The sequence below is a fragment of the Providencia sp. PROV236 genome (assembly GCF_033676985.1).
GTDB classification, from domain to species: Bacteria; Pseudomonadota; Gammaproteobacteria; order Enterobacterales; family Enterobacteriaceae; genus Providencia; species Providencia manganoxydans.
This window is the reverse complement of the sequence record NZ_CP096297.1, coordinates 2,363,321-2,420,991: the sequence shown is the minus strand read 5'-3', so window position 1 is coordinate 2,420,991 and position 57,671 is coordinate 2,363,321. Positions and strand designations below refer to the sequence as shown.

Below are 57,671 nucleotides of genomic sequence, written 5' to 3'. Positions count from 1 at the left end.
GCGACCTAAACGAGCAGCGATTTCACGCACGTTATTAGCGCGGAGGATGTGGTCTTCTGGAGTTCCGTGAGAGAAGTTAAGGCGTACAACGTTAGCGCCGGCGTTAATAATTTTTTCAAGATTATTATCACGATCGGTAGCTGGACCTAGGGTAGTAACAATTTTAGTTCTTCTAAGCCGTCTAGTCATGTATTACTCCGTTGACCTGTAATGGTGTTATTTTATTGGGTTAAATCTTTTCATACTTCAAGTGGCATGCTTTTGAAGGTTACTTGACCATGTTACTGGTGTTAATTAGGGCCTTGCTATCATGCAACTTGAACTATACTCGTCATACTTCAAGGTAGCGCTTTACGTTGAAGTATGGTGACTACGTTCGTTCTCACCAATGGCAGAGTATTCTATGCTTTTGGTGAATCATTCACTTTTTGTCTAGTCGCACCATGAAATATTTAAAGTACTTTTTGCGTAATTTCGCGACTTTTTCTCAATAAGTTATGATGCTGACACGTGCACAGCTATTATATACTGCTAATTAGTTAATGCTATCGGGTCTGCAAAACTATTATACCCAGCATACTTCAAGTTGCAGTGTTGTTGACGATATACATTGGTGCTGGCCACCCACTTAGGTAGGCTTCCAGCCACTTAATCGTTTGTCGTCTAGCTGCACCATGAATGATTGAGCGTATTTAAAAGAAGCTCTTTTTGCTACATACTATCAAACCGCGAATCACGTAATGCTTCTTTGACCCGTTTCAAGTTATCTCTAAATTTTTCGCCTCTTCTTAATGTAAAGCCTGTTGTTAGTACATCAATGACAGTTAATTGCGCTAACCTAGACACCATTGGCATATATATATCGGTATCTTCAGGGACATCAATGATGATTGACAAGGTGGCTTCTTGAGATAATGGAGAATTTTCGGAGGTAATTGCAATAACAGTGGCATCGTTATCACGAGCTAGGCGAGCCATTTCAACTAATGCTTTGGTTCTTCCTGTATGTGAGATCAACACAATGACATCTCCTTCACTGCTGTTAATGCAGCTCATACGTTGCATAACAATATCATCAAAGTAAATGACAGGAATATTAAAGCGAAAAAATTTATTCATTGCATCATGTGCTACCGCAGCAGAAGCGCCAAAGCCAAAAAAGCTAATTTTTCGCGCTTGTGTGAGTAAATCAACGGCACGGTTAACTGCGGTGATATCTAAACTGTGTTTAACATTGTCTAGACCTGCCATCGCAGACTCGAAAATTTTGTGGGTATAGGTATTAACTGTATCGTTTTCTTCTACGTTACGGTTTACATAGGGTGTGCCGTTAGCGAGATTTTGCGCTAAACGTAACTTAAAATCGGGAAACCCTTTGGTATCCATTTTGCGACAAAAACGATTTACTGTTGGCTCACTGACATCAGCTAATTGAGCAAGGGTTGCTATGCTGAGGTGGATAGCTTGTTGTGGCATTCCAAGGATCACTTCGGCAACTTTCTTTTCGGATTTACTCAAAAAATCGAGGCTGTTTTTCATTTGTTCTAAAATATTCATGTCACGAAAGCGCCTATTTGATCAAAAGGAGAAATTTTTCCGCCATAAAGATATTGTGTGTTTATTGATATCGTGGTTACAGCAGTAGTAAAAAAGGCAATATACTATGAGTTATGGCTAACCTATCTGAATGATAGGTGTTTGTGATGTAGTTTTTTGCGAAACTATGAGCTGTATCTAATTTTCATACCCGTAATTTCTGTTGCTGTTTTGTTATTTTATTACAAGTGCTGTCACCATTCAGTCATGATAAGGTTATTGACTTTTGGTGCTTTTTTCACCATAAAAACTGTGATCGGTATCATCAATATTTACTGAATACCTTCAAAAGGGTACATTAGCGGAACATCTGGCTAATTTTGTAACAAAATTACAATAAATTCCGCAAATTGAGGAGAACCAATATGGCGGTACATAACGCTGCTCAAGCCTGTGATTTGATTATTTTTGGCACCAAAGGGGATCTTGCACGTCGTAAATTGCTTCCATCTCTGTATCAATTAGAGAAAGCAGGCTATATCCATCCAGAAACACGCATCATTGGAGTGGGGCGTGCGCAGTGGAGCCAGAGCGATTATGTTGAGTTTGTTGAAAAAGCATTCCACGAATTTTTAAAAGAAGATCTTGACCCTGAACTTTGGGAGAGACTAAGTTCACGTTTAGATTTTTGCAATCTCGATGTCAATCAAACTGAGAATTTTGACAGCTTAGCCCAAATGCTTAAGCAAGACTGTCATCCCGCTATTCACTATTTCGCTATGCCACCAAGTACATTTGGTGCTGTCTGTCATGGTCTTGGCCATGCAGGGTTGAACAAACAACCAAACCGTGTGGTTATGGAAAAACCATTAGGGACAGATTTAGCCTCTTCGCAAGAAATTAACAATGAAGTGGCGAAATATTTCGATGAAAGCCAAGTCTATCGAATTGACCACTACCTTGGTAAAGAAACGGTTCTGAACTTATTAGCACTGCGTTTTGCTAACTCGCTATTCATCAATAACTGGGATAATCGAACTATCGATCATGTTCAAATTACCGTTGCTGAGGAAGTCGGTATTGAAGGGCGCTGGGGCTATTTTGATCAGGCAGGTCAAATGCGCGATATGGTCCAAAACCACCTATTACAAATTTTAACCATGATCGCGATGTCGCCACCGGCAGATTTAACCACTGACCGTATTCGTGATGAGAAAGTAAAAGTTTTACGTTCACTGCGTCGTATTGACCATACTAATGTCAGAGAAAAAGCGGTGCGTGGTCAGTATACCGCAGGCTTTGTACAAGGTAATAAAGTGCCTGGCTACCTAGAAGAAGAAGGTGCCAATAAGAAAAGTATGACGGAAACTTTTGTGGCACTGCGCGTTGATATCGACGATTGGCGCTGGGCAGGGGTTCCTTTCTATTTACGTACCGGTAAGCGTTTACCTGCAAAATGCTCAGAAGTCGTGGTTTATTTCAAAAAACCCGCGTTGAATATTTTTTCTGAAAGTTATCAAGAGCTGCCTCAGAACAAACTCACTATTCGCTTACAGCCGGATGAAGGTATCGATATCGAGATCATGAATAAAGCGCCAGGTCTTGATCATAAACACCGTTTGCAAACGACTAAACTGGACTTAAGTTTCTCTGAAACGTTCAACCAAACTCATTTAGCAGATGCTTATGAGCGTTTATTACTTGAAGCAATGCGAGGTATTCAAGCGCTGTTTGTACGTCGTGATGAGGTTGAAGAGGCTTGGAAATTTGTAGATTCCATTATGGATGCATGGGCAATGGATAACGAGGCGCCAAAACCGTATCAAGCAGGTACTTGGGGCCCAATAGCCTCTGTGGCGATGATCACCCGTGATGGTCGTTCGTGGAATGAGTTTGAATAAACCCACCAGTATATAAGCTAAAAAACCAGCCGTCGGGCTGGTTTTTTATTGTAAAATCAATAGAGTTAGTGAACATAATTATAATAGATAATGATTATGTTCTAAATGGCTATTGTAAGACTACAGCACCAATTCACTGCGTCCTGTTGCAGCCATATGGATGATTGCTTGTTCAATACGTAGACAAGCCATTTTTGCTGCATCAGGTACAGATAACCCAGCTAGCAGTTGTGCAGTTAATTCCGCACCAAATAAATCCCCTGTACCTTTAGGTGTGACAGGGTAACGTTTATGGCGAATAACGGCAATATCATGCTGAGTAACACAAACCACATCAATACTATCATCATCAGGCTGAAATGCGCTGGTGATGATCACCCACTGAGTATGGCCTTTTAATAAACTGCGGGCTGCTTTCGTCGCATCCTCTAAAGTTTGTATCTCTTGACCACTAAGCATTGATAACTCAAATTTATTTGGAATGATCCCCGTTGCGAGTGGAATGACTTCATCTCGATAGACTTCGGCAATTTCAGGAGGGATGTAGAAGCCACTATCTTCATCACCCATAACAGGGTCGACGATCACCGGGAGAGATGGATGACTTTGACGTATAGTGGTGAGCCACTGTGCTAGATCATGCGCTTTATTTTTAGAACCTAAATAACCCGTTAAAATTGCGCGTACACTATCCATGCAACCACGTTCGACTAAGCCATTTAAATAGCCGCGAAACCACTCTGAAGGTAATTCACCACCATGACAAGTTGTGTAATGGGGCGTATTGCTTAAGATGACAGTAGGTACAGCAGCAACGCGTAAACCCTGTTTCATTAAAGCAGGGACGGCAATACTATTGCCTACACTACCGTAGATAACTTGTGATTGTATTGATATCACGTCGTAAGGAAGTGGAGTTGCATTTACATCATTTTGAAAACTGTTTGAAGTGAGGTTAAAGGTATCCATTGCTCTCTCTTTGGGAATGCTTATTTATCTGCCTACACTCTATAAGATGCTTGTTCGTATTTTAAGTCAATAAGAAACCTTGTTAGGAAGTCTGTAATAAAATAAAACAAGGAATAGTTTGATATTTTCAATAAAAAATAGGGTTAATAAGTGGTGATTTTACGATTGATTATTCGTGTAGTCCTTGGCGATAGAGCGGTTTTCTGGGGATTAAATGAATAATTATGCAAAAATTATTCATTTAAAAAAGCTTTTTGTATTCATTGACTTAATACTTTTACCATGATAAAAATAGGCCGTGAACAATTTTATATGAGGGTTCGGAGTAACTTGGATGGATGTCCATCTGATGAAATGAATGAGATATCATGCTTAGCGTGAATAGCATTAAAATCAGTAAGTCCCAAAGAAGATCAACTCACCGGCTTTTCCTTTCAGCTATCCTTTCCAGTGAACATCACTGGTGCGGTGCATTATAGCGTCTCTCTCTAATATTCATTCAACTGAATAAAATCAGTATCGCTTTGTTGTTTATTAATTTTTTTTAATTGCATTAAAGAAATTATCGCCAAAAAGTTTGTTTTTTCTGTATAAAAAACAATCAGGCATGCAATTATCCATAGAGAGACATTATAATGATATATTGGATATTTTTAGCATTAGCTATCGTCACCGAAGTGATCGGTACTTTATCAATGAAACACGCCAGTGTGAGTGGTGATTTTACGGGTATGGCAGTGATGTACGTGATGATTGCATCATCTTATATCTTACTGGCAATCGCGGTAAAAAAAGTGGCTTTGGGCGTTGCTTACGCATTATGGGAAGGCATCGGCATACTATTTATTACGACTTTTAGTGTGCTGTGGTTTGGAGAGTCATTATCCCCAATGAAAATAGGTGGATTGGTTCTATTAATTGCGGGTATTGGTTTGATTAAGTCTGGAACTAAAAAAGCAACAGTTAGCCAATCGGCACAAAAAGTAAAACAAGCGGCAGATCGTGCAGTATCCGCAGTAAAATCAGGAACTTTGGCGCATAATCACGCTAAAACGGAGGCCTGATCATGGACATTCAGTTTGAATGGTGGCATGGGGCATTTTTAGTATTAGCGGTGGTCCTTGAGATCTTAGCGAATATTTTATTAAAAATGTCGAACGGCTTTAAGCGTTATTGGCTAGGTATTTTATCTTTAGTCGCGGTATTAGGGGCTTTTAGTTCCCTTGCTCAAGCGGTTAAAGGCATTGAGCTGTCAATTGCATATGCACTGTGGGGAGCATTTGGGATTATCGCTACAGTGGCTGCGGGTTGGATATTGTTCAACCAGAGGCTCAATTATAAAGGGTGGGGAGGTATTGCCCTGCTATTATTAGGCATGGTTCTTATTAAAATGTCATAAATTAAAAAAGCGCCGATGTGATATTGGCGCTTTTTTTCATGGTCAACAAATTAATCAATCGCCGCAACGATTTTAATTTCAACTTTATATTCAGGTTTCATCAGCGCGGCTTGAACTGTACAACGCACTGGTGCGCTACCTTCAACCACCCAAGCATCCCATGCTTGATTCATACCTGCAAAATCCGCTTTATCAGCTAAAAAAATGGTGGCATCTAAGATTTTACTTTTATCTGAGCCGACTCTTTGCAATAGGATATCAATAGCAGAAAGCGTGTTTGCTGTTTGCGCAATAATATCTGCATCTAAGTTTTCAGGGACACTAGTGTAATAGACAACATTATTGTGGATCACCGCTTCGGACCAACGTTTGTCTGGATCAATTCTTTCAATTGTCATCTGAGTTCCTTATTTCATGTTTTTTCTAGGATAACAGCTAGTTTGCTTGATGAAAATCCTTTCTGTTCTGATGATTTTATTTAACTCAGCAGCGACGTTAGAGACATGTTAGAATCAATGCTTCCAAGTTGAATACGATATGGGTTTGCGGTGCACGACGATTTTTCTTCAGATGGGTTTCTAGCGAGAACAATTCCAGGCTTTCAACCACGGGCAGCGCAGGTCACCATGTCTAATGCTGTCACCGATGCGATTGAAAAACAGCAGGTGCTGGTGGCTGAAGCAGGAACAGGAACGGGTAAAACTTATGCTTATTTAGTTCCTGCACTGCGCTCAGGGAAAAAAGTGATTGTTTCGACAGGTTCGAAAGCATTGCAGGATCAGCTGTATCATCGTGACTTGCCGACGATTATTGATGCGATGCAATACCGTGGGCGAACCGCTTTATTGAAGGGGCGCTCGAATTACCTTTGTTTAGAGCGTTTAGATCAGCAATCACTTGGTGGTGGTAGCCTTGAACCTGAAATACTCTCAGCGGTTGTACGATTGCGTAGTTGGTCGATTGAATCTGAATCAGGTGATGTTAGTACCTGCCATGATATCGCCGAAGATCATGTTGTGTGGCCATTGGTAACCAGTACCAATGATAATTGTTTGGGCAGCGATTGCCCACGCTATCAAGAGTGCTTCGTGTTAAAGGCGCGCCGTAAAGCATTGGATGCTGATATCATTGTGGTTAATCATCACTTATTTATGGCGGATCGGGTGGTTAAAGACACAGGTTTTGGTGAATTGATGCCTCAAGCTGATGTGATGATTTTTGATGAAGCCCATCAAATACCTGATATTGCTAGCCAGTACTTTGGACAACAATTGAGTAGCCGTCAACTCCTCGATCTCGCACGTGACATGGTGATGGTTTACCGAACGGAACTTAAAGATCAGGCTCAATTACAAAAAAGTGCGGATAGATTAACGCAAAGTACTTTGGACTTTCGCTTAAACCTTGGGGAAAACAGTTTCCGTGGTAACTTACGTGATTTATTAAAAATGCCAGTGGTACAGCGTGCTCTGACATTATTGGATGATTCACTTGAGCTGTGCTATGAGGTGGTTAAAAGCGCGTTAGGGCGTTCACAAACGTTAGATTCGGTGTTTGAGCGTGTTACATTATATCGTAATCGGTTGAATCGATTAAAAGATGTCACTATTCCTGGTTATAGTTATTGGTTTGAAAGCTATGGTAGGCATTTCCTATTAGCATTAACGCCATTAACCGTCGCTGAAAAGTTTAGTGAGATGATAGCTGGTACACCCGCAAGTTGGATATTCACCTCTGCCACATTGTCAGTTAATGAGCAACTGAATTACTTTACTGATCGGCTGGGGTTAGCCTCGGCCGAAACATTATTATTAGCCAGCCCATTTGACTATCAAAGTCAAACTTTACTTTGTGTCCCACGTTTCCTTCCAGAAACCAATCAAAGAGGTATCGCACAAAAATTGGCAGCAATGCTTAGGCCCCTGATTATTAAAAACCAAGGGCGCTGCTTTTTCTTATGCACTTCGCATTTGATGATGCGTGAACTGGCTGAAGAGTTTAAAACAACATTAACCCTACCTGTGCTGATGCAAGGAGAAAGTAGCAAAAATAAGTTACTTGCACAGTTTATTGCTGAAGGTAATGCAGTACTCGTGGCAACCAGCAGTTTTTGGGAGGGCGTTGATGTGCGGGGGGATGAATTAACCTGTGTTATTATCGATAAATTGCCATTTACGGCGCCGGATGACCCCTTATTACGTGCACGTATTGAAGATTGTCAATTACGCGGTGGCGATCCCTTTGCTGATGTGCAAATTCCCGATGCTGTTATCACGCTAAAACAGGGAGTTGGTCGGCTGATCCGTGATACCCGTGATTATGGGGTGATAGTTATTTGTGATAATCGTTTAGTCACTCGTCCTTATGGAGAGATTTTTTTAAACAGTCTTCCGCCTTCGCCAAGAACTCGGAGTTTAACAAAAGCGATTGAGTTTCTTGAGAAAAAAAGAACTGAGATAAATAATAGTAATTAAACCAAAGCGATATGAATATTTTTCTGCTGCCTTGTTTTGAGTTTATGCTAATATAGCTACCATTTTTCAGGCCATGGCGATATGACCATGGCATCGAATCTAATCTATTTGCCGAGGTTATGGCATGTCGAGCCGTATTCTTGCTGTTGATACAGCAACAGAAGCATGTTCAGTCGCATTGTTATGCGGCACAGAGGTTATTTCTCGTTTTGCGATTTCGCCGCGTGAGCATACACAGAAAGTGTTGCCTATGGTTGAAGAAGTCTTGTCACAAGCGGGGATCACGTTAAATCAATTAGATGCACTTGCCTTTGGGCGTGGGCCAGGTAGTTTTACTGGGGTGCGCATTGGGGTCGGTATTGCTCAAGGCTTGGCCTTAGGTGCTGATTTACCAATGATAGGTGTTTCATCGTTGATGACGTTAGCTGAAGGGGTTTACCGAATTACGGGGCACACTCAGGTGCTTGCTGCTATTGATGCACGCATGACAGAAGTTTATTGCGCTCAGTATCAACGCAGTGTTGGTGGTGAATGGCTCAGAGAGCAAACTGAGGCTGTGATGGATCCCAATCTATTTAAGGAAAAAATTAGCCAACTGACAGGGCAATGGAGTTATGCAGGAACTGGCTGGAAAGCTTATCCACAGTTGCATGAAAGTGCTATCTCATTAATCGATAGCACTATTGAACTTCCAACTGCACAAGATATGTTGCCTATCGCTGAGCGTTTATGGCTAGCAGGAGATGTTCAAGCAGTCGAAAATGTTGAGCCAACCTATTTACGTAATGAAGTGACTTGGAAAAAATTACCCGGTCGGTAATGGTGTTATTTTGAAACTGGCTATACTCGTCATACTTCAAGTTGCAGCGTTGTTGACTACGCTCAGCTAGCCGAGTCACATAGTTTATCTATGCTCCCCGACTATCTTCGCTTGTCGCCTAGCTGCAACTCGAATTATTTAGAGTGTATACAAAGTATTTAGCCAGTTTTGTGTTTTTTGAAAAGTTGAATTTCATTAATCATAAATAGAACTATTATTAAATAGATGATTAAAATTCGCATCAATATGACATTAATTGCTGTTTTGTTTATCTATAATTGATATAAAGATTAAATTGATACTTAACATATGACAAGATACTGAACATATCGTGTTATGTTAATAAATATGTATGTTAATCCATACTGTCTGAATTTATAATTAAAGCTAAAACGGAGGTGGTATATGGGAATTAAAATTAACTGCCGTGTGACTTTTAAAGCAGCTTTATTTATCGGCGTATTAGCATTAACAGGTTGTGTTTCGATCCCAGCATCAATTCAAGGCTCGTCACCTGATCCTGCGGTTAACTTATCATCAGTACAAAATGCCCCTGAAATGTATATTGGGCAAGAAGGGCGTTTTGGTGGAAAGGTGATTTCAGTTTTCAATCAACCAAATAAAACCCGTCTTGAGATTGCCGTTATTCCATTGAGTAAGTATGACGCGGCACCAGAGCTAAACACTGCATCCATCGGTCGCATTTACGCTTTTGTAAATGGCTTCCTTGATCCTGCTGACTATAATGGTCGTTATATTACTGTTGTAGGTAAAATTACAGGGGAACAGGCAGGGAAAATAGGGGATATCCCATATAAATATGTCACTTTGGATGTGACGGGCTATCAGCGCTGGAACCTAGCACAAAGTGTGGTATTACCACCCGCTGGGCCATGGGGCTATGGTTATTATGGTAATCCTTATTATTATGACCATCCTTGGGGTTATGGGTATGGCTACTACGGCTACCCAGGTGGCGTGGCTCCGGTTCAAACTTACCTTACCGAGTAGTTTTATATTATTGAGGGGGGCGATGATTATCGTCTCCCTATACTTGTCATATTTTAATGCATATCGCTTTTGGGTGAGATACAGTAGCTATATTCATTCGCCCACATATCAGTCACAGAATGTCGATGCTTTTAGCGGCTGATTAGCCTGCTATTTAGCCGTCGAGTGCATTATTTAGAGTGTATTTAGCCAATATCGAGAGATAATGTGTTAATTTCTCCAAAAATGATTCAGAAAAGTGTATTATGGCGGCACTATTATCAGATAGATACTTAACATAGGTTACAAGGTGAACAGCTCAAATAAATGAGTCAGTTAGATAGTGACATCGTTCACTAATAACGGGTTATTTATGCGGTTGTTATGTCAAATGTAACAAGTATCGCTCTGGAAAAATAAACTTAAGTGAGAATAGGCGGATTGTCCGCCTATTTTTATTTCGAAGGAATGAAATTTATTTAGTGATAGAGCTCTCAACCTTAGCACAGGGTATTTCTCAAACTGGTACGCTGAGTTAATAATTTGTTAAAAGAATGTGCGGGCAATATTACTATACTAAAATTCAGGAGTCATACTTTGGAAAAAATCTGGCTAAAAAATTACCCAAGCGATGTGCCGGCAGAGATCGATCCTGATCGCTTTGCTTCTTTGGCCGAGTTACTTGAAAATTCGGTGTCACAGTATGCAGACCAACCTGCGTTCATTAACATGGGCGCAGTCATGACATATCGCAAATTAGAGGAAAGAAGCCGAGCTTTTGCTGCTTACTTACAAAATGGTTTAGGGCTGAAAAAAGGCGATCGTGTTGCACTGATGATGCCGAATCTACTGCAATATCCGATAGCACTGTTTGGTATTTTGCGAGCAGGTATGGTTGTCGTTAATGTTAACCCGCTTTATACCCCTAGAGAACTGGAACACCAGTTAAATGACAGCGGTACGACTGCGATTGTTATTGTCTCCAATTTTGCGCATACCCTTGAAAAAATTGTTTTTAACACCAAAGTTAAACACGTTATTTTAACTCGTATGGGTGATCAGCTTTCTAGGCCTAAAGCCACACTGGTTGATTTTGTGGTTAAATATGTCAAACGGTTAGTGCCAAAATACAATTTACCTGATGCAATTTCATTTCGCCGAGCGATGCATTATGGGTATCGAATGCAGTACATTAAGCCAAATATTGCTGGTGATGACCTTGCATTCCTTCAATATACGGGTGGGACAACAGGTGTGGCCAAAGGTGCTATGTTAACCCATCGCAATATGTTAGCTAACTTGGAGCAAGCTCGAGCCGCTTATGGGCCTGTTTTAAAATTTGGTGCTGAGTTTGTGGTTACTGCGTTACCGTTGTATCACGTTTTTGCACTAATGGTTAACTGCTTACTCTTTATTAACGTTGGTGGGGTTAATTTATTGATCACCAACCCACGAGATGTACCGGGCACCATTAAAGAGCTTGCAAAATATCCAGTGACGTCGATCACTGGGGTTAATACCTTATTTAATGCATGGCTACATAATGCAGAATTCCAAAAATTGGATTTCTCTAAATTAAGGTTAACCGTTGGTGGTGGTATGGCGGTACAAAAAGCGGTAGCTGAAAAATGGCAAAAACTTACTGGTAAGCATTTGCTGGAAGGTTATGGTTTAACAGAATGTTCACCGCTTGTGACCGGAAATCCGTATAATCTGACGGCTTATAGTGGTAGTATCGGATTACCTGTCCCATCAACTGATGTAAAATTAGTGGGTGATGATGGCGATGAAGTCGCATTAGGAGAACCGGGTGAAATGTGGGTGAAAGGCCCTCAAGTCATGAAAGGTTATTGGAATCGTCCTGATTCAACTGCGAAAATTTTACGCGATGGTTGGTTAGCAACAGGTGACATTGCAGAAATAGATAGCGAAGGTTATATCCGTATCGTTGATCGCAAAAAAGATATGATTATCGTCTCTGGCTTTAATGTTTATCCAAATGAAGTTGAAGATGTTATCTCATCTCATCCTGATGTGGTTGAATGTGCAGCTGTCGGTGTTCCAAGCGAAAGTACAGGTGAAGCAGTGAAGGTATTTGTGGTTAGTAGTAATCCAAACCTAACAACAAATGAGTTAAAAACCTTCTGTCGCCGTTCACTAACGGCATACAAAGTACCAAAGTTGTTTGAATTTCGTACCGAGTTACCTAAATCTAACGTCGGTAAAATATTGCGTAGGGAGCTACGTGATGAAGAAAAAAAGCGAATGGATGAGTCAACGGCATGATAGAGACTGTTCAATTTGCATCCCTATGAGCAACGCCGGTTTTTACCGGCGTTGCCGTGATGAGAATATAAAAAAGAGAAATTTGTTTTGAATTACTGTTTAGTTACAACTGATAGCGAACTTACACAAGTGTGCCAACAGGCGAGTGAAGCCGATTGGCTGGCACTGGATACAGAATTTGTCCGAACTCGAACTTATTATCCACAATTAGGTTTGCTACAACTTTATGATGGAAAACAAGTTTCACTGATAGACCCTTTATCTATTAACGATTTTTCACCTTTTAAGGCATTATTAACTAATAAAAATCTGATTAAATTTTTACATGCAGGTAGTGAAGATCTAGAGGTATTTTTACATGATTTTTCCTGCGTTCCTGAACCGATGGTGGATACACAGGTTGTTGCCGCTTTTTTAGGTTATCCAATTTCTTGTGGTTTTGCCTCATTAGTGTCAGAGCACTTAGGTATAGAACTTGATAAAAGTGAATCTCGAACTGATTGGTTAGCGAGACCACTAAGTGAAAAACAATGCCACTATGCGGCGGCAGATGTCTTCTATTTACTGCCATTAGCGAAAATCTTGATGCAGAAAGTTGAAGAGGCTGGTTATCTTACGGATGCAATGGAAGAGTGCCAAAGAACGGTTACTAGAAGACAACAATCCATCGATCCGACACTCGCATACCGGAACATTACTAATGTGTGCCAGCTAAGAGGTGAACAGTTAGCCTGCTTACAAATGTTAGCAGAATGGCGTTTAAATCAAGCGAAAGCGCGCGATATGGCAATCAACTTTGTGGTTAAAGAAGAGCATTTGTGGAAAGTTGCTCGTTACTTACCTAGCTCGCTTGGCGAATTAGATGCATTAGGCTTAACAGGGCAAGAGATCCGTTGTCATGGGCGACGTCTGTTAAGCATTGTTGAAAAAGCTAAGCAAATGGATGAACAAGAATATCCGCAAATTGTGGCAAATCTTAACGAGCAACCTCAATATAAAACGCTGTTTAAAGAAATTAAAACGGTAGTCAAAGAAATTGCTGAGCATGAGAAATTCAATGCAGAGTTACTTGCTTCGAGGCGCCAGATAAACCAACTACTTTCGGTTCATTGGGGGATCAAATCAATAGATCAACAACCTGAACTTCTTGATGGTTGGAGAGGAAGGCTGCTTGCTGAACCAATTACTAAATTACTTTCTCAATCTCAGTAGTATTAATCACTAGACTCCTATTTCATCAAAGTAGGAGTCTTAAATATCAATCTATTGCCATATCTCCCTATTATTTAGTACATCTAATAGAATACGTTTTTTATCGTTATATATGATATTTTTTGAATATAGAATAATTATATATTCTTATGCTATATATCAGGTCATCGCAGTGCTGCTAATTTCGGGGTGAGAAAAGTCGAGCCATAAATAAAGCGTTATTCGCTCGCTTTATAAATAACTAATTTCAATTGCCTGAATAAATAATAAAGCAAGCCGCTATTTACAAACTAAAACAGCGGCTACTTTGCTATCATTACTTTTCTGGAACCTTGATTTCATCACCTTCTGGTAATGTTACGTTAAGTTCGAGTACTGAGATATCGTCGCCTTTTTGTTCAAATTGTACAGAAAGCATCTCAGGATCAACCTGAACGTATTTGCAGATAACTTGTAAGATATCTCTTTTCATATCTGCAAGGTAAGGAGGTTCGCTATCACCGCGGCGGCGCTCCGCTACAATGATCTGTAATCGCTCTTTTGCGATATTTGCTGTCGGTTTTTTTCTCGACAGAAAGAAATCCAATAAAGCCATTATTTACCCCCCAAATAGGCGTTTCAAGAAACCTTTTTTCTCTTCTTCAATGAATCGGATAGGGCGTTCTTCACCTAAAATACGGTCAACACAGTCGCTGTATGCCTGACCTGCATCAGATTCAGCATCTAAAATAACAGGTTCACCTTGGTTTGATGAACGCAATACAGACTGGTCTTCAGGGATCACGCCGATCAGTGGAATACACAATATCTCCAGAACATCTTCCATACTTAGCATATCACCACGAGTGACACGACCCGGGTTATAACGCGTTAATAGTAAGTGTTCTTTAATCGGATCTTGGCCTTTTTCCGCGCGGCGAGATTTAGACGCAAGGATACCTAAAATACGGTCTGAGTCACGAACAGAAGAAACTTCAGGGTTGGTAGTAATAATGGCTTCATCAGCAAAATAGAGCGCCATTAGCGCACCACTTTCGATACCCGCAGGGGAATCGCAGACGACAAAATCAAACGCTAATTCGTTACTTAATTCATCGAGTATTTTTTCAACACCTTCGCGAGTCAGAGCATCTTTGTCACGAGTTTGCGACGCAGGAAGGATATAAAGATTCTCTGTTCGTTTATCTTTAATCAGTGCCTGATTAAGAGATGCATCACCTTGAATGACGTTAACGAAGTCATACACTACGCGGCGTTCACATCCCATGATAAGGTCGAGGTTACGTAGACCGATATCAAAATCGATCACAACCGTTTTTTTCCCTCTTTGCGCTAGGCCTGTAGCTATGGCCGCGCTTGAAGTGGTTTTACCGACACCACCTTTACCAGATGTAACAACAATTATGCGTGCCATGAATAATTCCTTGTAAATAAGGTCTAAATTAATTGTTCAATATTTAATCTGTTATCAACGAGACGGAGTTTCGCTGCTTTGCCGAGAAATTCAGAAGGGATCTGATCACTCAGCCAATATTCACCTGCAATAGAGACCAACTCAGCTTGCAAATGAATACAAAATATTTGGCTTTCAGTATCGCCAGACGCACCTGCGAGTGCTCGGCCTCTCATCATGCCGTATATATGAATATTACCATCTGCAAGTAATTCTGCACCTGCGCTGACATTACTTGTGACGATAAGATCACTATTTGGTGCATAAATTCGTTGCCCTGAACGAACGGGACTATTGATAATCCGCGTTTTGCGGTAGCTAAACTCAGGATCTGTGGTTGCTACTGTCTCGATAACTTCTTTAACCGGCTCAGGTTGAATTTCAATGGCTTTTTGGCTTTTGCCTTCATTAAGTACGGGTAAACCAGCATCACTTACCTGTTTACGTAGCTGTGGGTCGCTACATCCACTAATTCCGACAACTCTTAAACCAACGGAGACAACTGCCTTGTGGATATTATATAGGTCAGCATTAGCTGTAATATCAGCAATATTAATGACGACAGGCGCGTTTTTAAGGAAGTCAGGTGCTTGACTTACCTTATCCTGTAACGCCTTTTTGATGAGTTTGGGCTCTTCACTATGTAAGTGAAGAACTGAAAATGTAAAGTTACTGCCTTTGAGTTCTATTGGCGACTGTGACATCTATCCGGGCTCAGCAAATTAAAATATCCGAAACAAACTTCGGGTGACGATATTCTGTAAAACAATAGCATGTTATAGTTACTGTATTATTCAAGCAAGCCAATGAACAAAGAAAAGAGTTAAATATAATGATTTGTGCAATATATCGTAGTCAGAATCGTGATCAAACATATCTTTATATTGAGAAGAAAGATGATTTTTCTCGAGTCCCTGAAGAGCTGATGAAGCAATTTGGTGTCCCTCAGTTCGCAATGTCTTTATCTCTCACAAACCGTGATAAGCTGGCAAATGCGGATATTGAAAAGGTAAAGGCAGATTTAATTGAAGTGGGATATTATCTTCAATTTCCACCACCAGTTGAAAATTTACTCGCGGAATACCGTGATATGTCGAGTGAATAAAATTAGGATAATCCTTAGATAAGTTTTTACCGGTGGGAGTGATTAAATGAAGCCAACGTTATTATTTACTTTAATTGGCGGTCTACTTTTAGTGAGTTGTTCAGCGAAGCCACCTGTTTCAGCTGCACCAGAAGTATTAACTGCACAACAAGATGCTGCAATCGAAAAAGAAGTTACTGCGTTAGATAAAGCATTCCCAATTGAAAACCGTGAACCGTCACAGTTTCCTGCGTATGTCGAATTATTGAAACAACATGCGCTAGCACAAGGAATAAAACCAGCCACTATTGAACGCGGCTTTGCCAATATCCATTTTATTGAGCGTGTTGTAAAAGCGGATAAAAGTCAGCCTGAAAAAAGAGCGACGGTAACATTAGATAGTTATTTAAAGAATGTATTACCCGCGTCTCGCATTAACGCGGGAGCTGAAAAATATTGGGAAAATGAAACTGCTTTAAACGAAATTAGTAAACGCTATGGAGTACCTCCTCAGTATATTGTTTCTTTATGGGGACTTGAAAGTGGTTTTGGGCGCTCCCAAGGTAAAGAAGATGTTATTTCTGCATTAGCGACATTGTCATTTGAAGGTCGCAGAGAAGCGTTATTTAGCAAACAATTACTCGCTGCTTTAGAAATAATGGATAAAGGCTATATTCCTGAAGACCAACAATTAAAAGGGTCTTGGGCAGGGGCGATGGGGCAAAGCCAATTTATGCCAACGTCTTATTTATCCTATGCCGCAGATGGTGATGGTGATGGCAAAATGGATATTTGGAATAATAAAGCCGATGTCTTCGCGTCTATTGCTAATTATCTTGCAACTGAGGGTTGGCAATCTGCATTACCGTGGGGCTATCAGGTCAGCTTACCTGCAAATTTTGATAAGCAGCTCGAGGGTGTTAAGGCTGAACAAGCTAAAACGGTTGCTCAGTGGGAAAAAATGGGTGTAAAACTCCCTGCATTTGCAAAGTTGGCTCCCGACGTGAAGGCATGGGTAGTCATTCCTGATGATCCAAAAGGGCGTACCTACCTAGTCACTGAAAATTTCCGTACTATTATGCATTGGAATCGCTCATATTACTTTGCGTTGAGCGTTTGCCTCATGGCTGATGGCGTTGCTCAAAAAATACAATAACGATAATAGGAGTTACAACTATGTACCAACATCGTGACTGGCAAGGTGCCTTACTTGATTTTCCTGCAAATAAAGTCGTCTGTGTCGGCAGTAATTACGCTAAACATATTAAAGAAATGGGTTCTGCTCATCCTGAGGAGCCCGTTATTTTTATTAAGCCAGAAACGGCGTTATGTGATGCAAATCAGCCTATTGTGATCCCAAAGGATCTTGGCTCGGTACATCATGAAATTGAATTAGCTGTTTTGATTGGTATGCCATTGAAAAATGCAGATGAAGACCGTGTGTCACGTTCAATTGCGGGTTTTGCCGTTGCACTTGACCTGACATTAAGGGATTTACAGGCTAAATTTAAACAAGCAGGTCAACCATGGGAAAAAAGCAAAGCCTTTGATGGTTCATGTCCAATATCGGGTTTTATCCCAGTAAACAGCTTTGGCGATCCACAAAGCGCCCAGCTCTCTTTAGAAATCAATGGTGAAATTCGCCAGTCAGGCTCCACTCGTGATATGATCACGCCAATATTGCCTCTTATTAGCTATATGTCCCGTTTTTTCACCTTACGTCCAGGGGATATTGTTTTGACGGGAACACCTGAAGGTGTGGGGCCTTTGACGTCTGGAGATATGCTAAAGCTCTCAATTAATGACCACTCGTTAACGACGCGAGTGATTTAAGTATAGGATTGATAAGTATTATGTTGCAGCCTTTCTGGCAGGTAAAAACGTTAGATGAAATGACTGACGAAGAGTGGGAATCTTTATGTGATGGGTGTGGCCAGTGCTGCTTGCATAAGCTCATGGATGAAGATACAGATGAGATTTATTTTACTAACGTGGCTTGTAATCAGTTAAATATCAAAACTTGTCAGTGTAAACATTATGAAGACCGTTTTAGCTATGAGGCGGACTGTATCAAGCTCAATCGTTATAACTTAGAGACGTTCGAGTGGCTTCCGCATACATGTGCTTATCGATTATTGCTTGAAGGTAAAACATTGCCGGCTTGGCATCCACTCAGAACAGGGTCTAAGGCGGCAATGCACGGTGAAAGGATTTCAGTGCGTCATATTGCTGTAAGAGAGAAAGATGTCGTGGAATGGGAAGACCATATCATGAATAAGCCAAAGGGCATGGGTTAACTCATTGGTTTTATTCAGTTAAGTGATTATCTATTTAAAGCTTGGGGCATGAGTGGGGCATTGTCTTCAAAATTTTGGTTTAGTAATGCTATCTGACTATCATTTTTATCAGACATCCATTTTCCATATACTGTATAAATCATCTTTGCTGACGTGTGCCCCATTTGATTTGCAATAAATCTAGGGTTTGCCCCAGCACTTAGAGCCTAGCAAGCATAGGAGTGTATAGACTCATGTGCTTTTCTATGTCTGATGCCTGCCCTTTTTAATGCAGCGTTCCAAGTAGCACCAATTGAGCCAACAGAAATAGTAATCACCTCCCGTGCTATTATTGCTCGATAACATAGGGGAGAAAACTAATGTACAGCTGTCGATCCTTACCCTGCCGTATTCTCGCAAATTAACTTTTATTCTGTGCGTTTTTCCCATCTTAGTTAAAAGCATTTGTCACTTTAAGGCATTTATTGCTGGTATTGTTAGTGAAAGAACTCTAACTCAACTTTCTGTTTTCGGTGGAGTGAAGTGTTCTTTTACAGCTATATTTCTATTGATGCTTATCTCTCATCTTTTTGTATCTATAACAGTGAGTTATGAGACAATTAAAATTCGAATTATCATGTTAGGCTTAGGTTTTTACGATCGAGAAGTTCAAGGTCAGGATGGTGCCTACTTTGCCACAAACGAAAAAGGTCATATTTGGTGGCTAGATAATATGGCTAATGACGGCATTCAATGGGAGCTTGTGAAATAGGAGGCTAACTTGGAAGCAAATTTCCGATCACTAAGTTTAGACTACCTCTTTTCTTAAATACCTAATGAGTAATTCAACTGTATCAGTAGTATCAATATTTATATTTATCAAAACAAAAAAACCAAGAAAAAGAATTAAAAAAATCTTATGTCTAAAAAACACAGTAACATAACCCCATTCCAAATTACGGTTTTTATATATTGTAATAAATTGAAATATTTATCTAGTAAAGGTTTTCGACTGTCAAAAATGGAAAAAGGAGGTTAAATGTCGCTAAAGACATATTACCTCAGTAGTAAAAAAATCAGACAGAACGCGATCGAAGCAATACAAAACCTACCAATAGATTCTGCCAAGCCATACGAAGTCAAACTCTTCGAAACCAAACGAACCAAAGCACAAAATGACCGTATGTGGGCAACTCTTACTGATTTGTCTAAGCAGGTTATGTGGCAGGGGCAGCGGTACGACAAAGAGGATTGGAAGGACTTAACACGGTTTTGAATAAACAAGTCAATGGTGGTACTCAGCGGTCGGTTGTGGGGCTAAGTGGAGGCATTGTCTATTTCGGTGAATGTACTAGCAAAATGCGAGTAAGGCAGATAGCAGATGTTATCGAATGCGCTCACTGGTTCGGCTCACAAAATGGCGTCAAATTTACTGATGACGCAAAGAGAGAACTGGAGTGGGCGCAACGTATCGGTGACAAACAGAAACTCAAGGAGCAGCAAGAGCGATGAATAAACATAGAATTGTATTAAGTGGCATGTCGCTGCTGATAGATAAATTAGCAGCTAACCCGAGCTGTGGAATGATTATTGATAGTGACAGGGCATATAGTTATCCAGCTCATGACTCACGTCAAACAGGTCACGCAAAGATAAACAGAACAGCCAAGAAATAAAAAATAATGGCAAAGCGAACTAACACACTTGAGCAAAGGAAGAAGTGGATTGAAGTGATTCCTCAGCGCTTACAGACGTAGGGAAAGCAGTTCAACGCCGAGGAACTGCAAAGTAAGCCAGTAGAAAAGAAGCGGAGGGCGAAAAAGTGACACCAGAAGAAAAACTAAAGCAACTAGATGAACGTTTAGATGAAGTGCATAAGCTAGTTATTTATCTAAATGAGTGCCGCAGGGAGTTAATAAATCGTCACAATCTAAACAAGGAGAAGTCATGATCACAAAAACATTTGAAGCAATAAAGTCAGCTGAAATTATTAACGCTGTATCTCATTTATCTAGTTTCACAACTAAGCAAGTTGTCGCTTTGTCAGCGGTGAAGCAATCGATAACTGTTGCTCTCTTTAAGAAGATGAATAAAGTCGGCGCGATCTCGGTCATCGGTAAAAAAGAGGTGGAATTTACGAATATAAGTTAGCTAAAAACGCTCTCGATATTATCAAGGAGAAATTTAACGAGCTACAGGTCACTTTAGCAAATGACAACTCGATTTATGACTTCAAGTGTTAAATGAGAGTTGTCATTTGCTAATGTTACTGGACTCAGATGCTTGCATTTAAAGCGATTAGATCAACTACTGTCTGGAGTGAGAGCATGAAAAACGAAGCAGAAGCGTTTATGAGCGTATTAACAACACTAAAATTATGTTGGGCTATTCATAAGTATAATGAAGCAGTCAGCAAGTGTGTAGGGCTATTAAAGCGCAAGTTCAAAGAACACTTAGCGTATATTCATTAAGCTGCAAACAGTTATCGATATCCCGAAAACAACATGTTATGACAACTTCAAGCCAATATTTGAGTTCTTGGTGGAAAATTCCTTCGAAGAGGAGGCTCACGCTGATAAAATGCTGCATGTGGTAACCAAAAGAGAGTCTATTTCTATAAATAAGGATATAAATAGAAAGTAACTATTAATTTTTCGGATTTATGGACTATCATGGCTCTAATGATGGGAATTTTGCATTTCATTATCCCAAACGAAAGAAAATAGAGCCTCACTTCGGTGGGGCTTTTTGCTTTCAAAGTCTAAGGATTGTATTTTGTTAAATATAAGTCAAACGATTATGGAATTTTTGAGCGCTAAAAGTATTTATTGGAATACTATCTAATACCAATAATTACTTATAGTGACTATATGAAAGCGATAATCATATTACCTTACTTATTTTTGCTTGGATGCTCCACACCTGCAATGGAGATAAAAAGTGAAAACCAAAAAATTAAAAAATCCTCTAGTGGAGTTAAACCCATAAATACCTATTCAATGGGGCAGAGCAAAACAAAGTTTGAGGTTGAATTAGAGCAACAACAAAACAGAGCCGCTGTAAGAAGTCAAAATGATGGCTCATATGCCTATTCATTGGATTATCTTAGATATGAAAGAGATAAGCAAGAGAATGTCAGGCGAAAGAGGGAAAAAGAGCAATCTGAAGCATCGCAACGAAAAATCGAATCTTTAGATAGGGAGTATAGCTCGCTTGAGGCTATGTATATTTATAGAGATCTATCTAGAGATGAAAAGCAATATATCGAGAGTAGAATGAAGCAAATAGAGAACGACCGAAATTGGGAAAGACTTCAGAGTTTAGGCTCCATAGGTGGAGATAGCAAGTCTTGGGAATGGCAGTGGGAACAATGATATAAATCATCATCTGATTTTTGTTATTAATTCCCCCGAATCCGAGGGAATAAACAGAACGTGGTAACAACGCTCACTAATTCCAACCTGTCGGTATGGGCGACTAGTTCAAAATATCGTTGGACAATATCCGCAACAAAAATCAGCAGAGCTGATTGATTTGGTGCATGACAGTAGGGAGGATGTGGCATCAGAAGAGGCGCTGATGATCCATGATGAAGCCATGCGTCGCATTATGGATGCTCAAATGTGGGCGGTAAAAGCCATCATTTGGAAGGATTAAGCAATACGGGAAATTGAAGAGGCTAGAAACAATGACTAAAAAGGACTCCAAATATGTAAAGCCCTTTATATGTGTAATGGTCTAATAAAACTGTAGAGATTTATAGCTTATAATTAAGCAAAATCTTATAGGTATAAATATGACCTGAAAAGTAAAAGTGACCTTTAGCGCAAAGCAAAAACTGGAATATGCAAAACTCATGGTTGAAGGGGGATACAGTAATATCCAAGTCGAAAAAATATCGGGAGCGGGTAAATCTGCCGTATCGCGATGGAAGCAACAATATCTTGCTGAGTTAAAGGGAAATACGCCTGTAAAATCAAAAGCACTTACCCCCGAACAACAACGCATACAAGAATTAGAAGCTCAACTTAAGCGTGCTCAGAGGGATAACGATATATTAAAAAAAGCCGCTGCTTACTGCATTCTCGACAATCAAAACTCAAAATCGTGAAGCAAATGAAAATAATGTACCCAAATTTCACTGTCACTGAGTTATGCCACATTTTTGAAGTAAGCAGCAGTCGCTTTTATTATATGAAACGAAAATACCGACAGTTGAAAATGAAAGGCTGTGTGGCGAAATAAAACGTATTTTTGATGCATCGGGTCAGAAGTATGGCAAAAGGCGTATCCAAGCAGAACTAAACGATTTAGGGCACCAAATTGGCACTCATAAAGTATCTAAGATCATGAAATTAAAGCAATTAATTGCAACTATACCAACGAAAAAGCACGACTATCCCTCATCGGGTAATGAACATCGATATGCCCCTAATTTGCTTAAACGCCAATTTTCGCCTGAACAGCATAATCACTATTATGTCGGGGATATCACATATATTAGACATCATCATGGATGGAGTTATTTAGCCTGTGTGTTGGATTTAGCGACCAAAGAAATTATTGGTTATGCCTTGTCGACAAAACCGGATTCGAAATTAGTGAAAGAAGCCTTAGATAACGCGATTGAACGACAATTACCCGATACGACAAGTTTGATGTTCCATTCAGACCAAGGTTGCCAATATTCATCGGAAGAATTTAGAATGCACCTCTTTGAACGAAAAATAACGCAAAGCATGAGTCGGCGAGGTAATTGCCTCGACAATGCGGTGATGGAAAGATTTTTTAGGAGTTTAAAGACAGAAAGACTCAACCCTTTATCGTTTATAAATCATCAATCTGTTGTCTGTGAAGTTGAAAATTACATTCAGTTTTACAATTATCATCGACGCCATTCAACGATTGGTTATTTAACGCCCCATCAAAAATATCATGAACTAAAAAATGCCGCTTAGATCTTCTACAGAATTTGTTGACCATTACACTCAATGAGTGATTTCGAATCACAGGATCTCTTGCGACAAAAGTTTTAGTGGCACAGAACAGTCTGGCTGAACTAAATCAGCCGTCTACTCTATGATGAGTGATGAGATCAAATGCTTTTATCTATTGCTTTCTCAATAGCTTTGCACTCTTCACTATTACTACTTGCTTGTTCTATTTTGCCGGGCAAATCGCCCTCGGGTGTATCCATTTTGATCACACAAGTGCTAGAAACAGGATTGTGTTGAGTCGCAGAAGAACATGCGGTTATAGCGGTAATAACCATAAGTAAAGCCAATACTTTAGTTTTGTGCATATAAAATATCCTATATTAAAGAGGGATAATGCTATCAAAACTAATGTGTAAAATACAAAATAATTCGTAGATTCAATAGGTCACTTAGTGTGGCTTTTTTACGTAAAAATAAATTGGCACAATAGGTGCCTTAAATTAATGATTAATCGTTCAATGGTAACAACTAAGTGAAAATAATAAATGTAGTTTCTTTATTTCTTATATCCATTATATCTATAACTACCTGGGCTAACTCGGATAATGAACCAATATCTTTAAAAAAGATAGCCCCAAAAAATACTCTCAGTGATCTAAACTCTGCACCATTCGGATTTAGATGGGGTGATGATTTAGATGAGGTTAAAAGCAAACTAGCAGAGCCATATGAAATAATTAATGATCCCAAAAGATGCCCATTCGTAGTCGTAAAAGCCAATAACTTAGATGAAACAATAAAAAATACTGGGGAATATGAACTGCTGATTATGCCCAAATATAATAGGTTTACTTTCAATGGGTTACTTGCTATCAGCTATAAAAGTCAACCGGCCAATGTGAAGGACTATCATAATCTTCTTGGTAAAATTACTAATAGTTTAAAAAGAAATTATGGTGTGCTAAAGCAGGCGAGAAGTATGAATGGAATGGAACGTTATTACTCTTTTGAAGGTGATAATTTTGTCATTAGCCTTACAGGAGAGCAATATAAAGATTCTTTTTATATTGATTTAGAGTACGCTTTTATTGGCTATGAATATAATCAAGATACAGAGCTTGGTTATTCCGTCGCAATGGAAGAGTGTAAAAAGCAAAGAAGCCAGCATTAAAATTTATAACGCGTGCGGCCTGTGAATGAACACAGTGCCTTATCGATAATAGATTGTTCAATTGTTGTATAGAACTTCAAAACCAGAGTGGATATTTTATTGTCATATTTAGATTATCTATTATGGTGATTTTGGCTAAGTGCTATTGATTAAAAATGCATATTAATAGAACAAGCAATAATTCAAATTTGGTTATGTTGTATACCTCTATTGGCGAATATGCTAAAACATAATATTCCAATAAACTTAATTAGATAGGGCTTAGGTGAGAGGTATTTTTAGGATGTCGGAATATGTCAGTTTTCGTAATAATGGCACCTTTTTTATTGCTGTTATAATAAATTCAGCAGTGTGTTTTTCCTTATTTGGCATTGTTGGTTGTATGTTTGGTGTTTTAACTACATTATTTTCGAGTATTGTTTATGACGCGAAAAATGATAGTAGTAATATTTTTTATATGACTTTTTTACTTTTGTTGGTCATGGTAGGGGGGGCGATTGGTTTTCTACTGAAATTAACCATTTATTTTTATATTTATTTATTTCTTGTATCATACTGCTATTATCTTTTTTATAAAAAAGATGATTATTTAGATCGCGTTTTTCCATTTATTATTATTTTTTCTTGCATGGGGACAACACTCGGCTCTATCAGCGCTGATATACCAATGGCGTATACTACGGGGGTGATTGTTAGCTTAATTGTTTTAAGTGTATTAAAAAGAAAACATTATAAGAATCATGCCTTTAGAAATGGTTTGTTTTCTAAGCAAATGTTTCATAGCAATGAGCATATTTATATTCGAGCATTTATATTTAGTATTTTTCTCTTCCTTAGCCTGTCCATTCCTGATTATCTAAATTTATACAAACCATACTGGGCGCCATTAACATTTGTTATGCTTCTTCATCCAAAAGAGCTGAATATAATAAAAGTGACTTGCTTACGATTTTTAGGAAGCTTACTGGCAGCCACTTTTATTGTCTTTATGTTTAGCGTAACAAAATCACAGGATATTAAGGTATATTTAATTGTTTTAGCATTGGTTATATTTTTTATTCCTACTTTTTTCCATTTAAATTATATGCTTAAGACATTTTCTATTACTATCTTTGTATTACTGCTGCTAGAAGAAACCGAATATTTACATGATCCAACTTATTTATTGCCAGTATCTAGAGTATATGAAACCTTCATTGGAGGTGCAGTTGCAATCTTGGCAAGTTTATCTCTAAATATCTTTAGAACTATCAAAAACAGAAGAGCTACAAAATAACTTATTATATAGAGCCTAATTAATCAGGTGCACGAGATGGCTGGAGTAAAATCCTGACGGGACAAAGTGTGATACTAGCTAGATTGAGCAGTGGTGCACGCAACCAATACTGTATCAACCAAGGGTTCGAATCTCTTCCTGATCATTGAGTCAAAACGGAATAACCCGCCTAGTGCGGGTTATTGTTTGATGAGGGGATTACAGACTTTGGTAATAACAATAGCATGGTAATTGCGATAGCTAGTGCCAAAATCGTTAGCATGGATCTGTCTATAGCTAATGTAATAGGCCCTGCATTAGGTGCCAAATTAAAGGTAAGGGCTATAGCCGTTAAACAAAAAGTCCAGTAACCATAGCGTTTCGCTCCTATCATTAACATAGCGAATAGTAGTAACCCCACAAGTGAAACATGCAGCCATGGGTTGTCATATAACCCCAATATTAGCCCACCAACAATAGCGCCAAGTAGGGTACCTGCGCCACGTTGTTTTAAGCGTACCCATGTTGCAGTTCGTTCGGCTTTCATCACTCTTAATCCAGCAGCAGGTAGCCAACATGGATGTAAGCTCGGGATCACTGTTGCGATTGCGCTTCCTATTAGTGCAACCAGTACGATAGCGATGGAAAAACGTTGCACTGAAGGTTGGTTCATCTCTACTTTTACCGGTGAGATAGTCTTTATTTCACGTGGTAACATCATAAAATTCACGACCACACCCCAGAATGTACCAGCACTAAATGCTATCGCATAAAATAGCGCACCTTGAGTGGGAATTTGTCCAATAGAAAGAAAGTAGGCTAACACACCTAGTGCGATAGGTAATCGTAGATAGGTCGCTCGTAGCTCTGAATAGCCTTGAAGGTACGCAGCAATTGCTGAAAAGAGAAAAAATAGCAGACTGCCAAGGGGGATACTAACGCCGATACTTGCAAAGATAGAAATAATGCAAGCACCTTGTAATAAAACAAATAGTGACTTTTTTTGGGGGAGTTTAGGGAATGAAACCACTAGCAGATAGCCACCGAAAGACATTAAAAGCCCAAACATGGCTTGTTGGAAGATGATCCCAATTATCCATGGTGCTATCACCCATAGAGATAAAATAAAAGCTCTGCGGATTTTTGATATTAGCATTTAAGTGTTCCCTATTGAATGACTCAATTAAAGATCGATATCTAAAATAGTAACGTATTGAGAAATAATGAATTTATCATAAATATTCTAATATGCTCCAGCAAATATTACTCTCCTTTTAAACCATAAAGATAAGGCTTAGATAAAATCTTCACATATAGTCATTTGTGTATAAGTTATTGGTGTTTTGTATTGCTATGTTATGCATTTGTAATATTAAGTAATTAAGACCTGTCCTTCCTTTGACTATGGCATGGTTAGCAATCAATAGTGGGAGGAATTATCATGCAGCAAATGAAAACAGAAGTTATTGTAATTAGACTAACTAAAAAAGAGAGGGCTGAGCTTGATGCAAAGAAAACTAAGCCTATTCTTTCTGAATGGATGAAGGAGCTTGCATTTGCTGCTCCAGATAATCAAAACATAAATAGTAAGCAGTCGTAACACTTGAATAGGGTATCTCTGCAACTATAACAGCTCCCTAGCAGTATCATTGATTTCTTATTATGTCATTAGTCCGAATGAGCACTACGTAAGATTAATGGCATAAAGTTGACTTATCATCAGAATGACATAAGAAGTTGCGGTAGTGATATCTTGCTCGAGGTGGTAGAGCATTGTTCATCTTGCTGTTAATTATAAAACTATTAGGCCAAGTAAAATTCATTGTAGGTTTGGTTACAGAATAAACTATACATAAAACGGTAAGAGGCCTTGCTCTCATTTTTGGAGATTATGGATGGTCAATATGTGATGTGTATTTTATGTTATGGCCTAAATTAAATGTATTTTATATGGCTATTCTGACAATTAACGACTACATTTTTAGATAGATTATAATTTGTTTATGCTACTCAATCTTTTTTTGAGTGTCTATTTTGTTTTGTTTGGTGAAATAATACGCGGTTTATACTCATCATGTGAGTTTTAGGAGTATTCTTAAGGTCGTCTGGCGTATTCCAGTTAGTTGGTCATACCCTAGAATTGAATTATTTTTTAATATTAGTTATCAAATGGTTACATTTTCAAATTAATTTGAAAAAATAAAATACAATCAAGTAAAACTGAAGGTTAGTTAAATTAATTGATAACATTTACTAACAAAATGAGTAAAAAATGATTATTTCAAATAAAGCATTTTTACGCTTGGCAAGAGATAAAATTGCGGATTAAAAAGAATTTTTGAAATGATGCATTTTTAAAATCAATAATTCTGCTGTTCAGTTGGAGATAATGAAGGTTAATTTCTAATTATCGTATTTAAAATAGTTATTTCTCTACAAATATTGTTTTTTCCATCTATAAGTATAAATATACTCCTTTTGCGTGTCACGAGTCCAAATGTGATGTGTCTACATTATATAATAAATGAATTGATAAAACCTCACTAATCTCAAATTAGCAAAATCATAAAATTAATTTATGTTAATTGATGCGTTACTGTACGAATTAGACTGGTATTTATGGTGAATATATAAATTTAGTGTATCTATGTAATATTTTGATGGTCTTATTTGGGCTTATATTGATGGGTTTGCTTTTTATAATCTATCAAATTAAGTTAATTTTTTAATATTAATACTTCCTTTAATGCAGATATTAAATTATTAATTTAATGTATTGTCGTAATTCGTGTAATTTGGTGAATTTAATCAATCAGTAATATTGTATAAATTAAGCTTTTTGATAGTTTATAGCTATCAAAAAGCTTCGTATCTGATAATAAAAACGATTTAATGTAATTTAAGTTTTTATGTATTCTCTGTTCGAAATCATATAGACCACGTTATGATTATTAATTCAAAAATGGACTCATTGAGATAGAGCAATATTATTAATTAAACTATTACCAGGTGATTAAATTATATCGAATGATTTGTGTATAACTATATTTAATATATGGTCGGATCCCTGCGTTAATTATTTATTAAATAACAGTGTGATACTAAATAAGTTCTTTTAAATGTAATAATAAAACCTTCATACTAGGAAATGACAATGAAAAAAGTATTATTGACAGCAGTTGCTACTGCAATTATTGGTGCATCATCTGCTTTCGCTGCAACTGAAAATGCAGGCGGTGGTCAAGTTAATTTTTATGGTAAAGTGACAGACGTTTCTTGTACTGTTTCAGTTGATGGTCAAGGTAGTGATGCTAAAGTTTATTTGGCGCCAGTTTCAGTAAAAGAAGTTCAAGAAGCAGGTGCAAATACTTATTTAAAAGCAAAACCATTTGTTATTGATGTAACACAATGTCAAGGTGTTAACGATGATACCGTTTTAAACGTGAACTGGACTGGTGGTAACGTATTAAATGGTGCTTCAGGTATTAATGCTGGTTATTTAGCTAACACTGTTACTGGTGCTGCGGACGGAGCTGAAAATATCCAATTAGTTTTAGCAACAGATGCTAGCTCTAAGTTAGAAAATAAAATCGATCCTAATAGTGCAACGCAACCTAAAGCAACAACAACTGAAATTACTGACGGTAGCCGTTTCACTTATTTCGTAGGATATGCAACTTCAACGCCTAAAGATGTTACATCTGGTATCGTAGAAAGTTATGCAACTTACGAAATTACTTACGAATAATATTTATTTATTTCAAAAGTAATATTTATCTAAGCGGTAGTGATTACTGCCGCTTTTATTTAGAGGTTCAAATGAAAGCAATTGTTTTATTCTTCTGCTTCGTTTTCAGTGCATCTTCATTAGCGAATAATATTATTGTTAACGGCACGCGATTTATTTATCCTGGAAATGAAAAAGAAATTACCGTGCAATTAAATAATACGGCGGATAGGCCAGCGGTCGCACAAGCATGGTTAGATACCGGTGATGCATCGGAAACTCCAGATACAATAAAAACACCATTTCAAATTACACCTCCAATATCTCGTCTGGATGCAAAAGGTGGTCAAACACTACGCATTAAATTGATGGATAAAAATGGGATCCCACAAGATAAGGAAAGTTTGTGGTGGCTGAATATCTTAGATATTCCACCAACAGTAAAAACAGCAGGAAAGGAAGATCAAAACTTCTTACAGCTAGCAATTCGTTCTCGATTTAAATTTATCTATCGCCCTGTTGGGTTAGGTAGTCGCGAATTAGCACCAGAACAATTAGTTGTGAATGCTAATGGCAATAATCTGACTATTAATAATCCTACGCCATTTTTTATTACCATTACAAAAATTTCAACCGATGGCAAAAATGGATTAACGGATAAGGCGGTAATGTTAGCACCTAAAAGTCAAACGTCAGTGGTATTGAAAAAAGCAATTAGAGCAGGTGAAAGTGTTGTTTTGAACAATATCAATGATTACGGTGCGGATATAGCAGTAAAAACGACTGCTAAATAGGATAGAAAAATGAAACAGCGAGAGTTAATAAATAAATATAGCAATACACTCTCTGTGACCTGCTTCGTCACCGTATGTATGATGCCAACATTTTATGCATGGAGTGCTGAAGGCACAACCTACGAATTTAATAGTGGGTTCATAGTAGGCAGCAAAGATAATGTTGATTTAGAACGCTTCAACACGACTGCAATCAGTGAAGGTAAGTACTCTGTTGATGTATATACTAACGGTAATTGGAAAGGTCGCTATGATTTAAATGTTGTTCAGCAAAAAGATGGCAAATTAGGTGTCTGTTATACACCCGCTATGTTGAGTAATTTTGGCGTTAATTCAGAAAAATTAAATCCGCAATTGAATGCGCAAGAGTCTACTTGTTCCCCGTTGAATGAGTGGAATGCAATGAAGGACGTAAACGATACTTTCAGTTCTTCGAACCTACGTCTAGATATTTCAGTTCCACAAATTTACGAGCAGCGTTTATCACGTGGTTATGTCGCTCCGCAATTTTGGGAAAAAGGTATTCCTGCGTTAAATTTAGCGTATATGGCCAATTATTATGATAGCCATACTAGCGGTTCTCAAGGTCAAAATGATGCCAGTGCTTATTTAGGACTTAATGCAGGTTTATCGGTTGATGGCTGGTTACTAAAACATATTGGTAATTTAAGTTGGCAGCGTTCAGGAAGTACGAGTTGGAACAGTAACCAAACCTATCTGCAAAAGCCGATTGCTGATATCAAATCAAAAGTGACTGCCGGCCAGTTTTATACGGATGGTGATCTTTTTGACAGTATTGGGTTACGCGGGGCAAGAATTGCTACTGATGACAGCATGTATCCAGATGGAATGACATCATATGCACCCGAAATTCGTGGTGTCGCACAAAGTAATGCATTGGTGACGGTTAGTCAGAACGGTTCCATTATTTATCAAACCTCAGTACCACCCGGACCGTTTGTATTGAACGATGTTTATCCATCGGGTTACGGTAATGATTTAAATGTTACGGTGAAAGAAGCAGATGGTAGTGAAAGTAGCTTTAGCGTGCCTTATTCATCGTTAGCACAACTGTTACGCCCAGGGTTTACTCGTTACCAAGTCGCTGCGGGGAAATCAGATACTGATGGTTTGCATAATCGCCCGTATATTGTGCAGGGAACAATTCAACATGGCTTAAATAATACCTTTTCACTCTATGGTGGAGTGACTGCGTTTGATGATTATCAAGCCTATTTAATTGGGACGGGTGTAAATACGGGTATTGGTGCTGTTGCAGTTGACGTTACACAATCACGAACAGCATTAAAACACCGTACTGATAATGGTCAAAGTTACCGAGTAACGTTTAACCGTTTAATTACTGAAACAGATACGAATATCTCGCTAGCTGCATATCGTTATTCAACGAAAGATTACTTCAATGTAAACGATGCATTATATGCAATTGATTATGATAAACGTGGTATTGCAAATAACAGATGGCGCGAAAAGAATGGTTTTAGCTATACGGTAAACCAAAATCTGCCTGAAGGGTTTGGGGGACTTTATTTTACTGGGCGTATCTCTAGTTATTGGGAACGTTCAGGAACGGAAAAGCAATATCAATTTAGCTATAACAATCAATTTCAACGAGTTTCTTATTCTATTAACTTTATGCGTGTTTATTCGGACAATAATAATAATGGAAAGAAAGATGATCGTATTAGCTTAAATATTAATCTTCCTCTTTATTATGGTGATAGCCGAAGCACGACACTAACATCAAATACAACGTTTAATAACGAAAAATTTGGCTCTACTCAGCTTGGGGTTAATGGTGCATTTGATGACGAAAATAACTGGACTTACGGGCTCAACACTGCGGCAGCAAATGGTGGTGAGTATAGTGTCGCAATGAACACTGGTTATCGTTCACCGTATGTTAATACCAATGCTAACTACAGCCAAGGCCAAGGTTATAGGCAATATGGCTTAGGCGCTAACGGCTCTGTCGTTATACATTCGGGCGGTGTGGTTCTTACACCAAATACGTCAGCGACGATGGCTTTGATTGAAGCCGAAGGGGCTGAAGGGGCATCAATTACAAGTGCGCCGGGGGTGCGGGTGAATAAGGGGGGTTATGCTTTAGCACCTTATGTTAGACCTTATCGCATCAACAATATTGAAATTGACCCTAAAGGGAGCCCTGAAGATATTGTGTTTAATAATACCGCAGAACAAGTGGTTCCATATGAAGGCAGTATTGTTAAAGTAAAATTTGGCACAAAAGTTGAGCGCAATCGTACCTTTAATGTTGTACGTCTCGATAAAAAACCAATGCCATTCGGCGCTGAAGTGACTAACCAGCAAGGCGAATCAATTGGTGTAGTTGGACAAGGCGGTACAGTATTTATTAGTAATGAAGAAGCAAAAAATGCTTATGTGAAATGGGATAACGGTCAGTGCGTATTTTCTCTGGAAGCCGGAACCAGTAAGGATAGTGTATGTCGATAAATGTGATTTTACGTAATGGGATAGCGCTGGTGGCAGTGCTATCAAGTATCTCCGCATATGCGGCATGTACGGCAATAAATCAAAATCCTGTTGTTGTAAATATGCAAATGGGAAGGGTTATTGTCTCGCCAGATTTACCTGTCGGTAGTGTTATCAAAGAACAACCATTTCCAATGCCATCTAATGTTGGAACTTACGCGTCATGTGATGGACAAACACCTATGGAAGCTATTGTGACAGCGATCGGAATGACTGAAGGCGCTAATAAAGTTTATAGCACCAACGTCCCTGGCATTGGTTTGCGATTCGAAAGAATTGGTTCTATTTCTATGATTTACCCGGATGTTTATAAAATAAATGGTAATCGCTGGCAAAAATTTTCAGTGAGCTTAGCTAAATCTACATTTAAATTACAAGTTATTAAAATTGCAGAAAATACAGGCTCTGGAACTATTAATGCAGGTGAATACACTCGGTATGGCTATCAAGTTGCTTCTGGTGGTATGCCTGCTTTAATTACTCGATTAGACGCAAATGCCATTACCATCGTGTCACCCTCTTGCAAAATTACCACAGGTAAAAATCAAGATGTGATCTTACCGCCGGTGAATCGTACAGAGTTTAGAGGTGTAGGAACAACGGCTGGTGAAAAACAATTCCCAATTAATTTACTTTGCAATGGTGGGATCAGCATTTCCCCTGATTCTATTGCCGTGAATATGACCTTTGGTGGAACCAAAGCACCTAATACCCCAATAAATAAAGGTGTATTAGATAATGCGGCAAAAAATTCTATGGCTCAGGGGATTGGTGTTCAAGTACTAACGGATAAGAACAAAGAGTTAGAATGGGGCAAAATTTATAAGGTCGGTGAGTTAACTAGCGCGCAAGATAAAGAAATTCGTATGAATTATATCGCTCGTTATTATCAGTTTGGCTCAAAAATTTCTGCCGGTGAAGTCGAAGCTAAAATGTTATTCAATATTACTTATGACTAACAGGGGATACCTAATGAAAAACTGGTTACTGATAATGCTCCTGTCTGTATTGAGCTGTGCAAATGCTACCGCTGCGTTGGAAGCAAATTATGATGAAGGTCTGGTCAATTTCGCAGGGAAAGTCGTTGATATTTCTTGTGAGATTTCAGTTAATGATCAAGGTAGTGATGCGAATATTTATCTAGCTCCCATTTCATTATTTGAAATTCATAATAGTGAAGGCGGGGCTTATATGAAGTCTAAAATGTTTACCATTAAACTATCACAGTGCCAATCGATTAGTCATAATGGTGAAGTCGTTGATGCTGATTTAAATAAAATTAGTGTAGCGTGGTCAAATGGTTACTTGGTACCTAAAACTAATTTTGAAACATCAGGATTGCTAAAAAATATGTTAGCAGATGGAGCTCAAAATATTAACTTTGCACTATCGATTAATAATAATACAACGTTAGATGCAGATAATAAAATTGTGCCAGCTGATCCTGCTCAGCTTAAAGTCATTCCTAAAGTTTCCGATAATAAGGATGCTATATTTCAATATTATATCGGATATACAACAGGATCCCCTAAAACGGTGACAACAGGTTTAATGGCAAGTTATGCCACTTATGAAGTACAGTATAATTAAAAATATAAAAAATATTTAATTTAAAATAAATAAAGCACTTCTAATGTATAGTTAGGAGTGTTTTTTATTGTTAGATAATAAAATAAAAATAACATAGCGTTCAATTTGCTATGTTATTTTTATATTTGATTTCAAATTTTTGACGGTATGATTGTATGGTTCAAAAAGAGTAATGAGAACTATGATAATTTTAAATAAAATATTAAATTACATTTTATTATGGATGATAACGCTTTCTGCTGTATATTTTAACTCTTGATTTTTGATACCCGTATTACTATCTTGAATTGAATAATCCTCATCAGAAATACAGCCTTGAAAGAACCAGTCTATAGGGCACTTTAAGGCGATAGCTATACTAACTAGATGATTTAAAGGTATTTTGTTGATTCCGTTTTCATAGCGAGATATTTGCTGTTGGCTAATATTTAATATTTTGGCTAAATTAGCACCCGAGAGTCCTAATTCTTTTCGCCTTGCTTTTATCTTGATTCCAATAAAATAATGAATGTCCATGTGACACCCTCGATTGATAAAGGGATTATAGTGAATGCTAATGCATAATAAAATTATACAATATATAAAATATTAAAAAAACAATTAATTTCAATATCGACAATATTTAATTTGTGTATGTCTGAAAGGGAATGAGCGATTTTTTTAGTTGGAATCATCAGGTGCTGATAATTTACACATGTAATAGTGAGGCGATGTAATGTTTTAGGTTTTTATTTTTGTTTTTGGCAGTTAATTTTATGATGGGAAAATTAAAATATAAAAAATATTATATAAGGAGTGTTTTATGGGTATCTACATGAAATAAAATATAATGAATTAAATTTTAGTTTAAATTCGTTTTGGGAAGGTCTTAGTTAGATTTTTTTGTTAATTGATGTGAGTTACTAATGATTATTTTCTATATAGTATTATGCTAATCATCAAATAAAGAGGAGCTTGAATATAGCATAAAATGAGAATACACGTAAATTGAGTATATTAAGATGCCGCTAAATAATTTTATAAAAAAGTTAAGTAAATTTTATTATTTGAGTTAGTGTATATTAATTAAGTATAAATACGTTATTTTATTACATTTTTATGATAAAAAAATGTAATATATAAAGCAGTTCATCATATGTTCCTATAATAAGTAACAGGATCAGCATTAATGTGAATGCACTAAAAGAAAGCAAATTTGTCATAACTAGCTTACTTATGCTTCGTTGATAGTATAAATGGATAGATTAAGTATAACCGAATTAGATTATGAAAAATGGGTAATTATGTAAACATACGTTTCTAGGAACTTAATCTATAAAATAGCCTTTCTGTATTTTATTTGTTTGTATCCTTTTGAATTTTATTGTTTTTAAGGTTTTAACTCGATTTGTTTTGGTGGTGGTTAGCTTAATATTTATGATCATAATCTTGATTATTTCAAATTGTAACAAAAATCTAATTTTCTTTAATCTAATTGAATTTATAGGTAAGGGGAGTCGATTAAATTAAACTTTTGTTGAAATAGAACTAATAGCGATAATTAATTATTAGGCTAAACAATAAATTTTACAAATTTCTCACATTATAGACTATAGTGAAAGTAACGGAATGTAATGTATAGCTATAACTCTTCAACTAAAGAGGTTCCCATAATGAAACTCTATATTTATGATCATTGCCCATTTTGTGTTAGAGCCAGAATGATTTTTGGACTTAAAAACATTGACGTTGAGCAGATCTTTTTGATGGAAGATGATAAAGCAACGCCAACGAAAATGATTGGCCGCAAGATGCTACCCATTCTACAAAAAGAGGATGGAAGTTACTTACCAGAAAGCTTAGATATTGTTCATTATGTTGATCAGTTAGCAGAGCCTAAAATCATTCAGTCCGAGGTTTCACCTGAAATTGATAGATGGTATCAAGCTGTTTCTGAAACGGTATATAAATTAGTTGTTCCTCGTTTTACTCAGGCTGAATTTCCTGAATTAAGTACGAAAGAGGCTAGAGCCGCGTATGTTGAGCGAGAAGAAAAGGCATTTGGTGATCTGAATATGCTACTAAAGGAAACACATACCTTGATTGTAGAATTAGAACCTCATATGGATGCCCTTGATATATGGCTAGAAAAACGGACAAACAGTTATAATATTGACGATATCATGATTTTTCCGTTATTACGCAGCTTATCTATTGTGAACGATATCCCATTTAGTACAGTAATACTCAATTACATGAAAGATATTGCGAAAATAACAGGGGTGAGTTTGTTATTTGACCAAGCCAAATAATTTTCTGATTATTCAAATGGTTAAAATCCCATTATTTCTTTATAATGGGATTTTTGTCGTCTTTACACTAATGATAAGTAATAGATTTAATTAATATAATCGCGTAGTGTGTATACCAGCTTATTTCTACCTTGAGTCAAAATTAGCTTTTTACCATGATAGGAAACCACTGAGCCATCAGTTAGCATTCGTTTAATTAACTTATCCCACTTCGATAAATCTTCATCAACGCACTCTAGTTCGGTTTTGGATAAGTGTTTAACTATCAGAACGGAGTCGCTGATGCGTCCCATGCCATAAAAATCATTGCACATTGTTGCCGAAATAAACATTTTTTCACCGAAAGAGAGTGTTGGCACGCCAACTTTACCCGTAATGGTATTGCCGTCCATTTCAGTCAACACAAAACTGTGATGAATGAGTTGTTGCTCAGTCACGTAATCATTATTATCTGCGCTGACCTTTGCAGTTTGGCAAGTGGTTAATAAAAATCCTAGTAACATTAAAGGAATAATCCGTTTCATTATTTCCAGTCTCTGTTAGGATTTGACTATATTAGGACAAGTGTCACCACGGGCTAATTGGCGGATATTCCCTAATGTTGTTTCACTAATACTAGTTAATGCTTCATCGGTCAAAAATGCCTGATGGCCTGTGAATAATACGTTGTGGCATGATGAAAGGCGGCGAAAAATATCATCTTGGATCACATCATTTGATTTATCTTCAAAAAATAGTTCACGTTCATTTTCATAAACATCCATACCAAGAGAACCTATTTTTTGTGCTTTTAGAGCATTGATTGCAGCAACTGAATCAATTAACGCACCTCGACTAGTATTGATGATCATGACACCATCTTTCATCTTTTTAAACGCTTGTTCATCTAATAAATGGTGATTTTCAGGTGTTAAAGGGCAGTGTAGTGAAATGACATCAGAGTTTTTATATAATGTGTCTAAATCAACGTATTCTGCACCTAAATCGAGAACAGCTTGATTTGGGTATGGGTCATGTGCCAGTAAGCGCATGCCAAACCCTTTTAGGATCCGTAGTGCTGCTTGACCAATTTTACCTGTACCAATAATACCAGCCGTACGGTTATGCATGTTAAAACCGGTCAAACCTTCTAGAGAGAAGTTTGCGTCACGAGTACGTTGATAAGCGCGGTGAATACGGCGGTTAAGGCATAACATCATGCCCACAGCATGTTCTGCAACAGCTTCGGGTGAGTAGGCTGGTACGCGAACGACTTGGATCCCGAGTTCTTCCGCGGCCACTAAATCAACATTGTTAAACCCTGCGCAGCGTAAAGCTAAAATATGAATATTCAGTGCCGCTAGCTCTTCTAAAACCTCACGGCTGGCATCATCATTAACAAAAATACAAACAGCATCAGCCCCAACAGCATTTTTTGCAGTTTGTACGGTTAATGGAAAATCAAAGTATTCGATATTAAAATCAAAAGCGGATCCTTGATTGACTTGATCCATATGTTTGCGATCATACTGCTTAGTACTATAAGAAACGATTTTCATCTAAGGAACTCCGTGTACTATTTTAGGAACCAAAACAAAAAATAATAAGGTAGTAAAAGCCGGTAGCTACCAAAACTTAAATCAGAATAAGATAATTATTACTGTAAATCACCAAAAAAATACGGAAAATAATGAGTTATTAAACTTTGACTCTTAATAATAGTCGTTTAGAGATAAACAATATTAGTCAACACGAAAACAAGGACGCAGTTTAATGAAAAGGGCACTGAAATATTTATTGTTAAGCGTGATCGGGTGCTTAGTGCTCTTATCAGTTTTATGGGTAACGGTAACCCGTTGGCTTCCTGTTGTCGCTAAAGTTTATCTACCTGAGAATGTGACGTTGTCATTAAGCCAACCTATTTTGAACAACCAGCAGCTACTGGTTGCTAACATACAACTGAAAGTGGGTAATTGCTTGTGGTTTGATGCTAAAGATAGTCGTTTTTCTCTTTTTCCCATGCATTTATTGGTGAAAACACTGTCTGAGGATAACCAATGCCTTAGCCAATTATCGAAAAATGAACATACTGATGACTCACCCATTTCAATTATTGATATTATTGATAGTCTCCCTGCATTTTCTGTTGTAATTGAAAACGTAGAAGTCTCTCCTTGGGGGCAATATCAAGGAAGTTTTTGGTTACATAATCGTAAAGGGGCTTCACTAGCACTAGATTATAATGGTGAAAATGTTGATTTATCCGCTTATATCACGCCAACTAATCAGCTAGTGATTGAACGTTTTTCTGTGCAATTGCCAGATCAAGAACAACGTCTTTATCTCAATGGTGAATTGAGTTTGCCGTTAACCACCGATGAGCTTCCTTCTACAGGTGTGCTAGATGCGGAATTTGTTTTATCTCAACCTGCAAAATTGTTACAAGCTAAATTACATTGGCAAGATAAGCAGGGGAGTATTTCCCTTTATGATAAAAGTACGGGGGATGAGATTGCACATTTACCTTGGCAATTTGATGCAAATGTTTTTCGTGTTGTCGATGGACGCTGGCAATGGGAAGAAAGTGGTATTCCATTACATGGTGGCATAGCATTCCAAATAAAAAATTGGCAGGCAGATATTGCTGATATGGTCATCAGTGGCCGCACAAATATGGTGACCGAGGGTAAAAAAGGGAAAGCAAACATTGTGCTAACGCTTCCTGAAAATAAAATTAATTTACTTGAGACCGCGATTACGTTTGGGCTAAATGGGCAGCTGAAATATGATGATATGATCTTGGATATTCATTTGCCTTCTCAAATTACAGGGCCGATTGTTGCTCCGGCTATTTCATTTCGTTCTGGCTCACTCTTAAGAGCTTACGGTCGAGTATCGCCAACGTTACTTTTACAAGAGGCTCGCTTGCCATTAGCTGGAACAATGCTGAGTGCTGAAGGTATTTCTGGGCGCCTACAAGCTATTTTGAAAGTAAAAGAGCAGTATTGGGGGAGTTTTGCTATTCATTTAGATGGGAAAGCGAACAAATTTACGCCTGACCAAGGTAAGTGGTTTTGGAATTACTGGGGAAATGCTCATTTACCTTCACTAGCCGCAAATTGGGATATAAAAGGTCAAGGTAGCTGGCAAGATACCTTAATTACTCTGAATACATTGAATACAGGTTTTGATCAGATCAAATATGGGTTACTTTCGATGAAGGCTACCCGCCTAATTTTAACGAAACCTTTATTGTGGCAGCGTGATCCAATTAAAGAGCATTTTCAAGGCGAATTACAGCTCACCAGCGATCGTATGCAATTTGGTTCTGCGAGTTATTTACCTAAAATTACCACCAATGCAGCGCTTAATGGGAAATCACCTGCTGATTTTCTATTGAAAGCGGATTTAAGCACGAAAGAAGTCGGGCCAATTGTGATTTTTAGCCGTTGGGATGGTGAACGTTTTAGAGGGCAAGCACGTTGGCCAGAGCAGTCAGTTAGTGCATTTCAGACCTTGATACCTAGCGATCTTGGGATAACCTTGCGAGAGGGTAAATTATTTTCGCAGGCAGCATTTTCCATTGATCCAGAAACAGGATTTATCGCGGGTGGGCACTGGCGAGTGGAAAATACTGGATTGTGGCTTAAAGATGGTGAGGTTAGTGGCCTAAATTTTGTTTTACCTTGGAAGTTGCAAGATAGTACTTGGACGTTAGGTGAAAAATCACCAGTAAAGTTACGCATAAAACAGCTAACCAACTTGTTTGAATTAACCGAAATTCGTGCTGATTTATCAGGAACCTATCCACCGACAGAGATAAAACCCTTAAAACTGAGCAATGTAGGGTTTAAGATGCTTGGAGGAGAGGTTAGCCTAGATTTATTACGTTGGCCTCAAAAACAGCCCGCGACCATTCGATTACATCAAATTGAATTGAGCAGACTATTTACTATATTGAAAGTTACGCAGTTTGCCGCTTCAGGCAAAGTTGATGGTGAATTGCCTTTTTATCTGAATAATCCCGAATGGATTGTACGCAATGGTTGGATGGAAAATAGCGGCCCGCTTGCTTTACGCCTTGATACTCAATTTGTTGAATCGATTAAGAAAGATAATATTTCTGCGGGTTCAGCGATGGGCTGGTTACAATACCTAGAAATTTCACGCAGTCGCACTGATGTCAACATCACTAATTTAGGCCTATTAACGATGAAAACGATCATTCAAGGTTTTAATTCACAAGAGTCTAAAAAACGTGAAGTTCACTTAAACTATACACACGAAGAGAACATTTTTCAGCTGTGGCGTAGCTTACGTTTTGGTAGCAACTTGGAAGAATGGTTAGAAAAGAACCTCTAAAGGAAAAGGAATAAAAGTGAAAACTTTAAATCTATGCGCATTCACGTTAATGAGTATGATGCTGACAGGGTGCTTAAGGGTCGAGGTTGCGACACCTGATAAGCCTATTAATATCAATATGAATGTTAAGATTGAACATGAAATACAGATCAAAGCAGATAGACAGGTTGAAGATCTACTTAAAGAAAACAGTGACCTTTTTGGTAAGGTGGATACGCAATGAAATATTTTTTTCGAGTACTGCTCTTATCTAGCTTATTCACATTCTCTGCTTACGCACTAACGGTTGATGAAGCGAAAGATCAAGGCTTAGTTGGCGAAACATTGTCAGGTTATTTAGCGGTGGTTAACACCAATAATTCTACAGTGACTCAATTGGTGGATGATATAAATCGCGAACGTGAAATTAAATACAGTGAAATAGCAGCAAAAAATAACCTACAGACTAAAGATGTTGGTAGAATTGCGGGACAAAAGTTAGTTGAGCGAGCCGGTAGTGGCGAATATGTTCGCGGTATTAATGGGCAATGGCTTAAGAAAAAATAGTCGCTATATGAAATCATTTGTTGATTAAACAATATTGATACATTTTGACTGTGAATAGATGCGCTCAAACTTGCTCAATTATAGAAATAATATAAATAATAAGGATTTAACAAGTGAAATCCATACTGACAGCTCTAGAAGCTGATATTGGACAAACTTCATTGCGTGATCAGTGGTTGCTAAAAAAGCGCCTCCATGGGATGACTAAAATTACTAATGAAAAGTCACGCGCCGCGGTATTAAATACGATTAAAATAGATATTGAAACAGCTAAGCAAAAAATAGCCAATAAACTGCTAAATCCAGCCAAAATTATCTATCCAGAAAATTTACCTGTTAGCCAAAAGAAACAAGTTATTTATGATGCGATAAAACAACATCAAGTCGTGATTATTGCCGGTGAAACCGGATCAGGAAAAACGACGCAGATACCTAAAATCTGTCTGGAGCTTGGGCGAGGTATTAAAGGATTTATTGGTCATACTCAGCCAAGACGTTTGGCTGCTCGGGCAGTCGCTACGCGTTTGGCTCAGGAACTTGAAAGCGAAATAGGTACCATTGTCGGCTATAAAGTTCGTTTTAATGACCAAGTCGGTGATAATACCCAAGTCAAATTAATGACTGACGGTATTTTGCTGGCAGAATTACAAAACGATAAATTATTGTTGCAATACGATACGATTATTATTGATGAAGCGCATGAACGTAGCTTGAATATTGATTTCATCTTAGGTTACCTTCGCCAGTTATTACCAAAACGTCCCGATTTAAAGGTGATCATTACCTCTGCGACTATCGATCCTGAAAGGTTCTCACGTCATTTTAATCAAGCGCCAATCGTTGAGGTGTCTGGTCGTACTTACCCTGTTGAAGTTCGTTATCGCCCAATTATGGGGGATGATAATGATAGCGAGCGAGACCAGATAGATGGCATCATAGATGCAGTGAATGAACTTGGGCAAGAAAGTGCGGGTGACATTCTTATTTTCATGAGTGGTGAGCGCGAGATCCGCGATACCGCAGATGCATTAACAAAATTGCAGTTACGTCATACTGAGATCCTACCGCTGTTTGCTCGTTTATCTAATAGTGAGCAAAACCGCATATTCCAACCTCACGGTGGGCGACGTATCATTTTAGCGACGAATGTCGCAGAAACATCACTCACTGTACCCGGTATTAAATATGTTATTGATACTGGGTATGCGCGGATCAGCCGTTATAGCTTTAGAACCAAAGTACAACGTTTGCCGGTTGAACCTATTTCTCAAGCATCGGCTAACCAGCGCAAAGGGCGCTGTGGGCGTGTATCAGATGGTATCTGTATTCGTTTGTATTCAGAAGAAGATTTCCTAAGCCGCCCAGAATTCACCGATCCTGAAATTTTAAGAACTAATCTAGCCTCAGTTATTTTACAGATGACCTCAATTGGTCTAGGGGATATTGCTGCGTTTCCATTTGTCGAAGCGCCAGATAAACGCAATATTCAGGATGGTGTAAAACTATTAGAAGAGTTAGGTGGTATTAAACCACATAAACAAACAGAGCGAGGTTATACACTCACAGATATTGGTCGCCAATTAGCCCAATTACCTGTGGATCCTCGTTTGGCTCGAATGGTAATTGAAGCAAGAAAGCATGGTGCAGTACGTGAAACCATGGTGATTGTTTCTGCTCTATCGATTCAAGATCCGCGTGAACGTCCATTGGATAAACAGCAGGCTTCGGATGAAAAACATCGTCGTTTTCATGACAAACAATCTGATTTTTTGGCGTTTCTCAATCTATGGAACTATTTAAAAGAGCAGCAAGAAGAGTTATCTAACGCCCAATTTCGTAAAATGTGTCGTCAAGACTTCCTGAATTATTTGCGGATCCGTGAATGGCAAGATCTTTACACCCAACTACGACAAGTCATTAAAGAACAGGGCTTCGCGATTAATAGCGTCGCAGCTGATTTTCGCGGGATCCACACATCATTACTGGCGGGGTTACTCTCCCATATTGGCCAAAAAGATGTAGAAAAACCAGAATTTACAGGCGCTAGAAATGCACGATTTACTATTTTTCCAGGCTCTGGATTATTCAAAAAACCACCTAAATGGGCAATGGTTGCGGAGCTTGTGGAAACAACAAAATTGTGGGGAAGAGTTGCTGCATCAATTGAACCTGAATGGATTGAGCCGCTAGCGGAACATTTGGTCAAACACCATTACAGTGAACCTCATTGGTCTAAGTCGCAAGGTGCTGTGATGGCATCAGAAAAAGTGACGTTATATGGTTTAGCAATCGTTACAGCGCGACAAGTTAACTATAGTACGATAGATCCATTATTATGCCGTGAGTTATTTATTCGCCACGCCTTAGTGGAAGGGGATTGGGTTACTCGTCATGCATTTTTTAGAGAAAACCATAAACTACTTGCTGAAGTTGAGGACTTAGAACATAAATCACGTCGTCGTGATATTTTGGTTGATGATGAGACCTTATTTGCCTTTTATGATCAGCGTATTCCAAATGATGTCATTTCTGCTCGTCATTTTGATAGCTGGTGGAAATCAGCATCTAAGCTGCAACCTGATCTGCTTAGTTTTGAAAAAAACATGTTGATTAAAGAAGATGCGGCGAATGTTTCCACGCTGGATTATCCTAATTATTGGCACCAAGGTGAGTTAAAATTCCGTTTAAGTTATCAATTCGAGCCGGGCACTGATGCAGATGGTGTAACGGTACATATTCCTTTAGCTATTTTGAATCAGGTACAAAATTCAGGTTTTGATTGGCAAGTACCGGGCTTGCGACAAGAGCTGGTTGTTGCGTTAATTAAGTCTTTACCAAAACCCATACGACGTAATTTTGTACCTGCGCCAAACTATGCCGAAGCATTTCTTGAGCGAGTACCAGTACCCGACGGTAGCATTTTAGATAAGCTAGAGCGTGAATTGCGCAGAATGACGGGAGTCACCGTTGATCGTGAAGCTTGGCAGTTAGAACAGTTACCTATTCATTTAAAAATGACTTTCCGTGTGGTTGGTGAAAAGAATAAAACCATCGCCGAAGGACAAGACCTTGATGTATTAAAAAATAGCTTGAAAGAGAAAGTGCAAGAAACACTTTCGGAAGTGGTTGATGATGGTATAGAACAAAGTGGCTTACATATATGGAGTTTCGGTGAGCTACCGCAGCGTTATGAACAAAAACGTGGCGGATATTCAGTCAAAGCTTACCCTGCATTAGTTGATGAAAAAAATAGTGTTGGGATCCGAGTATTTGAAACTGAGTTTGAACAACAACAAGCAATGTGGGCAGGTGTTCGCCGATTACTATTACTAAATATTCCATCGCCAATTAAATATTTACATGAGAAGTTACCGAATAAATCTAAACTCGGTTTGTACTTTAACCCTTATGGTAAAGTATTAGAATTAATTGATGACTGTATCGCTTGTGGTATTGACCAACTTATTGATAGCTATGGCGGACCAGTATGGTCAGAAGAGGGTTTTAATCAGCTGCAAGATTTTGTCCGTGCTGAGTTGAATGATGCGGTTGTTCATATTGCTAAACAGGTTGAACAAATTCTCACCGCTGTATTTGCTATTAATAAGCGTTTGAAAGGTCGCGTTGATTTTTCAATGGCAATGGCACTTTCTGACATAAAAGCACAAATGTCAGGTTTAGTCTTTAAAGGCTTTGTCACCGAGCATGGCTGGAAGCGCTTAGCTGATGTGTTACGGTACTTAAATGGAATTGAACGTAGATTAGAAAAGTTAGCGATAGATCCAAATAGAGACCGTGCTCAATTAAGTAAAGTTGAGCACGTGACGAATATGTGGCAGCAATGGAAAGCCAAGCTAACACCAGCGCAGTTGAAGCTACCTGAAGTTCAAGAAATTCGCTGGATGATAGAAGAATTGCGTATTAGTTTATTTGCGCAGCAATTAGGAACACCATATCCAATCTCAGATAAACGGATTATTCAAGCAATGGAAAGCTTGAGCCAATCCCTTTAATGATTAGTATAAGCCTGTGAGCCCTCGTTTTATCGCGAGGGCTTCGCGTTTATGGGTAAATAATTTGTAGTGTTGCTGTTGCATTAGCCTTGCCAGCACGAATATGAGGTTGAGTTTGGGTATATTGCGCGGAGAAATAGACGGCATAGGGGCTTTTATCAAAACTATGACCGGTCCTAAATAAAGTTGACACTTTTCCAATCTAAAATTGGAGAGTGTAATGAAACCAATAGGTAAACGAACTCAACGTGATTATTCTCTTGCCTTTAAACTGGCGGTTGTTGACCAAGTAGAAAAAGGCGAGCTCACCTATAAACAAGCTCAATATCGATATGGCATACAGGGGCGTTCAACTGTTTTGGTTTGGTTACGTAAGCATGGTAGATTAGATTGGTCGGAAGGTACGCCCAATACTCTTTATAAAGGTGCTGCTATGAACCAAACCTCGGAGCAACAAACACCTGAACAACGCATTAAAGCCCTTGAAAAAGAGCTTGAGGAGATGCAGCTCAAAGCTGATTTTTTTGAGGCGGTTGTCAAAGTGATGGATAGGGATTTTGGAGTTCGCCTCTCAAAAAAGCGCAAAGCCGAGTTATTAAGGAAAAAACGGTTGAAAAACTCACCGTAACCAAAGCTTGTCGTTTTATGAAAATCACTCGGCAAGCCTATTACAAACGTCAAGATACGTCTGATAAGCGGAAAAAATTAGATGCAATTATTGTTTGTGCTGTGAAATCTGAGCGAACAGTTCACCCTAGGCTTGGGGTGAGAAAATTACACTTTCTTTTGAAACAAAAACAATTAATTATTGGTCGTGACCGATTATTTTCTTTGTTGAGAGAACATCGCTTATTAGTGCCTAATAAGCGGTCATATCATCGAACAACATTGAGTCATCATCGATTTCATCGACATCCAAATTTAATTAAATCAGGGTTTATCCCTTCACAACCGGAGCAACTGTGGGTTGCTGATATTACGTATTTATCCACACACGAAGGAGATACTTATTTAAGTCTGATCACCGATGCTTATTCGCGAAAAATAGTGGGTTATCATCTTGATGACAATATGAAAACAAAAGCCGTCAAGAAATCATTTGTACAAGCATTAAAAAAACGAAGTTCAACCACGACCTTGATCCATCATTCAGATCGAGGCTTACAATACTGTTCGTCGGAATATCAGGAAATCCATAAAAAACATAATATTCAATGTTCTATGACGGATGGCTATGACTGTTATCAAAATGCATTAGCAGAGCGAGTCAATGGGATATTAAAAATGGAATATTTGTTAATAAAGCCGAGAAATTTAGAACAGGCTAGGAGGTTGGTTGAAGAATCAATACAGATTTATAATGAAAGGCGACCTCATTTATCATTAAACTATAAAACGCCCGATGAGGTTCATCGAGCATTTTATACCTGAAAAGTTGTCAACCTATATCAGGACTAGTCACTAGTTCCTAAATGGAATGGCTTATTTAGGGGAATTGCTTGACCTTCAAAAAGGATTTGTAGGCCAATACCTTCAGCACTGTCCGAACGGTTGTCTAGTGCTATCACTGAATCATCAAAGTAACCCGCAGATCGTCCACTAAAAATAGCACCAACAGCTGTTGCGCCATTACAGTTTAAAGTTAAGTAAAAGGGGATCGGTGATGAGTGGCTACCGACGCCTCGAAATTGGCTTTGCTTAACTTTATTCATTTTGACGCGCTTATGTTTTTCTTGTAATTCACAGCTTGGGGTAATAATTCGAGTGTTGAGAAAACGATAACTTTGCACGATCAAATTACCTATTGAAGCAGCAATTAATTGATGTGAATCGAGTTCACCAGAGCCTGTAGATGACTTGGTTTTAATTAATTGAACTCGGATCCCTCTAAATGCATTCCCACAATAGCGATAACGATATGAAGTGTTGTCGCAAAAGTAGGGTGAATGATTGATAAAAGGGAGCTTAGCATGACTAAACGTGTGTTCTTGGGGAATAAAACGAATACCAATACCATCAATATTAGTTTGATGTGTTGCGTGGTGTTGCTCTGATAATAAAGGAAACAGACTATTATCCCATTGAGCGCTAGTTGGTGTCGGGCAACTTACCATCGGTGGGTATTGATCAATCTCATTAAGTGTAATTTCTTTGATCACCGATCCTGCTGGGAGTCGGTGAGGTATGATGACATCACCGAGGGAGAGAGAATTATGATGTGGAGTAAAGTTGGGCTCATACTGGCATTGTGATGCATAAACGCTTTTTGAGACTAAAATACAACCAATCCATAAACGAGAATTTAATATTGTCATAAAGCTTCCTTACGTTGACATATGGCGGGTAGGTGGTAAAACCCTTGATCAAAGTGCGACGCTAATAATTGATATTCAAACTCACATTGTTGAGATTGTTGTTCTCCCCATTTCAATTTAATAGTACCTGAGGATTCAAGCCCACTTAAGTAAACTTGCCCCATGTCACTAATAATCCCAACATTGATATCTGTTTTTGTATCAATAACGTCTTTAGTACTTAAGCTGGCGATGGCACCAAATGGTGCAAGTGAACCATCAGTAAGTTGGATGGTAAAAAATACACGTTTACCAAGTTTCACGGGGAAATGAACAGCAACTAGGGCGCCTTTCGTCGGCAGAATAGATTGATTACTATCATCAATTTCAGCTTCTAAAGGTAAAGTCTGCGTATCAATAGCAAAACTATTTCTCCGATATGGTTGAAGGTAATTAACGATAGTATGCCCCGCACTGTCAGTAATATTGTTTGTATGATGATCTAAATGAACATTTTTAGTTTCAGGTACAATGATCAGAGCGGCCGTATCGCCTCGACTAGGAGTGAATGTCACCCCATAAGGGTGAGCCACAATGGCGCTGTGTAAGCCATAGTTAATTTGATGGTGTTGGTTATAACCATAACCTGCGTTCAACGAAAATTGATGATGTTGGTATTGGGTATAAACGCGTGTTTCTGAATTGGGAGCTGATGTTGAGCAACAAAGAGGGTTACGGTAGTTATGTTGTAAGGTATAGGCCATGAAATGATCACCCTCAGTTGTTCCTGTTAGAGTCACTTGATGATTATGATAACTATTTTGAATGAACTGAGTTTGATAGCTAAAATGTGTATTGGGTAACCAAGCACTAATTGGAATAATCAGAGCAGCGGAGATGGCATGTTCACTCTTTTTATCAATAAAAGAGTAATTCGATTGGTAATTGAGACTAAAATTATATTCGTGAATATTTCCAGAATAGCCAATATTGTATAACCAATGATAATTATCGGTATTAGCAAATTTCTGTTGGGAAGCTGATAATGATAAATTACCATAATGGCTAATAGGCTGTGATATATGTAGCTTAAATGTTTGTTGGGGGTAATGGGGATAATAAGGTGGCATTCTTTTGATCACATCAGATATTTGGCGAATTTTCGGGTTATCTATCCATTGTGTACTGAACGAAATATCGCTACCTGTTGAAACAAATGTTCGCGAATATTCTATCTGATAGGTATTTGAACGCTCCTTATGACTATATGCATGGCTCCAATCAAGAGTAAAATCGCCTAAATAGTTAGTAAATGAACCTCCTACGGTTAAAGATTTAAAAGGCGATGACAGAATTGCGCCTGTATAGGTTGTTAAGTGATTATTAATTCCATATTTTATTTCACCATGAATAAAATAGGGTGTTAATGTTCCTTGTTTTTCTGTGGTTTTTCCACTATTTAAAGCATAACGAAATTGGCCTGACTTTATCATTAATGGAGTAGATGAGTATGGGTAAAGATATTTACGTACTTTACCATTGGTTTCAGTGATCGTCATTTCAAAAAAACCTTTATGGCTAAGAGGTTTTAATCTATTTAATGTAAAAGGACCAGCAGGTAAGTGCTCATTATAAATAACAATATTATTTTGTGTCACGGTTACTTGGGATGGACTATAATTAATGCCTTGTAAAATAGGAGAAAAATAAGAATCATAATCAGGATACATTAACTCATCATTTGATAGTGATATCCCTTTAAATGTGAAGGGCATAAAAAATGATGAAGCTAGATAATACTCACCTATAATTAATTGACTTTTTAATAAAGCAAGTGGATAAGACAAGGTGGTGTTATAAAATTGCCATTTATTTTCTTGTGAATAGGTAAAGTTGTTACGTAATCGCCAACCAAGATAATTAAAGCCATTTTGTAGTGAGAGATTAATATGGTTGTTTTTTTTTAGTTTATTATTTGTATTGTGACTACCAGAAATATCATATTCAATGAAGGCGGATGTTATTCCATGATCCCAATGTTCTTGCCCCTCATTTCCATAAGGCAACTGATTGAGGTATATTTGTGGTATATTGATATTCAATACTAAATGATTAAAATCAAAATAATCAGAATAACCATCAATAACTGTTTCTAGATTATTACTCGTGATATCATTATTAATAGAAAACAGAGTATTAATAATATGGTTAGTTAAGCCCATACGTATAAGATGTTTTTTAGTAAACGTTGGGGATAATCGATTTTTCATACGTTTAAACTGAATGTTTTCTGTGAATGATTTTTGGTTGTTAATAACAATATCAACAGAATAAAACCCTTCGGGTTGATTATCTAAATGGAATAATATATTTTCTACTTCATTTGTATTTTCAATGTGATCTAGAGCTTCTAAGTTAAAATGTTCTGCTTGAGTAGAAAAGGAAATTATTATTGCTAGTAATAGAGATATTTTATTTTTATTCATTGTTTAATAATAGTTTTTGTGATGTTAATTGTGTTTTCCCACCATAGTCATTTAATGCATTCCAATATACAGTGTTAGGCTTGGAAATGGGAATTTCCCATGATAATTCACTAAAAGGAGCAATCATTCCTGGGTCAGTGATATCAATACCATCAATCCTCAACTCCCTAAGTGTAATGTAATGACCTGTTGGGTTCTTCGCAGTTAGAGAGTGGTTTCGGTAATTGAATAATAATTTTTTAAAGGCAGAGTCGGCAGTTTTACTTAATGATTCAGGACGATAAAAAAGTTTAAAACTTGATTTCACAACAATATGAAGACTGTTTTCAATATTTTCACTAAGAGAGGGTAATGATTTAATATGTAGCCAATATAGTGTTTCTTTATTATCTTGAAGTGATGGTTTAGTTTTTATTATTCTTAACTTATTTATTGCTTGGGGATTTAGTTTAAATAATGGGGGAGTGAGTATAAAATCATTAGTTTTATAGTTTTCTTTTTCAATCCATGATTGGATAAGATAGGTTGTATTTTCCTCTGGATTCTCTATAGATAAGGCAATTTCACGTTCATTTTGTGAATAAATAAAACGCGTGCCATTAATTACGATACCACTATAACAATTAAAAGTTATAAAAAATAAAATCAATAATATATTTTTCATAATAAATAAGGAGAGAATATATTCTCTCCTTCCTCTCTCCACTTTATTGATAAATAATACTAAAATGTGCTAATGCATCTGCGGAACCTGGCGTTACTTGATCGCTAGTCGCGATGTATTTAGCGACAAAATTCATTTCAACTGTTTTACTCGGTGATATTTCCTTAAATTGGGTGCTACCATTTAAAGGAATACGGCGAATACTATTTTCTTCATAAAGGGCAACTGCTACACCAGTTGCTGGCGTAGAGGTTGGATTATTTGAAAGGCTTAATAAGCTTGGGTTAGATTGATCGGTTTTTCCATCAAATTTAAACTGAATTTTTTTATAGTCAGTAGGGCAATTGGATAGCGTGATCCTAAAAGGTGTTGCTGCTGCAACACTATTTTTATTATTGAAAGAGGAGGCTGAAACTTTGCCCATATTAACAACTTTATGAACTGAATCAGTATCAATGGAGCAAGCTGTGGGTATTATACTACCTACAAACTTTATTTCACCATCAACAGCGAAAGACAAAGAAGAACTAAAAGATAGAATAATTAGTACGTATTTTAATATATTTTTCATTATATAACCTTGTAAATGATGTATTGCTATGTTTATTTAAAATAACCAACGAATTGTGCGCAATATAATAAGGCCATTTAGAGAACGAAAAAGAGGTATTTTTAGATAAACTAAATCAAGAAATTTACGCATATTTTTTTATCAGTAGTAACTACTTTCTATTATTTGAATTAGTAACTAGATATTTTTTTAGGTTAATATGCTGATAATTTTCTTGTGAAAAACAAGAAAAGGGTACTAATACTAAATTAGTTAACCATTACCACTTCATTTAAATAAGGTGGTTTAGTTACAACATGCTAGTGGGTTGCGTTAACCTAATGCAGCAAAAGCGCGGAATGTAAGTATATAAAAAGGCTATCAAGGGAAAAATGTGAGGAGTGGGAGTAAATAGTAAACAAAGGTGAGTAGAAGAGGTCACTACATGGAATAACCCATGTAGTGACCTAGTGAAGCACTATACAAAAAGATAGTACGTAGCAGGAATGGCTCCAGCTATGATGGCAAGCGCGGTTATTTTTTCAATGCTGCTTAAAGCGACTTGATTTGATTGTTGTGAACGTGCATACCAAAAAACAAGTATTCCTGGAGCATAGAGTACAACGGATAACATCAAATTAATAAGTCCAGAAGCATACAATAGCCAAAGGCCATAAGAGCTTGCGACAATGCCGACCATTAATAGTGGCTTATTGTGACGTTCAAAAGCCACTTTAATCAAAAAGGCCCCAACCAAAAAGTAGGGTACCAAAATCATTTCTGAGGCAATAGTCAACAATGTATTATAGTTACTACCGCTTAGCCATATCAGAACTAAAGAGAGCTGTACTGCACCATTTGTTAGCCACAAAGAGGATGAAGGGGCATCGTTATTATTTAATTTGTTAAAGATCTTTGGGAACGATTGATGTTGTGCTGCGATATAAGGCACCTCTGCTGCCATAATGGTCCAACTAAGGTAGGCACCACACACAGAAATGATCAGCCCTGCGGCGATAATAATTTCACCGCTAGATCCAATCAGATTTACCATCAAACCTGCCATTGATGGATTTTTTATCTCGGCAAGTTCAGCTCTTGGCATAATGCCTAGTGAGAGCAGTGTGACTAAAATATAGATAATTAATGCAGAGCTGACGGCAAAAACAGTGGCTAAGCCGACATCGCGGCGATTTTTAGCACGCGCTGAAACGACAACAGCGCCTTCGATACCAATAAATACCCATAGGGTAATTAACATTGTGTCTTTGACTTGTTGCCATACAGGCACTTCAAGGCTAATCCCACTAAAATCTGCGTCGAAAATATCAAGTTTAAATGCAATGAATGCCAAAACAATAAACAAACCTAATGGGATCAGTTTTGCCATAGTCGCGAGTTTGTTGATACCCGCAGCGGTCTGTACACCACGTAACACAAGATAATGCACAAACCACAATAAAATCGATTCGCCAATCAATGCTTGCCAAGTATTACCATCACCAAAAATGACTCTTTCAGGGGTATCAGTAAAAAAGCTAATGGCAGCAAAGACAATGACTAAATAGGAAACATTGGCGACAACCGCACATAACCAATATCCCCAAGCCGAACAAAAGCCAACCAGCTCACCAAAGCCTTCTTTTGCATAGGTAAAAATTCCGCCATCAAGGTCTGGACGTATACGCGAAAGTAGTAGCAGTGAAAAAGCAAGAAATAGGATACCAATACCCGTGATCGACCATCCAATAATCAACGCTAGTGGACTAGCAACTTCAGCCATGTTTTGTGGCAGGCTAAATACACCGGCGCCTACCATGGAACTAAGAACGAGAGCGGTAAGGGCAGTGAGACTAAGTGTATGTTTCAATGTATTTCCTGGTTATTCTACAATCAGAAGTTAAAATAACGTTAAATCTATAATTTGTCTGCGCATTTAAACTAAAACGGTTTTAAATTATAGATAGTTCATCTATTAGTACGATAAAGTGCAGGGATTCTACAAGGAAATGGCAGTTATGCAATGGGAAAATATGCACTTCTAGAAGATTTTTATTCAGATAAGAGATTGTGAATGTGGGGTAATTAATCTAGAAAGTAAAAGAGCCAGTTCTTTCGAAGCTGGCTCTTTTTAAAGCGTGTGACCGGTCCTAAATAAAGTTGACACTTTTCCAATCTAAAATTGGAGAGTGTAATGAAACCAATAGGTAAACGAACTCAACGTGATTATTCTCTTGCCTTTAAACTGGCGGTTGTTGACCAAGTAGAAAAAGGCGAGCTCACCTATAAACAAGCTCAATATCGATATGGCATACAGGGGCGTTCAACTGTTTTGGTTTGGTTACGTAAGCATGGTAGATTAGATTGGTCGGAAGGTACGCCCAATACTCTTTATAAAGGTGCTGCTATGAACCAAACCTCGGAGCAACAAACACCTGAACAACGCATTAAAGCCCTTGAAAAAGAGCTTGAGGAGATGCAGCTCAAAGCTGATTTTTTTGAGGCGGTTGTCAAAGTGATGGATAGGGATTTTGGAGTTCGCCTCTCAAAAAAGCGCAAAGCCGAGTTATTAAGGAAAAAACGGTTGAAAAACTCACCGTAACCAAAGCTTGTCGTTTTATGAAAATCACTCGGCAAGCCTATTACAAACGTCAAGATACGTCTGATAAGCGGAAAAAATTAGATGCAATTATTGTTTGTGCTGTGAAATCTGAGCGAACAGTTCACCCTAGGCTTGGGGTGAGAAAATTACACTTTCTTTTGAAACAAAAACAATTAATTATTGGTCGTGACCGATTATTTTCTTTGTTGAGAGAACATCGCTTATTAGTGCCTAATAAGCGGTCATATCATCGAACAACATTGAGTCATCATCGATTTCATCGACATCCAAATTTAATTAAATCAGGGTTTATCCCTTCACAACCGGAGCAACTGTGGGTTGCTGATATTACGTATTTATCCACACACGAAGGAGATACTTATTTAAGTCTGATCACCGATGCTTATTCGCGAAAAATAGTGGGTTATCATCTTGATGACAATATGAAAACAAAAGCCGTCAAGAAATCATTTGTACAAGCATTAAAAAAACGAAGTTCAACCACGACCTTGATCCATCATTCAGATCGAGGCTTACAATACTGTTCGTCGGAATATCAGGAAATCCATAAAAAACATAATATTCAATGTTCTATGACGGATGGCTATGACTGTTATCAAAATGCATTAGCAGAGCGAGTCAATGGGATATTAAAAATGGAATATTTGTTAATAAAGCCGAGAAATTTAGAACAGGCTAGGAGGTTGGTTGAAGGTAACTCTTCACCCGCGATGCCTTGACAGCAAAGTTATGTGACGAGGTTAACTTGATCCCATATTCGACTTGAGTGATCTTTCTGAGCTGGCAATCTGAAGGTATGAATAAGAAAACACTACCTCCACCACCAGATTTCGATTCTCCTGAAGAGGCGAAAGATATCATCCATTTTCTATGGAATAAGCTGGCCGAACTTGAAGACCGACTAAACCAAAATAGCCGTAACTCTTCTGTGCCGTCATCCCAACAGTCTTTGCATAATAAAGCTAAGAATACTTCGCCGAATCGGAAAAAATCTGGAAAAAAGCCAGGAGCTCAGCCAGGTCATAAAGGCCACCGCCGACTGCTTCACCCTATTGAAGACAGTACCTCGGTTGAGCAATACTTACCAAAGAAAACATGCCATTGCGGTGGTTGTGTTATTCCAAATAGAAAACCTTATAAACGACACCAAATTTTTGATTTGCCAGATATCTCTTACACACTTGTTGAGCATCAGGTCTTCAAAGGTGAGTGCTCATGGTGTGGTGATAAGCATCAAGCAGAGCTTCCGGAGCATGTCTCTGATGTTCAGATGGGCCCAAATCTACATAGTTTTATCGCAATCCAAGCGACGCAGCACCATCAAAGCATCGGCAAAATACAATCTATGCTGAAAGATGTGTTTCAGCTTAACTTCTCTACAGGTGCGATATCAGCCGCACAAGGACGAGTAACGGAGTACTTAGCAGATACTCATACGCAAATCCATGAAACAGTCAAAGCCTCTCAACTGATTATGGCCGATGAAACCTCGCATCAACGTAATAATGAGAAACGCTGGATGTGGGCAGCCCTGAGTAATGACGTTGCCTTTTTCCAAATCAACAGCGGTCGAAACCAACATGCGGCTAAGCGATTGCTTGGAGAAGCTGTTTCACACCTTTTAGTGACCGACCAATACTCAGCCTACAAATACATTGATGAATCAAAACGGCAACTATGTTGGGCGCACATCTTACGAAACGTCATCGCTATCGAGGAGAGTGTTTGTCCTGAAAATCAAAAAATCGGGGAAAAACTCGCGTTGATCGCCCACAGTGTGTTCAGGTGCCATCACCGATATATCGAAGAGAAGCTCACCAAAACCCAATACTATCGCCGGCTCAGGCGGTTAAGAAAAAGCTGGCTTCATTGGCTCAAACTGGGCAGTTATCAATGTTCGAAACGTTATCGAGGTCGGTGCCGAAATCTCATGTCTGATGATGCAATGGTGTGGCGCTTTATGGATGATCCAGACTGCCCGTTAACGAACAATGCCGCAGAGCGTGTCCTGCGTAATTATATATTGATGAGAAAGTGCTGCTACGTGACTCGCTCATATAGAGGCGATCTGTTCCGTGAACGTATGTTCTCACTTATAGAGACTGCCAAGCTTCAGCAGATCTCAGCCTATAAATGGTTACGTGAAATCGTCGAACACCATATGCTCAAAGTGAATTATCAGGTGCCAGCATTCCTAGTGTAAACCACCGTCAATAGCTCGCGGGTGAATAGTTACGGTTGAAGAATCAATACAGATTTATAATGAAAGGCGACCTCATTTATCATTAAACTATAAAACGCCCGATGAGGTTCATCGAGCATTTTATACCTGAAAAGTTGTCAACCTATATCAGGACTAGTCAGTGATATGATTTATTTGAATAAATCAGCACTAATTGTCACACTACCACCGTTAGACTGCCACTCACGAGTGATATGGAAGTATTTAGCACCTTTCGCTTCAGCACGCTTGGCGATTTGGTAACGAACTTCAGGTGTATTGGTGTAATAGCCAGAGAAGGTAATCGAATCAAATGGTACCATTTGTGCAGCTGCCATTTTATTGACTTCTTCAATTACATAACCACTAGGTAACGTTACACTGGTTTTACCCGGAGCGCTGCTTGAAGTTTCAAAGAAACGACCAACAGCAACAGTAGGCTCCTCTGATGACGCTACACCTGGAATACGTACTTTCTTAGCGGCTTCGCCACCTTCAGCGAGTAATGCTCTACCTGCTTCTGAATCTGCGGGAACAACAGCGTCTTCAAGTTGAACTTGGCGTTTAGGAGCATCTTTTTTGTAAATATAAGCAGTTGCGAGGGTATTACCACCATCGTTTACTGCGACGTTACGCACCACATAGAATGAAGCTGCATCTTTTTCTTTGGCTTTTTTAGCAATGGCTTCGTATAGGTCAGGCTGAGAAGGGTAAAAACCATTTACAGTTACAGCATCAAACGGTTCATACTGTGCAGCATCTGCCTTTGACATTTCTTCAACACCGCCAAATACACGGCGCTTAGTTTCTTCTACTGATTTAGCATCTTTTTGGTAAAGATCTGCAACAACTCGCATATTACCGCTATCACCTACATCATCTAAGCTTTGGATATAAAAGGCATAAGCGCCCACTTTATCAGCTCGACGTGAAACGGCATCGGATGCTTCATAAATAGCATTAAAGCGCCCAGTCACAGTTATGCGCTCATAAGGTTTTAACTCTTCTGCCTGTTTGGGCGTCAGTTCAACAGCTGCCTGTGTAGCAGTAATACTGATTAATGATAACACCGCGGCTGCGATGGCCGTAGTTTTCAGCTTCATACAAAATCCTTCCGACTTGCGCAATTTATTTTAAAAGTGCTGGATCTTAGTTGTAACACATGCATGTGATTATTACACGTAACTTGCCAAGTTGTCTCATCATTTTCTTTTTATAAGAAATAAATAATGA

General features: G+C 38.2%; 52 protein-coding genes and 3 pseudogenes (1 of these 55 cut by a window edge). 36 read left to right on the top strand and 19 right to left on the bottom strand.

Annotated elements, in window-relative coordinates:
* Both pyk and M1E96_RS10775 read right to left on the bottom strand, forming a co-directional pair.
* Positions 1–189, bottom strand: partial view of a pyruvate kinase gene (gene pyk, locus M1E96_RS10780; protein ID WP_070929611.1) — the beginning only. It extends 1,254 nt beyond the left edge of the window; the window shows 189 of its 1,443 coding nt (coding positions 1–189); its start codon is at positions 187–189; its stop codon lies off the left edge, out of view.
* 522 nt (positions 190–711) lie between these two features.
* Positions 712–1,557, bottom strand: coding sequence for a MurR/RpiR family transcriptional regulator (locus M1E96_RS10775; protein WP_070929610.1), 846 nt, complete (start codon positions 1,555–1,557; stop codon positions 712–714).
* Positions 1,558–1,961: 404 nt separating this feature from the next.
* Between M1E96_RS10775 and zwf the strand changes: the two genes are divergently transcribed.
* A complete protein-coding gene (zwf, locus tag M1E96_RS10770; RefSeq protein ID WP_140179306.1) occupies positions 1,962–3,437 on the top strand; it encodes a glucose-6-phosphate dehydrogenase in 1,476 nt (491 codons plus the stop codon).
* A 120-nt stretch (positions 3,438–3,557) separates the two neighbouring features.
* Here zwf and pdxK read toward each other — a convergent pair whose 3' ends face one another.
* Entirely contained in the window at positions 3,558–4,406 is an 849-nt protein-coding gene (gene pdxK / locus M1E96_RS10765; RefSeq protein WP_272579775.1) for a pyridoxine/pyridoxal/pyridoxamine kinase, read from the bottom strand.
* A 635-nt stretch (positions 4,407–5,041) separates the two neighbouring features.
* Here pdxK and mdtJ point away from each other — a divergent pair.
* Together mdtJ and mdtI are read left to right on the top strand one after the other, a co-directional pair.
* Positions 5,042–5,470: a multidrug/spermidine efflux SMR transporter subunit MdtJ gene (gene mdtJ / locus M1E96_RS10760; RefSeq protein WP_070929608.1), complete on the top strand. Its 429-nt coding sequence runs from the start codon at positions 5,042–5,044 to the stop codon at positions 5,468–5,470.
* Positions 5,471–5,472: 2 nt separating this feature from the next.
* Entirely contained in the window at positions 5,473–5,805 is a 333-nt protein-coding gene (mdtI, locus tag M1E96_RS10755; RefSeq protein ID WP_070929607.1) for a multidrug/spermidine efflux SMR transporter subunit MdtI, read from the top strand.
* 50 nt (positions 5,806–5,855) lie between these two features.
* Here mdtI and M1E96_RS10750 read toward each other — a convergent pair whose 3' ends face one another.
* On the bottom strand, positions 5,856–6,203 hold the full coding sequence (locus M1E96_RS10750) for a RidA family protein (RefSeq protein WP_070929606.1): 348 nt from the start codon (positions 6,201–6,203) through the stop codon (positions 5,856–5,858).
* 150 nt (positions 6,204–6,353) lie between these two features.
* On the opposite strand from M1E96_RS10750, the gene M1E96_RS10745 reads away from it, so the two are divergent.
* The 5 genes from M1E96_RS10745 to rnd all read left to right on the top strand — a co-directional run bounded on the left by M1E96_RS10745 (position 6,354) and on the right by rnd (position 13,587).
* Positions 6,354–8,279, top strand: a complete 1,926-nt coding sequence (locus M1E96_RS10745; RefSeq protein ID WP_140179313.1) for an ATP-dependent DNA helicase — start codon at positions 6,354–6,356, stop codon at positions 8,277–8,279.
* 124 nt (positions 8,280–8,403) lie between these two features.
* Positions 8,404–9,099, top strand: coding sequence for a tRNA (adenosine(37)-N6)-threonylcarbamoyltransferase complex dimerization subunit type 1 TsaB (tsaB, locus tag M1E96_RS10740; protein ID WP_369096473.1), 696 nt, complete (start codon positions 8,404–8,406; stop codon positions 9,097–9,099).
* A gap of 405 nt (positions 9,100–9,504) precedes the next feature.
* Positions 9,505–10,110 carry a Slp family lipoprotein gene (locus M1E96_RS10735; RefSeq protein WP_272579778.1) on the top strand — a complete coding sequence of 202 codons (606 nt, stop codon included), beginning with the start codon at positions 9,505–9,507 and terminating at the stop codon, positions 10,108–10,110.
* 576 nt (positions 10,111–10,686) lie between these two features.
* Entirely contained in the window at positions 10,687–12,375 is a 1,689-nt protein-coding gene (gene fadD, locus M1E96_RS10730; RefSeq protein ID WP_369426998.1) for a long-chain-fatty-acid--CoA ligase FadD, read from the top strand.
* Between the two features lie 87 nt (positions 12,376–12,462).
* On the top strand, positions 12,463–13,587 hold the full coding sequence (gene rnd, locus M1E96_RS10725) for a ribonuclease D (protein ID WP_369426997.1): 1,125 nt from the start codon (positions 12,463–12,465) through the stop codon (positions 13,585–13,587).
* A gap of 316 nt (positions 13,588–13,903) precedes the next feature.
* Here the strand turns inward: rnd and minE are convergent, their stop codons facing one another.
* Genes minE through minC form a run of 3 tightly spaced genes read right to left on the bottom strand, consistent with a single transcriptional unit; the run spans position 13,904 to position 15,744 of the window.
* Positions 13,904–14,182 carry a cell division topological specificity factor MinE gene (gene minE, locus M1E96_RS10720; protein ID WP_070929601.1) on the bottom strand — a complete coding sequence of 93 codons (279 nt, stop codon included), beginning with the start codon at positions 14,180–14,182 and terminating at the stop codon, positions 13,904–13,906.
* 3 nt (positions 14,183–14,185) lie between these two features.
* Entirely contained in the window at positions 14,186–15,001 is an 816-nt protein-coding gene (minD, locus tag M1E96_RS10715) for a septum site-determining protein MinD (RefSeq protein WP_070929600.1), read from the bottom strand.
* Positions 15,002–15,024: 23 nt separating this feature from the next.
* A complete protein-coding gene (minC, locus tag M1E96_RS10710; RefSeq protein ID WP_369426996.1) occupies positions 15,025–15,744 on the bottom strand; it encodes a septum site-determining protein MinC in 720 nt (239 codons plus the stop codon).
* Positions 15,745–15,872: 128 nt separating this feature from the next.
* On the opposite strand from minC, the gene M1E96_RS10705 reads away from it, so the two are divergent.
* From M1E96_RS10705 to M1E96_RS10690, 4 genes are read left to right on the top strand one after another with little or no spacing between them, the layout of a single operon-like run.
* Positions 15,873–16,145 carry a YcgL domain-containing protein gene (locus M1E96_RS10705; RefSeq protein WP_070929598.1) on the top strand — a complete coding sequence of 91 codons (273 nt, stop codon included), beginning with the start codon at positions 15,873–15,875 and terminating at the stop codon, positions 16,143–16,145.
* A 46-nt stretch (positions 16,146–16,191) separates the two neighbouring features.
* Positions 16,192–17,280 carry a lytic murein transglycosylase gene (locus M1E96_RS10700; RefSeq protein WP_272579780.1) on the top strand — a complete coding sequence of 363 codons (1,089 nt, stop codon included), beginning with the start codon at positions 16,192–16,194 and terminating at the stop codon, positions 17,278–17,280.
* Positions 17,281–17,300: 20 nt separating this feature from the next.
* Positions 17,301–17,957 carry a fumarylacetoacetate hydrolase family protein gene (locus tag M1E96_RS10695; protein ID WP_070929596.1) on the top strand — a complete coding sequence of 219 codons (657 nt, stop codon included), beginning with the start codon at positions 17,301–17,303 and terminating at the stop codon, positions 17,955–17,957.
* 17 nt (positions 17,958–17,974) lie between these two features.
* Positions 17,975–18,421 carry a YcgN family cysteine cluster protein gene (locus M1E96_RS10690; protein WP_272579889.1) on the top strand — a complete coding sequence of 149 codons (447 nt, stop codon included), beginning with the start codon at positions 17,975–17,977 and terminating at the stop codon, positions 18,419–18,421.
* Positions 18,422–18,447: 26 nt separating this feature from the next.
* Here the strand turns inward: M1E96_RS10690 and M1E96_RS10685 are convergent.
* Positions 18,448–18,979, bottom strand: a pseudogene (locus M1E96_RS10685) (site-specific integrase); the annotation flags it as partial.
* Positions 18,980–19,439: 460 nt separating this feature from the next.
* On the opposite strand from M1E96_RS10685, the gene M1E96_RS10680 reads away from it, so the two are divergent.
* From M1E96_RS10680 to M1E96_RS10650, 7 genes and pseudogenes are all read left to right on the top strand, one after another.
* Complete coding sequence (locus M1E96_RS10680; RefSeq protein WP_272579781.1) at positions 19,440–19,676, top strand: recombination protein NinB; 237 nt, start codon at positions 19,440–19,442, stop codon at positions 19,674–19,676.
* Positions 19,622–19,912, top strand: a complete 291-nt coding sequence (locus M1E96_RS10675) for a recombination protein NinB (protein WP_272579782.1) — start codon at positions 19,622–19,624, stop codon at positions 19,910–19,912. Before M1E96_RS10680 ends, M1E96_RS10675 begins: the two co-directional genes overlap by 55 nt.
* Complete coding sequence (locus M1E96_RS10670) at positions 19,909–20,076, top strand: hypothetical protein (RefSeq protein WP_272579783.1); 168 nt, start codon at positions 19,909–19,911, stop codon at positions 20,074–20,076. Before M1E96_RS10675 ends, M1E96_RS10670 begins: the two co-directional genes overlap by 4 nt.
* 271 nt (positions 20,077–20,347) lie before the next feature.
* A complete protein-coding gene (locus tag M1E96_RS10665; protein WP_272579784.1) occupies positions 20,348–20,551 on the top strand; it encodes a hypothetical protein in 204 nt (67 codons plus the stop codon).
* Positions 20,552–20,727: 176 nt separating this feature from the next.
* A complete protein-coding gene (locus M1E96_RS10660; RefSeq protein WP_306803278.1) occupies positions 20,728–20,871 on the top strand; it encodes a hypothetical protein in 144 nt (47 codons plus the stop codon).
* 399 nt (positions 20,872–21,270) lie between these two features.
* On the top strand, positions 21,271–21,774 hold the full coding sequence (locus tag M1E96_RS10655) for a hypothetical protein (protein ID WP_319065958.1): 504 nt from the start codon (positions 21,271–21,273) through the stop codon (positions 21,772–21,774).
* A 482-nt stretch (positions 21,775–22,256) separates the two neighbouring features.
* A pseudogene (locus M1E96_RS10650) lies at positions 22,257–23,358 on the top strand (IS3 family transposase).
* Between the two features lie 137 nt (positions 23,359–23,495).
* Here M1E96_RS10650 and M1E96_RS10645 read toward each other — a convergent pair.
* Positions 23,496–23,702 carry a thiamine biosynthesis protein ApbE gene (locus M1E96_RS10645; RefSeq protein WP_272579786.1) on the bottom strand — a complete coding sequence of 69 codons (207 nt, stop codon included), beginning with the start codon at positions 23,700–23,702 and terminating at the stop codon, positions 23,496–23,498.
* Positions 23,703–23,869: 167 nt separating this feature from the next.
* On the opposite strand from M1E96_RS10645, the gene M1E96_RS10640 reads away from it, so the two are divergent.
* The gene (locus M1E96_RS10640; protein WP_272579787.1) at positions 23,870–24,508 is read left to right on the top strand and encodes a hypothetical protein; all 639 of its coding nucleotides are present in this window, start codon (positions 23,870–23,872) and stop codon (positions 24,506–24,508) included.
* A 283-nt stretch (positions 24,509–24,791) separates the two neighbouring features.
* Positions 24,792–25,784, top strand: coding sequence for an FUSC family protein (locus M1E96_RS10635; protein WP_140179323.1), 993 nt, complete (start codon positions 24,792–24,794; stop codon positions 25,782–25,784).
* Positions 25,785–25,953: 169 nt separating this feature from the next.
* On the opposite strand, the gene M1E96_RS10630 is transcribed toward M1E96_RS10635, so the two are convergent.
* Positions 25,954–26,919 (bottom strand): FUSC family protein, encoded by a 966-nt coding sequence (locus M1E96_RS10630; RefSeq protein ID WP_272579788.1) that lies wholly within the window; start codon positions 26,917–26,919, stop codon positions 25,954–25,956.
* Positions 26,920–27,204: 285 nt separating this feature from the next.
* On the opposite strand from M1E96_RS10630, the gene M1E96_RS10625 reads away from it, so the two are divergent.
* The 6 genes from M1E96_RS10625 to M1E96_RS10600 all read left to right on the top strand — a co-directional run bounded on the left by M1E96_RS10625 (position 27,205) and on the right by M1E96_RS10600 (position 34,409).
* A complete protein-coding gene (locus M1E96_RS10625; RefSeq protein ID WP_070929589.1) occupies positions 27,205–27,363 on the top strand; it encodes an MbeCy in 159 nt (52 codons plus the stop codon).
* 1,554 nt (positions 27,364–28,917) lie between these two features.
* Positions 28,918–29,511: a fimbrial protein gene (locus tag M1E96_RS10620; RefSeq protein WP_272579789.1), complete on the top strand. Its 594-nt coding sequence runs from the start codon at positions 28,918–28,920 to the stop codon at positions 29,509–29,511.
* A 71-nt stretch (positions 29,512–29,582) separates the two neighbouring features.
* Complete coding sequence (locus M1E96_RS10615) at positions 29,583–30,284, top strand: molecular chaperone (RefSeq protein ID WP_070929587.1); 702 nt, start codon at positions 29,583–29,585, stop codon at positions 30,282–30,284.
* 9 nt (positions 30,285–30,293) lie between these two features.
* Complete coding sequence (locus M1E96_RS10610) at positions 30,294–32,780, top strand: fimbria/pilus outer membrane usher protein (RefSeq protein ID WP_272579790.1); 2,487 nt, start codon at positions 30,294–30,296, stop codon at positions 32,778–32,780.
* On the top strand, positions 32,771–33,778 hold the full coding sequence (locus M1E96_RS10605; protein ID WP_140187752.1) for a fimbrial protein: 1,008 nt from the start codon (positions 32,771–32,773) through the stop codon (positions 33,776–33,778). The genes M1E96_RS10610 and M1E96_RS10605 overlap by 10 nt, the downstream gene beginning before the upstream one ends.
* Positions 33,779–33,791: 13 nt before the next feature.
* Complete coding sequence (locus tag M1E96_RS10600) at positions 33,792–34,409, top strand: fimbrial protein (RefSeq protein WP_070929586.1); 618 nt, start codon at positions 33,792–33,794, stop codon at positions 34,407–34,409.
* A gap of 207 nt (positions 34,410–34,616) precedes the next feature.
* Here the strand turns inward: M1E96_RS10600 and M1E96_RS10595 are convergent, their stop codons facing one another.
* Entirely contained in the window at positions 34,617–34,925 is a 309-nt protein-coding gene (locus M1E96_RS10595; protein ID WP_140180178.1) for a helix-turn-helix domain-containing protein, read from the bottom strand.
* Between the two features lie 1,136 nt (positions 34,926–36,061).
* Between M1E96_RS10595 and grxB the strand changes: the two genes are divergently transcribed.
* Complete coding sequence (gene grxB / locus M1E96_RS10590) at positions 36,062–36,700, top strand: glutaredoxin 2 (RefSeq protein WP_272579792.1); 639 nt, start codon at positions 36,062–36,064, stop codon at positions 36,698–36,700.
* Between the two features lie 86 nt (positions 36,701–36,786).
* Here the strand turns inward: grxB and M1E96_RS10585 are convergent, their stop codons facing one another.
* Together M1E96_RS10585 and M1E96_RS10580 are read right to left on the bottom strand one after the other, a co-directional pair.
* Positions 36,787–37,224 (bottom strand): META domain-containing protein, encoded by a 438-nt coding sequence (locus tag M1E96_RS10585; RefSeq protein WP_369426994.1) that lies wholly within the window; start codon positions 37,222–37,224, stop codon positions 36,787–36,789.
* 15 nt (positions 37,225–37,239) lie between these two features.
* Positions 37,240–38,238 (bottom strand): 2-hydroxyacid dehydrogenase, encoded by a 999-nt coding sequence (locus M1E96_RS10580; protein ID WP_070928625.1) that lies wholly within the window; start codon positions 38,236–38,238, stop codon positions 37,240–37,242.
* Positions 38,239–38,452: 214 nt separating this feature from the next.
* Here M1E96_RS10580 and M1E96_RS10575 point away from each other — a divergent pair, with 214 nt between their 5' ends.
* From M1E96_RS10575 to M1E96_RS10555, 5 genes are all read left to right on the top strand, one after another.
* Positions 38,453–41,041 (top strand): YdbH family protein, encoded by a 2,589-nt coding sequence (locus M1E96_RS10575; protein ID WP_272579794.1) that lies wholly within the window; start codon positions 38,453–38,455, stop codon positions 41,039–41,041.
* Positions 41,042–41,090: 49 nt separating this feature from the next.
* On the top strand, positions 41,091–41,264 hold the full coding sequence (locus M1E96_RS10570; RefSeq protein WP_139158679.1) for a YnbE family lipoprotein: 174 nt from the start codon (positions 41,091–41,093) through the stop codon (positions 41,262–41,264).
* Positions 41,261–41,587, top strand: a complete 327-nt coding sequence (locus tag M1E96_RS10565; protein WP_070928620.1) for a YdbL family protein — start codon at positions 41,261–41,263, stop codon at positions 41,585–41,587. The genes M1E96_RS10570 and M1E96_RS10565 overlap by 4 nt, the downstream gene beginning before the upstream one ends.
* A gap of 113 nt (positions 41,588–41,700) precedes the next feature.
* A complete protein-coding gene (gene hrpA / locus M1E96_RS10560; protein WP_272579795.1) occupies positions 41,701–45,600 on the top strand; it encodes an ATP-dependent RNA helicase HrpA in 3,900 nt (1,299 codons plus the stop codon).
* 220 nt (positions 45,601–45,820) lie between these two features.
* A protein-coding gene (locus M1E96_RS10555; RefSeq protein WP_319069321.1) for an IS3 family transposase occupies positions 45,821–47,031 on the top strand; the annotation gives its coding sequence in 2 pieces (ribosomal slippage) (positions 45,821–46,169 and positions 46,169–47,031; 1,212 coding nt in all).
* A gap of 23 nt (positions 47,032–47,054) precedes the next feature.
* Here M1E96_RS10555 and M1E96_RS10550 read toward each other — a convergent pair.
* The 5 genes from M1E96_RS10550 to M1E96_RS10530 form a co-directional block, all read right to left on the bottom strand.
* Positions 47,055–47,915: a fimbrial protein gene (locus M1E96_RS10550; protein WP_369426993.1), complete on the bottom strand. Its 861-nt coding sequence runs from the start codon at positions 47,913–47,915 to the stop codon at positions 47,055–47,057.
* Entirely contained in the window at positions 47,912–50,380 is a 2,469-nt protein-coding gene (locus M1E96_RS10545; RefSeq protein ID WP_369426992.1) for a fimbria/pilus outer membrane usher protein, read from the bottom strand. The genes M1E96_RS10550 and M1E96_RS10545 overlap by 4 nt, the downstream gene beginning before the upstream one ends.
* Complete coding sequence (locus M1E96_RS10540; RefSeq protein WP_272579797.1) at positions 50,373–51,044, bottom strand: molecular chaperone; 672 nt, start codon at positions 51,042–51,044, stop codon at positions 50,373–50,375. The genes M1E96_RS10545 and M1E96_RS10540 overlap by 8 nt, the downstream gene beginning before the upstream one ends.
* Before the next feature lie 43 nt (positions 51,045–51,087).
* On the bottom strand, positions 51,088–51,615 hold the full coding sequence (locus M1E96_RS10535; protein ID WP_140180160.1) for a fimbrial protein: 528 nt from the start codon (positions 51,613–51,615) through the stop codon (positions 51,088–51,090).
* A gap of 457 nt (positions 51,616–52,072) precedes the next feature.
* On the bottom strand, positions 52,073–53,464 hold the full coding sequence (locus M1E96_RS10530; protein WP_140180158.1) for an amino acid permease: 1,392 nt from the start codon (positions 53,462–53,464) through the stop codon (positions 52,073–52,075).
* A 324-nt stretch (positions 53,465–53,788) separates the two neighbouring features.
* On the opposite strand from M1E96_RS10530, the pseudogene M1E96_RS10525 reads away from it, so the two are divergent.
* The 3 genes and pseudogenes from M1E96_RS10525 to M1E96_RS10515 all read left to right on the top strand — a co-directional run.
* Positions 53,789–54,906 (top strand): annotated as a pseudogene (locus M1E96_RS10525) (IS3 family transposase); the annotation flags it as partial.
* 107 nt (positions 54,907–55,013) lie between these two features.
* A complete protein-coding gene (locus M1E96_RS10520) occupies positions 55,014–56,420 on the top strand; it encodes an IS66 family transposase (protein ID WP_369113421.1) in 1,407 nt (468 codons plus the stop codon).
* Between the two features lie 25 nt (positions 56,421–56,445).
* Entirely contained in the window at positions 56,446–56,550 is a 105-nt protein-coding gene (locus M1E96_RS10515) for an integrase core domain-containing protein (RefSeq protein ID WP_369427521.1), read from the top strand.
* Positions 56,551–56,590: 40 nt separating this feature from the next.
* Here M1E96_RS10515 and ydgH read toward each other — a convergent pair whose 3' ends face one another.
* Positions 56,591–57,541: a DUF1471 family protein YdgH gene (ydgH, locus tag M1E96_RS10510; RefSeq protein ID WP_070928610.1), complete on the bottom strand. Its 951-nt coding sequence runs from the start codon at positions 57,539–57,541 to the stop codon at positions 56,591–56,593.
* Positions 57,542–57,671: the final 130 nt, after the last annotated feature.

What these genes read in the sequence shown, in the direction of transcription:
- M1E96_RS10550 (WP_369426993.1), bottom strand. Translation starts at nt 47,915, where the DNA reads ATGACAATATTAAATTCTCGTTTATGGATTGGTTGTATTTTAGTCTCA.
- M1E96_RS10595 (WP_140180178.1), bottom strand. Translation starts at nt 34,925, where the DNA reads ATGGACATTCATTATTTTATTGGAATCAAGATAAAAGCAAGGCGAAAA.
- M1E96_RS10545 (WP_369426992.1), bottom strand. Translation starts at nt 50,380, where the DNA reads ATGAATAAAAATAAAATATCTCTATTACTAGCAATAATAATTTCCTTT.
- mdtJ (WP_070929608.1), top strand. Translation starts at nt 5,042, where the DNA reads ATGATATATTGGATATTTTTAGCATTAGCTATCGTCACCGAAGTGATC.
- M1E96_RS10735 (WP_272579778.1), top strand. Translation starts at nt 9,505, where the DNA reads ATGGGAATTAAAATTAACTGCCGTGTGACTTTTAAAGCAGCTTTATTT.
- minC (WP_369426996.1), bottom strand. Translation starts at nt 15,744, where the DNA reads ATGTCACAGTCGCCAATAGAACTCAAAGGCAGTAACTTTACATTTTCA.
- M1E96_RS10520 (WP_369113421.1), top strand. Translation starts at nt 55,014, where the DNA reads ATGAATAAGAAAACACTACCTCCACCACCAGATTTCGATTCTCCTGAA.
- minD (WP_070929600.1), bottom strand. Translation starts at nt 15,001, where the DNA reads ATGGCACGCATAATTGTTGTTACATCTGGTAAAGGTGGTGTCGGTAAA.
- grxB (WP_272579792.1), top strand. Translation starts at nt 36,062, where the DNA reads ATGAAACTCTATATTTATGATCATTGCCCATTTTGTGTTAGAGCCAGA.
- M1E96_RS10565 (WP_070928620.1), top strand. Translation starts at nt 41,261, where the DNA reads ATGAAATATTTTTTTCGAGTACTGCTCTTATCTAGCTTATTCACATTC.
- mdtI (WP_070929607.1), top strand. Translation starts at nt 5,473, where the DNA reads ATGGACATTCAGTTTGAATGGTGGCATGGGGCATTTTTAGTATTAGCG.
- M1E96_RS10655 (WP_319065958.1), top strand. Translation starts at nt 21,271, where the DNA reads ATGAAAGCGATAATCATATTACCTTACTTATTTTTGCTTGGATGCTCC.
- M1E96_RS10575 (WP_272579794.1), top strand. Translation starts at nt 38,453, where the DNA reads ATGAAAAGGGCACTGAAATATTTATTGTTAAGCGTGATCGGGTGCTTA.
- M1E96_RS10610 (WP_272579790.1), top strand. Translation starts at nt 30,294, where the DNA reads ATGAAACAGCGAGAGTTAATAAATAAATATAGCAATACACTCTCTGTG.
- M1E96_RS10645 (WP_272579786.1), bottom strand. Translation starts at nt 23,702, where the DNA reads ATGCACAAAACTAAAGTATTGGCTTTACTTATGGTTATTACCGCTATA.
- M1E96_RS10700 (WP_272579780.1), top strand. Translation starts at nt 16,192, where the DNA reads ATGAAGCCAACGTTATTATTTACTTTAATTGGCGGTCTACTTTTAGTG.
- M1E96_RS10750 (WP_070929606.1), bottom strand. Translation starts at nt 6,203, where the DNA reads ATGACAATTGAAAGAATTGATCCAGACAAACGTTGGTCCGAAGCGGTG.
- M1E96_RS10540 (WP_272579797.1), bottom strand. Translation starts at nt 51,044, where the DNA reads ATGAAAAATATATTATTGATTTTATTTTTTATAACTTTTAATTGTTAT.
- M1E96_RS10620 (WP_272579789.1), top strand. Translation starts at nt 28,918, where the DNA reads ATGAAAAAAGTATTATTGACAGCAGTTGCTACTGCAATTATTGGTGCA.
- M1E96_RS10670 (WP_272579783.1), top strand. Translation starts at nt 19,909, where the DNA reads ATGAATAAACATAGAATTGTATTAAGTGGCATGTCGCTGCTGATAGAT.
- M1E96_RS10660 (WP_306803278.1), top strand. Translation starts at nt 20,728, where the DNA reads ATGAAAAACGAAGCAGAAGCGTTTATGAGCGTATTAACAACACTAAAA.
- M1E96_RS10600 (WP_070929586.1), top strand. Translation starts at nt 33,792, where the DNA reads ATGAAAAACTGGTTACTGATAATGCTCCTGTCTGTATTGAGCTGTGCA.
- M1E96_RS10625 (WP_070929589.1), top strand. Translation starts at nt 27,205, where the DNA reads ATGCAGCAAATGAAAACAGAAGTTATTGTAATTAGACTAACTAAAAAA.
- M1E96_RS10615 (WP_070929587.1), top strand. Translation starts at nt 29,583, where the DNA reads ATGAAAGCAATTGTTTTATTCTTCTGCTTCGTTTTCAGTGCATCTTCA.
- M1E96_RS10570 (WP_139158679.1), top strand. Translation starts at nt 41,091, where the DNA reads ATGAGTATGATGCTGACAGGGTGCTTAAGGGTCGAGGTTGCGACACCT.
- M1E96_RS10695 (WP_070929596.1), top strand. Translation starts at nt 17,301, where the DNA reads ATGTACCAACATCGTGACTGGCAAGGTGCCTTACTTGATTTTCCTGCA.
- zwf (WP_140179306.1), top strand. Translation starts at nt 1,962, where the DNA reads ATGGCGGTACATAACGCTGCTCAAGCCTGTGATTTGATTATTTTTGGC.
- M1E96_RS10580 (WP_070928625.1), bottom strand. Translation starts at nt 38,238, where the DNA reads ATGAAAATCGTTTCTTATAGTACTAAGCAGTATGATCGCAAACATATG.
- ydgH (WP_070928610.1), bottom strand. Translation starts at nt 57,541, where the DNA reads ATGAAGCTGAAAACTACGGCCATCGCAGCCGCGGTGTTATCATTAATC.
- M1E96_RS10630 (WP_272579788.1), bottom strand. Translation starts at nt 26,919, where the DNA reads ATGCTAATATCAAAAATCCGCAGAGCTTTTATTTTATCTCTATGGGTG.
- M1E96_RS10665 (WP_272579784.1), top strand. Translation starts at nt 20,348, where the DNA reads ATGATCACAAAAACATTTGAAGCAATAAAGTCAGCTGAAATTATTAAC.
- M1E96_RS10605 (WP_140187752.1), top strand. Translation starts at nt 32,771, where the DNA reads ATGTCGATAAATGTGATTTTACGTAATGGGATAGCGCTGGTGGCAGTG.
- tsaB (WP_369096473.1), top strand. Translation starts at nt 8,404, where the DNA reads ATGTCGAGCCGTATTCTTGCTGTTGATACAGCAACAGAAGCATGTTCA.
- M1E96_RS10680 (WP_272579781.1), top strand. Translation starts at nt 19,440, where the DNA reads ATGTCGCTAAAGACATATTACCTCAGTAGTAAAAAAATCAGACAGAAC.
- M1E96_RS10705 (WP_070929598.1), top strand. Translation starts at nt 15,873, where the DNA reads ATGATTTGTGCAATATATCGTAGTCAGAATCGTGATCAAACATATCTT.
- M1E96_RS10775 (WP_070929610.1), bottom strand. Translation starts at nt 1,557, where the DNA reads ATGAATATTTTAGAACAAATGAAAAACAGCCTCGATTTTTTGAGTAAA.
- M1E96_RS10535 (WP_140180160.1), bottom strand. Translation starts at nt 51,615, where the DNA reads ATGAAAAATATATTAAAATACGTACTAATTATTCTATCTTTTAGTTCT.
- pdxK (WP_272579775.1), bottom strand. Translation starts at nt 4,406, where the DNA reads ATGGATACCTTTAACCTCACTTCAAACAGTTTTCAAAATGATGTAAAT.
- minE (WP_070929601.1), bottom strand. Translation starts at nt 14,182, where the DNA reads ATGGCTTTATTGGATTTCTTTCTGTCGAGAAAAAAACCGACAGCAAAT.
- M1E96_RS10585 (WP_369426994.1), bottom strand. Translation starts at nt 37,224, where the DNA reads ATGAAACGGATTATTCCTTTAATGTTACTAGGATTTTTATTAACCACT.
- M1E96_RS10635 (WP_140179323.1), top strand. Translation starts at nt 24,792, where the DNA reads ATGTCGGAATATGTCAGTTTTCGTAATAATGGCACCTTTTTTATTGCT.